This window comes from Meridianimarinicoccus aquatilis (assembly GCF_004358675.1).
GTDB lineage: Bacteria > Pseudomonadota > Alphaproteobacteria > Rhodobacterales > Rhodobacteraceae > Meridianimarinicoccus > Meridianimarinicoccus aquatilis.
Window position 1 is genome coordinate 1 of record NZ_SMZO01000018.1, and the last position, 56,362, is coordinate 56,362.

Annotated in this window: 56 protein-coding genes and 2 pseudogenes (1 of these 58 cut by a window edge); 22 read left to right on the top strand and 36 right to left on the bottom strand. The window is 58.7% G+C overall.

Features of this window, described 5'->3' with window-relative positions:
• From E2L05_RS09485 to E2L05_RS09495, 3 genes are all read right to left on the bottom strand, one after another.
• A partial coding sequence (locus E2L05_RS09485) for an AAA family ATPase (RefSeq protein ID WP_165971725.1) occupies positions 1-981 on the bottom strand: 981 nt, incomplete at its 3' end.
• Positions 978-2,111 carry a metallophosphoesterase family protein gene (locus E2L05_RS09490; RefSeq protein WP_133342678.1) on the bottom strand — a complete coding sequence of 378 codons (1,134 nt, stop codon included), beginning with the start codon at positions 2,109-2,111 and terminating at the stop codon, positions 978-980. The genes E2L05_RS09485 and E2L05_RS09490, both read right to left, overlap by 4 nt.
• A 178-nt stretch (positions 2,112-2,289) precedes the next feature.
• Positions 2,290-3,174 carry a LysR family transcriptional regulator gene (locus tag E2L05_RS09495; RefSeq protein WP_133342679.1) on the bottom strand — a complete coding sequence of 295 codons (885 nt, stop codon included), beginning with the start codon at positions 3,172-3,174 and terminating at the stop codon, positions 2,290-2,292.
• A gap of 145 nt (positions 3,175-3,319) precedes the next feature.
• Between E2L05_RS09495 and E2L05_RS09500 the strand changes: the two genes are divergently transcribed.
• The 4 genes from E2L05_RS09500 to mprF all read left to right on the top strand — a co-directional run bounded on the left by E2L05_RS09500 (position 3,320) and on the right by mprF (position 11,566).
• Positions 3,320-4,840, top strand: a complete 1,521-nt coding sequence (locus tag E2L05_RS09500; protein WP_208016245.1) for a proton-conducting transporter transmembrane domain-containing protein — start codon at positions 3,320-3,322, stop codon at positions 4,838-4,840.
• Positions 4,841-4,861: 21 nt separating this feature from the next.
• Positions 4,862-7,288 carry a YbcC family protein gene (locus E2L05_RS09505; protein WP_133342681.1) on the top strand — a complete coding sequence of 809 codons (2,427 nt, stop codon included), beginning with the start codon at positions 4,862-4,864 and terminating at the stop codon, positions 7,286-7,288.
• 127 nt (positions 7,289-7,415) lie between these two features.
• Positions 7,416-8,804 carry an NAD(P)/FAD-dependent oxidoreductase gene (locus E2L05_RS09510; protein ID WP_133342682.1) on the top strand — a complete coding sequence of 463 codons (1,389 nt, stop codon included), beginning with the start codon at positions 7,416-7,418 and terminating at the stop codon, positions 8,802-8,804.
• 173 nt (positions 8,805-8,977) lie between these two features.
• Positions 8,978-11,566, top strand: a complete 2,589-nt coding sequence (mprF, locus tag E2L05_RS09515; protein ID WP_133342683.1) for a bifunctional lysylphosphatidylglycerol flippase/synthetase MprF — start codon at positions 8,978-8,980, stop codon at positions 11,564-11,566.
• Between the two features lie 19 nt (positions 11,567-11,585).
• Here the strand turns inward: mprF and E2L05_RS09520 are convergent, their stop codons facing one another.
• The 3 genes from E2L05_RS09520 to E2L05_RS09530 are packed head-to-tail and all read right to left on the bottom strand — an operon-like array spanning position 11,586 to position 14,610.
• On the bottom strand, positions 11,586-12,602 hold the full coding sequence (locus E2L05_RS09520) for an ABC transporter substrate-binding protein (RefSeq protein WP_243721930.1): 1,017 nt from the start codon (positions 12,600-12,602) through the stop codon (positions 11,586-11,588).
• Positions 12,572-13,948: a sensor histidine kinase gene (locus E2L05_RS09525; protein WP_243721931.1), complete on the bottom strand. Its 1,377-nt coding sequence runs from the start codon at positions 13,946-13,948 to the stop codon at positions 12,572-12,574. Before E2L05_RS09525 ends, E2L05_RS09520 begins: the two co-directional genes overlap by 31 nt.
• Positions 13,945-14,610, bottom strand: a complete 666-nt coding sequence (locus E2L05_RS09530; RefSeq protein WP_133342684.1) for a response regulator transcription factor — start codon at positions 14,608-14,610, stop codon at positions 13,945-13,947. The genes E2L05_RS09525 and E2L05_RS09530 overlap by 4 nt, the downstream gene beginning before the upstream one ends.
• 112 nt (positions 14,611-14,722) lie before the next feature.
• Here E2L05_RS09530 and E2L05_RS09535 point away from each other — a divergent pair, with 112 nt between their 5' ends.
• From E2L05_RS09535 to E2L05_RS09555, 5 genes are all read left to right on the top strand, one after another.
• Positions 14,723-15,703: a tripartite tricarboxylate transporter substrate binding protein gene (locus E2L05_RS09535; protein ID WP_133342685.1), complete on the top strand. Its 981-nt coding sequence runs from the start codon at positions 14,723-14,725 to the stop codon at positions 15,701-15,703.
• Between the two features lie 76 nt (positions 15,704-15,779).
• The gene (locus E2L05_RS09540) at positions 15,780-16,271 is read left to right on the top strand and encodes a tripartite tricarboxylate transporter TctB family protein (protein ID WP_133342686.1); all 492 of its coding nucleotides are present in this window, start codon (positions 15,780-15,782) and stop codon (positions 16,269-16,271) included.
• A gap of 3 nt (positions 16,272-16,274) precedes the next feature.
• Positions 16,275-17,792: a tripartite tricarboxylate transporter permease gene (locus E2L05_RS09545; RefSeq protein WP_133342687.1), complete on the top strand. Its 1,518-nt coding sequence runs from the start codon at positions 16,275-16,277 to the stop codon at positions 17,790-17,792.
• Positions 17,782-18,969 (top strand): CaiB/BaiF CoA transferase family protein, encoded by a 1,188-nt coding sequence (locus tag E2L05_RS09550; protein WP_133342688.1) that lies wholly within the window; start codon positions 17,782-17,784, stop codon positions 18,967-18,969. The genes E2L05_RS09545 and E2L05_RS09550 overlap by 11 nt, the downstream gene beginning before the upstream one ends.
• The gene (locus E2L05_RS09555) at positions 18,966-19,754 is read left to right on the top strand and encodes a citryl-CoA lyase (RefSeq protein ID WP_133342689.1); all 789 of its coding nucleotides are present in this window, start codon (positions 18,966-18,968) and stop codon (positions 19,752-19,754) included. The genes E2L05_RS09550 and E2L05_RS09555 overlap by 4 nt, the downstream gene beginning before the upstream one ends.
• Before the next feature lie 332 nt (positions 19,755-20,086).
• Here the strand turns inward: E2L05_RS09555 and E2L05_RS09560 are convergent, their stop codons facing one another.
• Together E2L05_RS09560 and E2L05_RS09565 are read right to left on the bottom strand one after the other, a co-directional pair.
• Entirely contained in the window at positions 20,087-20,644 is a 558-nt protein-coding gene (locus tag E2L05_RS09560; protein ID WP_133342690.1) for a peptidylprolyl isomerase, read from the bottom strand.
• A complete protein-coding gene (locus E2L05_RS09565) occupies positions 20,637-21,143 on the bottom strand; it encodes a peptidylprolyl isomerase (protein ID WP_133342691.1) in 507 nt (168 codons plus the stop codon). Before E2L05_RS09565 ends, E2L05_RS09560 begins: the two co-directional genes overlap by 8 nt.
• Positions 21,144-21,291: 148 nt before the next feature.
• On the opposite strand from E2L05_RS09565, the gene E2L05_RS09570 reads away from it, so the two are divergent.
• From E2L05_RS09570 to E2L05_RS09580, 3 genes are all read left to right on the top strand, one after another.
• On the top strand, positions 21,292-22,482 hold the full coding sequence (locus tag E2L05_RS09570; protein ID WP_133342692.1) for a phosphoglycerate kinase: 1,191 nt from the start codon (positions 21,292-21,294) through the stop codon (positions 22,480-22,482).
• A 94-nt stretch (positions 22,483-22,576) separates the two neighbouring features.
• On the top strand, positions 22,577-23,506 hold the full coding sequence (locus E2L05_RS09575; protein WP_133342693.1) for a class I fructose-bisphosphate aldolase: 930 nt from the start codon (positions 22,577-22,579) through the stop codon (positions 23,504-23,506).
• Positions 23,507-23,615: 109 nt separating this feature from the next.
• Positions 23,616-23,909: an FtsB family cell division protein gene (locus tag E2L05_RS09580; RefSeq protein ID WP_133342694.1), complete on the top strand. Its 294-nt coding sequence runs from the start codon at positions 23,616-23,618 to the stop codon at positions 23,907-23,909.
• 5 nt (positions 23,910-23,914) lie between these two features.
• On the opposite strand, the gene cysE is transcribed toward E2L05_RS09580, so the two are convergent.
• From cysE to fabF, 21 genes are all read right to left on the bottom strand, one after another.
• Entirely contained in the window at positions 23,915-24,712 is a 798-nt protein-coding gene (gene cysE, locus E2L05_RS09585) for a serine O-acetyltransferase (RefSeq protein ID WP_133342695.1), read from the bottom strand.
• 71 nt (positions 24,713-24,783) lie between these two features.
• Positions 24,784-25,494, bottom strand: coding sequence for a DUF2793 domain-containing protein (locus E2L05_RS09590; protein WP_133342696.1), 711 nt, complete (start codon positions 25,492-25,494; stop codon positions 24,784-24,786).
• A complete protein-coding gene (locus E2L05_RS09595; protein WP_133342697.1) occupies positions 25,487-29,416 on the bottom strand; it encodes a baseplate multidomain protein megatron in 3,930 nt (1,309 codons plus the stop codon). Before E2L05_RS09595 ends, E2L05_RS09590 begins: the two co-directional genes overlap by 8 nt.
• Positions 29,416-29,859 carry a peptidase gene (locus tag E2L05_RS09600; protein WP_133342698.1) on the bottom strand — a complete coding sequence of 148 codons (444 nt, stop codon included), beginning with the start codon at positions 29,857-29,859 and terminating at the stop codon, positions 29,416-29,418. Before E2L05_RS09600 ends, E2L05_RS09595 begins: the two co-directional genes overlap by 1 nt.
• Complete coding sequence (locus E2L05_RS09605; protein WP_133342699.1) at positions 29,856-30,743, bottom strand: DUF2163 domain-containing protein; 888 nt, start codon at positions 30,741-30,743, stop codon at positions 29,856-29,858. Before E2L05_RS09605 ends, E2L05_RS09600 begins: the two co-directional genes overlap by 4 nt.
• Positions 30,743-31,372 carry a DUF2460 domain-containing protein gene (locus E2L05_RS09610; RefSeq protein WP_133342700.1) on the bottom strand — a complete coding sequence of 210 codons (630 nt, stop codon included), beginning with the start codon at positions 31,370-31,372 and terminating at the stop codon, positions 30,743-30,745. Before E2L05_RS09610 ends, E2L05_RS09605 begins: the two co-directional genes overlap by 1 nt.
• Before the next feature lie 21 nt (positions 31,373-31,393).
• Positions 31,394-32,056: a phage tail tape measure protein gene (locus E2L05_RS09615; RefSeq protein WP_133342745.1), complete on the bottom strand. Its 663-nt coding sequence runs from the start codon at positions 32,054-32,056 to the stop codon at positions 31,394-31,396.
• On the bottom strand, positions 32,049-32,252 hold the full coding sequence (locus E2L05_RS09620) for a rcc01693 family protein (protein ID WP_133342701.1): 204 nt from the start codon (positions 32,250-32,252) through the stop codon (positions 32,049-32,051). Before E2L05_RS09620 ends, E2L05_RS09615 begins: the two co-directional genes overlap by 8 nt.
• Positions 32,249-32,569, bottom strand: a complete 321-nt coding sequence (locus tag E2L05_RS09625) for a gene transfer agent family protein (protein WP_133342702.1) — start codon at positions 32,567-32,569, stop codon at positions 32,249-32,251. The genes E2L05_RS09620 and E2L05_RS09625 overlap by 4 nt, the downstream gene beginning before the upstream one ends.
• Positions 32,569-32,982 (bottom strand): phage major tail protein, TP901-1 family, encoded by a 414-nt coding sequence (locus E2L05_RS09630; RefSeq protein WP_133342703.1) that lies wholly within the window; start codon positions 32,980-32,982, stop codon positions 32,569-32,571. The genes E2L05_RS09625 and E2L05_RS09630 overlap by 1 nt, the downstream gene beginning before the upstream one ends.
• Before the next feature lie 19 nt (positions 32,983-33,001).
• Entirely contained in the window at positions 33,002-33,403 is a 402-nt protein-coding gene (locus tag E2L05_RS09635) for a DUF3168 domain-containing protein (protein ID WP_133342704.1), read from the bottom strand.
• A complete protein-coding gene (locus tag E2L05_RS09640; protein WP_133342705.1) occupies positions 33,400-33,738 on the bottom strand; it encodes a head-tail adaptor protein in 339 nt (112 codons plus the stop codon). Before E2L05_RS09640 ends, E2L05_RS09635 begins: the two co-directional genes overlap by 4 nt.
• Positions 33,735-34,334: a head-tail connector protein gene (locus tag E2L05_RS09645; RefSeq protein WP_133342706.1), complete on the bottom strand. Its 600-nt coding sequence runs from the start codon at positions 34,332-34,334 to the stop codon at positions 33,735-33,737. Before E2L05_RS09645 ends, E2L05_RS09640 begins: the two co-directional genes overlap by 4 nt.
• A 175-nt stretch (positions 34,335-34,509) precedes the next feature.
• Positions 34,510-35,733: a phage major capsid protein gene (locus E2L05_RS09650; RefSeq protein WP_133342707.1), complete on the bottom strand. Its 1,224-nt coding sequence runs from the start codon at positions 35,731-35,733 to the stop codon at positions 34,510-34,512.
• A 35-nt stretch (positions 35,734-35,768) separates the two neighbouring features.
• Complete coding sequence (locus E2L05_RS09655; RefSeq protein WP_133342708.1) at positions 35,769-36,344, bottom strand: HK97 family phage prohead protease; 576 nt, start codon at positions 36,342-36,344, stop codon at positions 35,769-35,771.
• A 3-nt stretch (positions 36,345-36,347) separates the two neighbouring features.
• Positions 36,348-36,608: a GTA head formation protein, RCAP_rcc01685 family gene (locus tag E2L05_RS09660; RefSeq protein ID WP_133342709.1), complete on the bottom strand. Its 261-nt coding sequence runs from the start codon at positions 36,606-36,608 to the stop codon at positions 36,348-36,350.
• Positions 36,605-37,810 (bottom strand): phage portal protein, encoded by a 1,206-nt coding sequence (locus E2L05_RS09665; protein WP_133342710.1) that lies wholly within the window; start codon positions 37,808-37,810, stop codon positions 36,605-36,607. Before E2L05_RS09665 ends, E2L05_RS09660 begins: the two co-directional genes overlap by 4 nt.
• A 90-nt stretch (positions 37,811-37,900) precedes the next feature.
• The gene (locus E2L05_RS09670) at positions 37,901-39,295 is read right to left on the bottom strand and encodes a DNA-packaging protein (RefSeq protein WP_133342746.1); all 1,395 of its coding nucleotides are present in this window, start codon (positions 39,293-39,295) and stop codon (positions 37,901-37,903) included.
• Complete coding sequence (locus tag E2L05_RS20750) at positions 39,183-39,524, bottom strand: hypothetical protein (RefSeq protein ID WP_165971726.1); 342 nt, start codon at positions 39,522-39,524, stop codon at positions 39,183-39,185. Before E2L05_RS20750 ends, E2L05_RS09670 begins: the two co-directional genes overlap by 113 nt.
• 357 nt (positions 39,525-39,881) lie before the next feature.
• Positions 39,882-41,027 (bottom strand): endolytic transglycosylase MltG, encoded by a 1,146-nt coding sequence (gene mltG, locus E2L05_RS09675; protein ID WP_133342747.1) that lies wholly within the window; start codon positions 41,025-41,027, stop codon positions 39,882-39,884.
• 5 nt (positions 41,028-41,032) lie between these two features.
• Positions 41,033-42,295 (bottom strand): beta-ketoacyl-ACP synthase II, encoded by a 1,263-nt coding sequence (gene fabF / locus E2L05_RS09680; protein ID WP_133342711.1) that lies wholly within the window; start codon positions 42,293-42,295, stop codon positions 41,033-41,035.
• A 220-nt stretch (positions 42,296-42,515) separates the two neighbouring features.
• Here fabF and E2L05_RS09685 point away from each other — a divergent pair, with 220 nt between their 5' ends.
• A complete protein-coding gene (locus E2L05_RS09685; RefSeq protein ID WP_133342712.1) occupies positions 42,516-42,812 on the top strand; it encodes a hypothetical protein in 297 nt (98 codons plus the stop codon).
• A 3-nt stretch (positions 42,813-42,815) separates the two neighbouring features.
• Here the strand turns inward: E2L05_RS09685 and E2L05_RS09690 are convergent, their stop codons facing one another.
• From E2L05_RS09690 to E2L05_RS09715, 7 genes and pseudogenes are all read right to left on the bottom strand, one after another.
• Positions 42,816-43,268 carry an MOSC domain-containing protein gene (locus E2L05_RS09690; protein WP_133342713.1) on the bottom strand — a complete coding sequence of 151 codons (453 nt, stop codon included), beginning with the start codon at positions 43,266-43,268 and terminating at the stop codon, positions 42,816-42,818.
• 17 nt (positions 43,269-43,285) lie between these two features.
• Positions 43,286-43,576 carry a DUF1330 domain-containing protein gene (locus E2L05_RS09695; protein WP_133342714.1) on the bottom strand — a complete coding sequence of 97 codons (291 nt, stop codon included), beginning with the start codon at positions 43,574-43,576 and terminating at the stop codon, positions 43,286-43,288.
• A complete protein-coding gene (alaS, locus tag E2L05_RS09700; protein ID WP_133342715.1) occupies positions 43,573-46,236 on the bottom strand; it encodes an alanine--tRNA ligase in 2,664 nt (887 codons plus the stop codon). Before alaS ends, E2L05_RS09695 begins: the two co-directional genes overlap by 4 nt.
• Positions 46,237-46,379: 143 nt before the next feature.
• On the bottom strand, positions 46,380-47,453 hold the full coding sequence (recA, locus tag E2L05_RS09705) for a recombinase RecA (RefSeq protein WP_133342716.1): 1,074 nt from the start codon (positions 47,451-47,453) through the stop codon (positions 46,380-46,382).
• A 213-nt stretch (positions 47,454-47,666) separates the two neighbouring features.
• Positions 47,667-47,786: pseudogene (locus E2L05_RS21075) on the bottom strand (IS5/IS1182 family transposase); the annotation flags it as partial.
• Positions 47,772-48,011, bottom strand: a pseudogene (locus E2L05_RS09710) (transposase); the annotation flags it as partial. The pseudogenes E2L05_RS21075 and E2L05_RS09710, both read right to left, overlap by 15 nt.
• Positions 48,012-48,128: 117 nt before the next feature.
• Positions 48,129-48,680 carry a YbjQ family protein gene (locus E2L05_RS09715; protein WP_243721933.1) on the bottom strand — a complete coding sequence of 184 codons (552 nt, stop codon included), beginning with the start codon at positions 48,678-48,680 and terminating at the stop codon, positions 48,129-48,131.
• Positions 48,681-48,826: 146 nt separating this feature from the next.
• Between E2L05_RS09715 and E2L05_RS09720 the strand changes: the two genes are divergently transcribed.
• The 9 genes from E2L05_RS09720 to E2L05_RS09765 all read left to right on the top strand — a co-directional run.
• On the top strand, positions 48,827-48,970 hold the full coding sequence (locus tag E2L05_RS09720) for a recombinase family protein (protein WP_133342717.1): 144 nt from the start codon (positions 48,827-48,829) through the stop codon (positions 48,968-48,970).
• Positions 48,971-49,526: 556 nt separating this feature from the next.
• A complete protein-coding gene (locus E2L05_RS09725; RefSeq protein WP_133342718.1) occupies positions 49,527-50,816 on the top strand; it encodes a tyrosine-type recombinase/integrase in 1,290 nt (429 codons plus the stop codon).
• Entirely contained in the window at positions 50,816-51,565 is a 750-nt protein-coding gene (locus tag E2L05_RS09730; protein WP_133342719.1) for a hypothetical protein, read from the top strand. The genes E2L05_RS09725 and E2L05_RS09730 overlap by 1 nt, the downstream gene beginning before the upstream one ends.
• Before the next feature lie 94 nt (positions 51,566-51,659).
• On the top strand, positions 51,660-51,845 hold the full coding sequence (locus E2L05_RS09735; protein WP_133342720.1) for a helix-turn-helix transcriptional regulator: 186 nt from the start codon (positions 51,660-51,662) through the stop codon (positions 51,843-51,845).
• A 106-nt stretch (positions 51,846-51,951) separates the two neighbouring features.
• Positions 51,952-52,236, top strand: coding sequence for a winged helix domain-containing protein (locus E2L05_RS09740; protein WP_133342721.1), 285 nt, complete (start codon positions 51,952-51,954; stop codon positions 52,234-52,236).
• A gap of 94 nt (positions 52,237-52,330) precedes the next feature.
• Positions 52,331-53,578 (top strand): bifunctional DNA primase/polymerase, encoded by a 1,248-nt coding sequence (locus tag E2L05_RS09745; RefSeq protein WP_133342722.1) that lies wholly within the window; start codon positions 52,331-52,333, stop codon positions 53,576-53,578.
• Positions 53,579-54,779: 1,201 nt separating this feature from the next.
• The gene (locus E2L05_RS09755; protein WP_133342723.1) at positions 54,780-55,370 is read left to right on the top strand and encodes a hypothetical protein; all 591 of its coding nucleotides are present in this window, start codon (positions 54,780-54,782) and stop codon (positions 55,368-55,370) included.
• 569 nt (positions 55,371-55,939) lie between these two features.
• Complete coding sequence (locus E2L05_RS09760; protein WP_133342724.1) at positions 55,940-56,296, top strand: hypothetical protein; 357 nt, start codon at positions 55,940-55,942, stop codon at positions 56,294-56,296.
• Between the two features lie 11 nt (positions 56,297-56,307).
• Positions 56,308-56,362 carry the beginning of a helix-turn-helix domain-containing protein gene (locus E2L05_RS09765; RefSeq protein ID WP_133342725.1) on the top strand. Its footprint extends 308 nt past the window's final position, so only the first 55 of its 363 coding nucleotides appear in the window; the start codon lies at positions 56,308-56,310; its stop codon lies beyond the right edge, outside the window.

Sequence of the window (56,362 nt, forward strand, 5' to 3'; positions counted from 1 at the left end):
GCTTGTCGCCGCGTCCATCAGGGCCTTGCCGTCAGAAACCTTCTGTTCCGCGTGTCCCAATTGCGTCGCCGCGTCACGGTGTTCGTCCAGCGCAGCTTTCAGCGTGTCGATGTTGCCGCCCGTTGCTTGGTGGCGGATCGCGGCATTCTCGGCCTTCGCCCGCGCCGTGCCAAGGCGTTCGCTGTAACGGTTCGCGGCCTCCAGTGCGGCCTCTGCCGCTTGGCGCATGGCAAGGTGATCGCGGTGCGCCTGCGGATCTTCCAGCCCTTTCAACTCGTGTCGCAATTCCCGGCGGCGATCCAGCGCAGAGCGCAGCGCCTGTGCCTTGCCCTGAAGGTCAGCCTCGCGCGATTGCAGAGCATTCAGCGCCGTTTCCGCCTGTTCAAGTGGCCCGCCACGCCTTGGCCCACGGCTTGTCACATACATAGCAAGCTCTTCTTCGACACGGGCGCGCGCGGCATCCATGCGGCGCCCCCCTGTCATGGCCTCGACCTCACCTGCAACCGAAGACAAGACCCCGCGCCGGGCTTCGGCGCCATCCTCTGGCTTTTCAGAGACGATTTCGCCCTGCCGGACCCAAAGCAACCCCGCAGGTCCACCATCGCCGGGCGCTTCGATCAGATCAGCAATCCATGCCTCGGCCGCATCAGCCTGTGCAACCAAGCGGCCATTTTGGGTCACACGCGCCTGCTTGCGACCAGGTGCACTGCTCCAGGTCTTGTGGATAGTGAACACACCCGCCGGTGCTTCAATTTCAACAGAAACGGACGGATCACCGCCTGCATAAGGTTGAAGCCCCCGCGCGTCCTTGTTCCAAGAGCCATAGCGCAAAAAGAACACCGCGTTCAGAGCTTCGAAGATGGTGGATTTGCCCGCCTCGTTCGGCGCAGCGAGCAGGTTCAGCCCGTCGCCAAACCCTCGCACCTCCATCGGGTCCGCAAAGCGGCGCACATTGGTCAGGGTGAGACTGCGCAGTTTCATGGCCGATCCCCCTGCAACAGCGTATGCAATCGGGCCAGAGCCGATGCCGCGACACGGCGGTCGATTTCAGCCAGCGCGGTGTTTCCGCTTTCGGCCTGAAGCGCCTCTGCGGCAAGGCGCAACGCACCGCTTTCGGCCACGGCATCCAGATCTTCGGGCTGTGCATCCACCGAAAGGGCGCTCTCGTCGACCTCAAAGGACCAGAATTGATGGCGCACGGCAGCCAAATCCGCCATCAGGGCTGCGCGCGCAGGCAAGCGAACCCGCCCGGCAAGACGCAGCCGGATCAGAATATCCCGCCGGTCTGCCGCCGTATCGCCGGGCAAAGCCAGCTTCAGCGCGGCAAGCGCATCCATTTCCGGGGTCAGGGTCAGGTCAAGCTGCTGCCAGTCGAACAGGCCAACGGGGTGCTGGATCACGTCTGGTGCAAGACCGGGCCCGGGCAACGTCACGGCAAGGCATACGCCCGGCCCTGCATGCTTAAAACTGTCGCGCTCCGGAGTGCCTGAATACCAGCAGCGCGGCGTAATGGACCGCACGCCGTGCCAATCGCCCAGCGCCAGATAATCCAGACACGCGGTGTTGGCCCGGTCCGGGGGGATGACTTCACTTCGATCGTCTTCTGACCCGAACGTCTGCACCCCGCCATGGGCAAGACCCAACCTGATATCGCCATCCCCGGTTTCGGCCTGCGCAAACCACGCCGTGGCATCCACACCCGTGCTGCGGTGAGTAACAGGCGCAGGCAACAAGGTCACACCGGGCGCGATGGAAACCGGAACGGCTTCGACCAAAAGGCGCAGGTTGCAAGGAGCCTCAACTCGCAGGCTGTCCCAAAGCGGTTCAGCCGCAAGACTGTCATGATTTCCCGGGATCACCCACCACGTCATGTCCTGCGCGGCCTCCATGGCGGCCAACGCTTGCTGACGCACACGCGGGGTGACGGTTTCGGTGTCGAACAGATCCCCCGCGATTAGAATATCGCTTGCGCCATGATCCCGCGCAGCAGACGCGAGTCGCCCGATGACGCCATGCCGCGCCTCGACCAACCGCGCGCGCACGTCTTCTTCCATCGCCCCAAAGCGCCGCCCCAGATGCAAATCAGCAGAATGAATGAAGCGAAAGGGCATGGTGAATGTCCGCATTTTGAAAATGTCTGAAGCTGGCAGCCAACCGGGTCAGTCTGCCTTGTCAATGATGGGAACATTAGCGGAACGCTAAAGCAGGGGAAAGCCGCTTTACGCGCGGCCGGGAGCCATCGCCGGATATGAGGGCTGGCATGCAGGCAGTCACCGCACGCTGCGCCAATCATGCGAACCTATCGGACTGTTCCAACAACTCTGCCAGAAGAGGGTTCGGGAAACGCCGCTTGATGGTTACCGCGTGAAAAGTCTCGCTTATGTCAGGCAAACGGGCCGCTTCGATCAAACGCCCCGTTGTCAATTCGTCCTGCACGACAATCGGCGGCAAGACGGCAAGACCGACCCCGTCTCGCGCCAGAAGGCGCATCATCGCCATATCGTCTACCTCGGCGGCGATCTGCGGGCGCAGGCCAAGGCGATCAATCAGCGCATCAAACCCGATCCGCACCCCTGTTTCCGGCGTCGGCAGGATCACCGGTTGAGTCGCCAACAGACGCGCCAGCGACCGCTCCGCGCCCAACAACCGGGGCGTACCCACAAGGCTGACCGCTTGCTCAGCCAATCGGTGCGATACGAACGGCGTGACCGCATCGCGCGATGGCGGACGGTTGATCAAAACCGTATCAAGGTTCTGTGCTTGCAGGTCACTGAGCAGATCAGCGGTATTTCCGGACCGCAAAAACACTTCTACATCGGGGCGTCCAAGAATTGGGCGCAAAAATTGTATGTGAAAGTTTCGCGACAATGTGGCCAGCGCGCCGATGCGAATGATCTGCCGCGTACCCCCCTGTTCACGCAGCGTCCCGACCAGTTCCCGACCCGCGGCAAAGATCGTATCCGCATGGTCCAGTGTAATCCGCCCTGCTTCAGTCAGAAAGAGCTGACGCCCGCGACGTTCAAAAAGAGAATGCCCCAACTGCTCTTCGAGCCGCCGGATTTGAACCGAGACAGCCGATTGCGAAAGGTTAAGCCGTTCCGCCGTGCGTGTGAGATTTCCATCATGCGCAACGGCCCAGAAGTACCGCAAATGATGATAATTCAAATCCGCCATTCCATATAAATAAACGAACGAAAAATCATAAACAATGAATTTTTTAACTCTTGGCCAGACTGCTAAGTACGGGCAAATCCCCTGACCTTTAGGAAGGAACCGGCCCGTGTCATTCGCAGCCCTGCCCTATCTGCCGCCCATACTGATGCTTTTTGCAGCGATCCTTGCATTTCGCGGCCCCAAAATGCGCCCAGCCAAAGTGCTGACGCAAATCGAGATGACCGCCTTGGGCGCGCTTGGGTTTGCTGTTCTGGCGGCGATCGCGCTGATCTGGACGGGACCGGCGACAAGCGCACTGCTGGGGATCGCCGGTGTCGGCCTGTCTGCGCGGCTGGATGCGATTTCAGTCATAATGCTGTTATTGGTCACGTTCCTCGGCTGGATCGTGCTGCGCTTCGCGGGAACGTATATGGACGGCGAAGACCGGCAGGGCCCGTTTACCGGATGGCTCTGTCTGACCTTGGCATCCGTCATGCTTTTGGTGACTGCGGGAAATCTGGGCCAGCTGGTTGCGGCTTGGGTCACAACAAGTCTGACGCTACACAAACTGCTTTTGCACTATCCCGAACGGGTAGCAGCACAGCGGGCCGCGCATAAGAAGTGGGTGACAGCACGTCTTGGGGATGCAGCGCTTACAGGTGCTGTTATTCTTTTGTTGGTCCGCTATGGCACAGGTGACATCGCCTCCATCCTGTCTGCGGCGCAGGCCGAGAACGGGACGGCAAGTGCGTTCTGGATTGCGGGGCTTCTGGCACTGGCCGCATTGCTGAAATCCGCTCAGTTTCCAACCCATGGCTGGCTGACTGAGTTGATGGAAACCCCGACCCCTGTATCCGCGCTGCTTCATGCGGGCGTGATCAATGGCGGCGGCTTTCTTCTGATCCGCCTGGCCGATGTCATGGTTCTGGCCCCTGCGATGCTGGCGGTGCTGGCACTGGTGGGCGGGTTTACGGCCATCTTTGCCGGTCTGGTGATGCTGACGCAGCCCGCGATCAAAACCTCTCTGGCGTGGTCGACGGTGGCGCAGATGGGCTTCATGTTCCTGCAATGCGGCTTGGCCCTGTTCCCGCTTGCGCTGCTGCACATCGTGGCGCACTCGCTTTACAAGGCGCATGCCTTCCTGTCATCCGGCACCGCGGTTGAAACGGTTGCCGCCGCCCGCAGACCCGGTCCTGTCGCGATCCCCAGAACGGCGGCAGTCGGGCGCGCCTTCTTGTTCGCATTGGCCACCTATGCGGTTGTCGGTCTGTTCTTTGGTGTCGCCGAAAAATCACCTCAAGCCATCGCGCTGGGGGCCATCTTGATCTTTGGCGTCGCTTATCTTGTGGCGCAGGGGCTTGCAGATGCCGCGCCGCGCGCCCTGACCCGCTGGACGGCGGCCTACTCGCTCGCGGCTGGTATTGGGTACTTTGCGCTTCAGACCGGGGCCCAGATCCTGACCAAAGGGTCTCTGCCGACCGTGCCCGCTCCGGGCCCCTTGGAATGGGCTGTGATCGTTCTGGCACTGCTCAGTTTTGGCGTCGTCGCGGTTGCACAAGCGATGTTCCCATTGTGGGCGTACCACCCCGCAGCGTCGGGCCTGCGCGTGCATCTGTCCAACGGGCTTTATGCAAATGCACTGTTCGACAAAATGCTTGGCGGCTGGTCCCGCAAGCCTTCCTTCTGATCGTTGCCAAGGATATTTGACATGACTGACACAGCTTACATCGCCCCTGCAAGGCTGCCCCCCGCAACTTTGGCCGCCGCCTGCGACGCCGCAGCGCGGGCCATTCCACCGGCATGGCCGCTGGCCGCCACCGTCGCAGTCAACCCGTTCTTAGGACAAACCGGCGAAACGCTTGCCCAAGTGTCAGCCCGGCTTGGGCGGACAGCGGGCACAGCGGTCACAATGCCGCGCGACTGGTATGCAAGCCGGATTGCCAATGGCACAATCACCGAAGAAGACCTTGCTGGCGCTCTTGCCGCAGCAACACCAGTTCCAGACGGCACCGATGTTGAGGCGCTGAAAGCTGCCGCACGCAGCGAGGTGCCCACGGCAACCGCTTTACCAACCGTCGCGGACCTTGCCGCAAAAGTTTCTGGCATTGATTGGCCGGGGGTGATCGCGGACCGGTTTGGCGCTTTTGCCTCTGGCTATTGTGACGAGGGTCAGGCCCTTTGGGCCGCATCGCGCGGGCGCAATGCCTATGCTGCGTGGCGGGCCGTGGCGACCCATGATCTTACCCCTGAAATTCTGGGGCTCCGCGGGTTCGGCCAACATGCTGCCGATGCCCCGCAAACGGCCGAAGACGGCATTGCGCAGGCGACGGGTCAGCTTGGTCTTACTGAAGCCGCACTGGAAACCTACTTGCATCAATTGCTGCTGACACTCGGCGGTTGGTCGCAACTTGCACGCTATCAGTCTTGGCAAGCGGAACTGGCTGGTGGGTCTGACTGCACGATCACCGACTTTCTCGCCATACGGTTGCTATGGGAAGAAGCGCTGTTCTGTCTGTACAAAGACCAAATCGCCGAAGACTGGGCCGATATCGTTGCCGCACATGAAACCCCGTGTGCCCCCAGCGCCGCCCAGCAGATCGACAGCATCTTGCAAGAGGCGGCTGAACGCGCAGCGCAGCGGGATCTGGCAGAAACGCTTTGCGCGTCCAGCGTCACGGCAATCTCGGCCAATGAACGCCCTGACATTCAGGCTGCGTTCTGTATCGATGTGCGGTCAGAAGTGTTCCGGCGGGCGCTCGAATCCGTCCATCCCGGCATTCAGACTCTCGGCTTTGCGGGATTCTTTGGCCTGACAGTCGCCCATCGGAGCTTTGCGTCTGACGTGGTGGAACACCGGCTCCCCGTTTTGTTGAACGCTGGGCTGACCTCAACCAGTTGCGGCAAATCCGAAGCAGACCAAAGCGCCCGGTTCAAGGCGCGGGCAAAGCGGGCATGGGGCCGGTTCAAGATTGCCGCTGTGTCGTCGTTTGCCTTTGTTGAGGCAACCGGCCCCGTGCACGGTGTCAACCTGTTGCGCGATGCGCTTGGGCGGGCCGGGACCGCCCCGCAACCAGACCCAATGCCACGGCTTGACCCAATGCCGGACCTTGCCACACGCATTGACGCGGCGGAGCGGATCCTGCGCGCCATGTCGCTGACAGAAAACTTCGCGCGGGTGGTGCTGCTGGCCGGACATGGGGCAAAGGTCAAGAACAACCCCCATGCCAGCGCCTTGCATTGCGGGGCGTGCGGCGGCCATGCCGGTGACATCAACGCCCGGCTGTTGGCCAGCTTGCTGAATGATCCGGATACACGGAGCGGACTAGCCGCCAAAGGAATCAAAGTCCCGGCCGACACACTGTTTGTTGGCGCGCTTCATGACACGACCACTGACGCCGTGACGGTCTTTGACACAGACACCAAATCAGAAGAGCACGCGCAGGACCTGCGGGCCTTAGCTGGTTGGCTGGATGCCGCCGGCACCCTTGCGCGCAGCGAACGGGCGCTGCGGTTGCCACGGGCCAACAGCGCCGCAGATATCGCCGAACGCAGCCGGAATTGGGCAGAAACACGCCCTGAATGGGGCCTTGCGGGCTGCAAGGGCTTCATCGCGGCGCCGCGCCGGCGGACGGCGGGCAAGTCGCTGGCGGGGCGCGCTTTTCTGCATGACTACGATTGGCATCAGGACAAGGATTTCAGCGTGCTTGAGTTGATCCTGACCGCGCCTGCAGTGGTGGCCAGCTGGATCAGCCTTCAATATTTTGGTTCGACCGTCGCGCCCGGCCTGTTCGGCGGCGGCAACAAGCTGCTGCACAATGTGACCGGCGGGATCGGCGTGGTCGAAGGCAATGGCGGAACACTTCGTGTGGGCCTTCCATGGCAGTCAGTGCATGATGGGCAAAACTACATTCACGACCCCCTGCGGCTTTCGGTCTGTGTCGAAGCCCCGCGCGAGGCGATCAGCGCAGTCCTTGCCCGCCATGATGCTGTGCGGGCGTTGTTCGACAATCGCTGGATGCATCTGTTTGCGATGGATGCAGAAGGCAAACTTGCGTGGCGCTATGTTGGCGACGGCGCTTGGCAGGCCGAGCCAGGACCGGACACTCAGACGCCTGAACTGGCCAAGGCCAGCTAAAACAACGCACATCAAGATCAGCCGCGCGCAAGACAGCCCTGCGCGCGGCTTTTGGCTTTTCCCGGCGCTTGGTTGCAGTACCATTGCCGAAAGCGTGGGCGCATTTTGCCCGGAACGGGAGCCACACATGCAAGTCGCAACGAACGGAAATGTGTCGTTCTGGTATGCCCAGATGGGCGGCACGCCGTCGTATCGTGCGCCACTCACCGAAGATATGGACGTGGATGTGTGCATCATCGGCGCCGGGTTCACGGGCCTGTGGACCGCCTATTATCTGATGCTGGCGCGCCCGTCGCTGCGCGTTGCACTGATTGAACAGCAGTTCGCAGGGTTCGGTGCATCCGGTCGGAACGGCGGGTGGTGTACCGGCAGTTTTGGCTGGAAACGAGAACGCTATGTGCAGGGCACCAATCGTGATGGGCTTATCGCGTTGGAAACGCAGCTACGCGGTACTGTGGACGAGATCTTGCGCGTGGCGAAAGCCGAAGGCATCGACGCCGACATCCGGCGCACCGATTGTGTCACCTATGCCTGCTCGCCAGCACAAATGCGCCGCCTGAAGGTTGAACATGACACCGCCTTGCGCTGGGACGTACCTGCAGAACGCGTCGCGCTGATAGGAACGGACGAGGCAAAGGCACGGATCAAGATCGCCAATGCGCACGGCGCGTTGGTGGAACGGGGCGGCGCACGGGTGCAGCCAGCGAAACTGGTTCGCGGGCTTGCTGCTGCCGTCGAACGCAAAGGCGCGTGTATCTATGAACAGACCACGGTTGAAGGCATCGCACCGGGCCTTGTCACGACGGATCGTGGCTTTGTAAGAGCTGACCGAATTATATGCGCAACCGAAGGGTTCACAGCGGGCATTCCTGGACACAGGCGAAAGTGGCTGCCATTGAACAGCGCGCAGATCGTGACAGCCCCCCTGCCCGCCGCCCTTTGGGACAGCATCGGTTGGACCAGATACGAAATGCTTGGCGACGCCTCTCACGCATATTGCTATGCTCAGCGCACGGCAGATGGGCGCATCGCCATGGGGGGCCGCGGCGTTCCCTATCGGTTCGGGTCCCGCACTGACCGGCGCGGCGAGACTCAAACCGCCACCATAGAGGCGCTGGCCGCAATCTTGCACCGGCTGTTGCCGCAGACCCGTTCTGTCGCACTGGAGCACGCATGGTGCGGCGTGCTGGGCGTGCCCCGTGATTGGTGCGCCACGGTCGGCCTTGATCCGCAGACCGGAATTGGCTGGGCCGGGGGTTATGTCGGCATCGGCGTGTCGACATCAAACCACGCCGGGCGCACCTTAGCTGATTTGATCCTTGAGCAGCACACGGAACGCACGGGCATGCCATGGGTTGGCCGAACGCCCCGCAACTGGGAACCAGAGCCGCTGCGCTGGCTGGCCGTGCACGGGATGTACCACCTGTATCATCTTGCGGACAAACGCGAGGCAGCCGGGACAGGCCATTCAACATCGCGGCTGGCCCGGCTCGCCGATTGGATCACCCAGCGGTAAAATCAGGTCGCGGTGCATGACCCTGGCCCCCCAAACTATCTGGCAACGGAGGCACAGGTGCGACGCGCATCTGCCCAGATCTGCACGACCTGTTTACAACCTCAGTGCAATTATCCAATCAAGAGACAACCAGTGCCTAAAAGCGGGCAGACAAGCACAAAGTGGCATCTTACATGCCTAAAATTCTATCGCAGTCGCTTCGCAACCTCGTGCCGATTGCATTCGGCATCGGCCTGTTTGGATTGGGGCTTTACGCGCTGAACCATCTTTTGGCGCCCGTCGATCCAGACGTCATCCTCGACCACATCCGCAACACCCCGCCACATGTTCTTTTGCTGGCGCTGTGTGCGACCGCGGTGGGGTACACTGCTCTTCTTGGGTACGACTGGCTTGCCCTTCGGTTCATCGGCCGCAAGCTACCCCCGCGCGTCGTGGCGTTTGGCGGCTTTCTTGGGTACGCCTTTGGCAACACGATCGGTGTCAGCGTGGTATCCGGTGGGGCTGTCCGATACCGAATTTACTCGGCTTTCGGTCTGAACGCGTTCGAAGTGACCGCCGTTTCCACCTATATTGCGATGGCCCTTGGCACCGGTCTTACCCTGATCGGTTTGACGGCCCTCAGCTTTCATCCGGCAATTGCCGTTCCCTATTTGCCCCTTTCGCCAAGCCTGATCAGTTTCACCGCAGCGGCGAGTGTTCTGGTGGCTGTCGGCGCGATTCTCTGGGTGTCATGGTCCGGAATTTCGCAAAAGGTCTGGCGCTTTGAGTTAAGCCTGCCTGAACCGAAGAGCCTTGGCCTGCAGCTTCTTATCACACTGATTGATGTCGCAGCAGCGGCGTTTACCCTTTGGATCTTGTTGCCAGCCGGCAAGCCCGACTTCGCAGCCTTTGTCGCAATCTATTCAATTGCGGTCATGATCGGCGTGGCAAGCCATGTTCCCGGCGGCATCGGAGTGTTCGAAACCGTGGTCATAGGGACACTGCCTGCAAGTGTGCCGGTGGGCGAAGCCGCGGCAGCGCTGTTGCTGTTCCGTTTCGTCTATTACCTGATCCCCTTTGGGCTTGGCTTCGTGCTCGTCTCGCTGAACGAGGCGCGCATGGCGGGGGGCTGGGCGTCAAAGTACCTTGGCCGCGTCACCGGCCCCCTTCGTCCAGCCATGGAATCGCTCAATGGCGTGGTTCCGTCCCTTGTGGCGGCTGCTGTTTTCGCCTTTGGCGTGTACCTGATGCTTGTGTCCATGATCCCCTCTGCGGCGGGCAAGGCGCTGCAAGACGGTGATCTGGCGGCGACGATCCTGTTGGAGGGCGGAACGCTTGTCTCTGCCATGGCCGGCGGGCTTCTGCTGATCTTGTCGCACGGATTGGTCCGTCGGATCGAAGCCGCCTTTTGGTTGACGCTGGCGACGATGACAGGCGGGGTTGTCGCATCCATGTTGCACGGCCTGAACTATGAAAGCGCCCTTTTGCTGGCGCTGGGGATCACTTCTCTTTTGCCGTTTCGGTCTGCCTTTTACCGTCAGGCAAAACTGACCTCTGGTGTGTTCTCGGCGAGTTGGCTTTTTGTGGTATTCAGCGTGCTGCTTGGCGTGTCTTCGTTCTTTTTCCTCATCCATCAGACAACGCCGTATAGCACCGATCTTTGGACAGAGTTCAGCCCGGATTCAGCCACGCCGCGATCCTTGCGCGCGGGCCTTGCAGCGTCAGCCCTGTTGCTGTTCTTCGCAGTGTATATCGCGCTGCGCCCGGCGCGCCAGCCGCGCCCTATCGCCGGGGGGGCGAACGGTTTGGACCGGGCGGCGCGTCTGCTTGCGGATGTCGACGCACCGCAGGCCTGTCTTGCAATGACGGGCGACAAACAGTTCGTCTTTTCGGAACAGGGTGGCGCCTTCATCATGTATGCCGTGCAGGGCCGAACATGGGTCGCCCTTGGCGATCCGGTCGGCAACCCGAACGAGATTGAAGAATTGTGCTGGTCCTTTGTCGAGAAGGCGCAGCGCGCAGGCGGCCGGGCGGTGTTCTATGAAACCGGTCAGCGGCACCTCCCCCGGCTGGTCGAAATGGGGCTGGCCCTGCACAAGATCGGCGAAGAAGCCGTGGTCCATCTGCCCGGTTTTTCGCTTGCAGGGGCCAAGTTCAAATCCATGCGCGCCGCGTATAACAAGCGCTGCCGACAAGGTACGACACTGGAAATCATGTCGCCGCCCCACAGTGCAGATTTGCTAGGCGAGTTAGAGACCATTTCCAACGCATGGCTGACAGGCAAGACGGGGCGCGAAAAGCGGTTCTCGGTCGGTCGGTTCGACACGGAATACCTCAACCGCTCCCCCATTGCGGTCATTCGTTCCGGCGATCAGGTGCTTGCCTTTGCCAATATCCTCGCACCGGGAGACGGTCGCAACGTCGCCATTGATCTCATGCGGTATCTGCCGGACGAGGCCTCTGGCATCATGGAGTTCATGTTCGTCTCCCTGATCGAGCATTACCGAGATGCCGGTGCGGCCGAATTCAGCCTTGGAATGGCCCCGCTTGCGGGCCTGTCAGAACGATCAATCGAACGACTGTGGAACCGCTTTGGGCGGCTGTTGTATCGCCACGGTGGCGCGTTCTACAACTTCACTGGTCTGCGGGCCTTCAAGCAGAAATTTCGGCCCGAATGGCGGTCGCGCTATATCGCGGTTCCCCCCGGGCTGTCGCCAACCCACGCGATGTTCGAAGTGGCGTTGTTGATTTCCGGCGGAGCGCCCGGCCTTCTGAGCAAATAGATACCGCCGGACCTGTTTTCTATGGCTGCAAAATCGCGTTGGTCCATTCCTGCAAGAACGCCCTCTTTTTCAACTGATCCAAAAACACCAATAGGCCCGGTCCAAGGCGGATGCGGTGCAAAGACGCCTCATTGCGTTGGTCCAAGGCGGATTGGCCCAGCGCGGCGTTACCCGTCGGACCAAACGCCTGACCCAGCATATGATCCAGAAACAGGCGGGCCATCTCAACGGTCGGTGCGTTGTTTGGAATCACCACACTTCTGAGCATGACGGTTGAAAAGTCGGACGGCAAAACGACGGTGAACCGCCCCGTGTCTTGCCGATTGATCGCGTAGCTTTGCAGCACGTTATAGGCCACGGCCAGCGTGCCATCTTCGACCGCATCTATCATGTCGGACGAGCAACAATAGAGCTTGGCATCCAGCCCGCCCATCACCTCTGTCAATCGCCAATAGGTGTCCGAGGCGCGCGTATCTTGCGTCGCGAACAGATATCCAAGCCCCGACTGTCGAATATCATATGTACCAACCTTGCCGCGAAACAGATCGGGGTTTTCGCGCAGCAACGCGATCAATTCTTGCCTGCTGCGAGGCACAGCAAGATCTTCAAACACCTTGTTTGACAAGACGATGGCGGCGGCCTCTTGGGTGAAAGCAAAAACCATGTCGTTCCACACCGCCCAGTCCGCCATGACGTGCGCACCGTCCGGCTCATGGCGCTGCACGAACCCGTCATTTGCAAGTTTTGTCTGAAGGTCCATTGCACTCGAAATGACAAGATCGAAGGGGCGCCGCTCCGCGTGGATGGCCCGCATGACTTCGGTTGAACTGGCGACGGTATAATCCACCGCCACCGCCGGGTTCGTCGCCAGAAAGCTCTCGATCATCGGGGCGAAAAAGCGGATGTCAGCCGTCGATAGAATGGTAACGGTCTGGCTTGCATTGTCCGCACCAAACCATCTGTGATCCTCAATCTCGAAAGCTGCGGCGCAATGTGCGATCAGCATCAAGACCAGGGAAAAAGCAAACTCGCGCACGCGCCCCCCTTTGGATTGTTGCCAATCCTTAACTGCCCGCCATGGGCTTCGATCACGTCTTTCGCGATGGTCAATCCCAGCCCTGAGCCAACAATGCCGCTGGAATTCGTACCGCGTTCAAATCGGCCCGTAAGCCGTTCCAGATCAAGGTCAGCAAAGCCCGCGCCGGTATCGCGTACGTCAATGCGCGGCCCAAAGTCACCGCAGCGCAGGGCCACTTCAACACGCGAGCCGGCTGGGCTGTATTTCACGGCGTTGTCCAGCAAGTTGTGCAAGGCGCTTTGCAGCAGAATGCTGTCGCCCTTAATCGTGGCGGCATCGGACGCGGTGACCATAAGGGTAATGTCCTTGATTTCAGAAATCGGGCGCAGGCGTTCGACGCTGTCCTGCACAAGAGCGGACAAATCGATCGTCTCTTGCGCCAGATTATCAAGGCGAAAGGCCACCATGGCATGATCCAGAAGTTGCCCCGCCGTGCGCGAGCTATCATCAATGGCGTGGATCATTTCGCGAAGCGCGGCCCGGTTTTCGGCCTTCGTCACGCTACGCTGGATGATTTCCGCCTTTGTGCGCACAATTGCCAATGGGGTCCGAACCCGGTGCGCCGCTTCGGCGATAAAATCTTCGGATCTGGCCAAAGAGGCTTCGAGACGCTGCATCAAAGTATTGAGCGATGCGACCAACGGAACCATTTCATGGGGTACCGGCGCGGAAACCGGCCGCAGATCCTTGGGCCCGCGTCGCGCCACAGATGCCGTCAACAGGTCAAGCGGCCTGATGGTACTGCGAGCGACCAGCAGCGCAAGAATAGCACTGATCGCAAAGAACCCCGCACCGATTGCCAAGGCCATATGTGAAATCTCGGTCAACGTCTGGCGTTGCCCGGACAGCGTTTGAGCCACAGACACTTCGACAAGAACCTGGCCCTCATGAACGGCAAAGGGCCTGCCGACGGAAACAATGCGGACCTGTTCGCCCAGAAACTCCCGGGATGCGAAAGCCATCGTGGACTGGTCTCGCAACGGCGGGCGCGGCAAATCGCGATACCCGGTCAAAAATTCCGGCCCGAGCCAAACCGCGTAAAAGACCCGTTCATCCGTTACGCTATCCAGCATCGAAAGCGCGGAATATGGCAAATCCACGCTGATTGATCCCTCGACACTGCGGGCGCCATCCATCACCGACCGGGCTGACGCAGCAAGGATGTTGTCCTGACTGTCTTGCGCCACTTGCTGCGCCACCGATTGCACGACGAAATACAAAAGAACCGCCATCGCAGCGGACACTAGCAGCAGCAAAAGCAAAAGCCGTCGGCGAATAGAGCCTTGCGCGACCGGCGGTGTCACGCGTGGACCAGTTTATAGCCAAGCCCGCGGACCGTCGTGATGGAAACCCCCGAACCGGTGAGATGCTTACGAAGCCGCGCAACGTAGACTTCGATGGCGTTCTCGGTGACCTGCTCGTCATACGAGAACAATCTGTCCACCAATGCCGGTTTGGACAGTACCATTTCCGGCGCGTTGATGAACACTTCGAACAACCGCAACTCGCGCGTTCGCAGTTGAATTTCGGTCCCGTCCACCTTGAGGGTTCCAGACGCTGGGTTAAATTCCAACTTCCCCAACACAATCGCATTGCGGGCCCCGCCCCCCCGGCGGCGCAGCACAGCACGGCACCGGGCCTCTAGTTCGGCAAAATCGATGGGCTTGACCATATAGTCGTCGGCCCCAAGGTCCAAAAGGCTGATCCGGTCCGACACCTCAGACCGGGCGGTCAAGACGATCACGGGCGTGGTCGTTTTCTTGTCGCGATGATGGGCAAGAAAACTACGCCCATCCCCATCCGGCAACATAATATCGAGCAGGATAAGGTCGTATTCCGTCGTCGCGGCATAATCCTTGGCGGTTTCAAGATCACCAGCATGATCCACCACATGACCATCAAGGCTCAGCCTGTCGACGACGGCAGCGGCCAATGCCGAATTGTCCTCGATCAGCAGAAACCGCATGGGGGGTGTCCTTTTTTTCGCGCCGGTGTCAGCTTAGTGTCAGGTTGGGGCTTCAAGACCCCTGCCACATGAGCGGCGCAAGCCGTAATTGTCAAATGGGAGGACTATGACAATGAAACTCGAACTGGGCCGTCGTGCCCTGCTCGCTGCTGCGGCAGCATTCGCTTTCACCGGCACAGCACAAGCCGAAGGCCATCAGGCTGTCGAGAGCATTCACTTTTTGATCCCCGGCGGCGCCGGCGGCGGCTGGGATGGTACAGCACGTGGCACAGGCGAAGCCCTGACAGGTGCCGGACTTGTTGGAACCGCATCGTATGAAAACATGTCCGGCGGCGGCGGCGGCAAGGCCATCGGATATCTGATCGAAAACGCCGACAGCCTGCATGACACGCTGATGGTCAACTCGACCCCGATCGTGATCCGGTCGCTGACCGGCGTCTTCCCGCACAACTTCCGCGATCTGACGCTGGTTGCCGGCACAATCGGCGACTACGCGGCGCTGGTCGTTAGTGCCGACAGCGACGTCAATTCCATGGATGATCTGCTGGCTGCGTTCGACGCAGACCCAAGCGCCACAGCCATCGGCGGCGGATCCGTTCCCGGCGGTATGGACCACCTCGTGGCCGCAATGGTGATGGAAGCGTCCGGCCGCGATGCGCTGAACGTCAAGTACATCCCCTATGACGCAGGCGGGAAAGCCATGGCGGCCCTGCTGTCTGGTGAAATCAAAGCCCTGTCCACCGGATTTTCCGAAGCCGTTGCGCTGGCTGAAGCCGGTGAAGTCAAGATCATCGGTGTGACCTCTGATGAGCGTGTGCCGGCCTATGCGGATGCGGCAACAATGAAGGAACAAGGTATCGACACCTCGTTCGTCAACTGGCGCGGTTTCTTCGGCGCGCCCGGCATGCCCGCCGACAAAGTCGAAGCGTATCAGGCCGCCATCAGCGCAATGTACGAAACGGAAGAATGGGAAGCCGTGCGTGCGCGCAACGGCTGGGTCAACATTCACAACTCCGGCGATGATTTCAAAGCCTTCCTCGAAAATCAGGAACAAGCCATCGGCGACCTGATGAAGAAACTCGGCTTCCTGTAAGCCGAACGACGGAAACACGATCGACAGCCGCCAATTCATGGCGGCTGTCATTTCCATTCAATAGAGGGAGGGGACCATGGCCCTTGATCGCTGGATCGCGCTAGTCATCCTATGCGTCACGCTTGCCTACGGCTACGCAGCATTTTTCACGATGGACCAGTTGTTGCCTCCTTTTATGCAGCGCAACCCAATATGGCCCAGTACGTTCCCAAAAGTCCTGGCCGTTCTCGCAATTATCGCGGCACTCGTGATACTGCTTGGACTTGAAAAACCCTCTTCGAGCGAAAAAACCCCTGACATCGACTATCGCCGCCTTGGTGAATATCAATTGATCCCCGCGCTGGCTTTGCTGGGCCTTATGGTCGCGTATGCCCTGCTGCTGCGCCCAGCCGGGTTCCTGCTGGCGACAGTCGGGTTCATCACAATTGGTGCCAGCATTCTGGGTGAACGCAAATATCACATTCTGCTCCCCGTCGCGATGCTTGCGACCGGAATTGTCTGGTATCTGGTCGAACAGGTTCTGGGCATCTTCCTGCGTCCCTGGCCTTTCTTTCTGGGAGTTTCATAAGCCATGCTTGACGGTCTCCTTCTCGGCCTAAGCGCCGCCACATCGCCTTATAACCTCATGATGGTCGTTGCCGGGTGCCTGATCGGCACATTCATCGGCATGCTGCCCGGTCTTGGACCGATGTCGATCATCGCGATCATGATCCCCGTTGCAATCAGCATGGGTGACCCGTCTGCCGCGCTAATCCTGCTTGCGGGCGTCTATTACGGCGCAATCTTCGGCGGCTCGACATCCTCCATTCTGCTGAATGCGCCCGGCGTTGCCGGAACCGTCGCCAGTAGTTTTGATGGCTACCCGATGGCCCGAAAAGGGCAAGCAGGCAAGGCGCTGACAATCGCCGCCATTGCTTCGTTCTGCGGCGGCACCATCGGTGCCTTGCTGCTTATGATCTTCGCGCCGATGCTGTCTTCGGTCGCCCTGTTGTTCCACTCGGCCGAATATTTCGCGCTGATGGTCGTGGGCCTGTCTGCCATTGCGGCCTTCGCCGGCACCGGAAACGTCGCCAAGGCTATCTTGATGACACTGGTGGGGCTCATTCTGGCCACCGTTGGCGAAGGCGCGTTGTTCAACATGCCCCGCTTCACGATGGGTCTGATGGACCTGCAATCGGGTCTAAGCTTCATCACGCTGGCCATGGCCATGTTCGCCTTGCCCGAGGCGCTGTTCCTTGTTCTGAATTCGAAAAAGGCCGAACAGAACTCGGAAGGCGGCAAGATCGAAAACCTGCGCATTTCGCGCGAAGAGGGGCGCAAGATTGCGCCCGTCATCGCCCGCCAGTCGGTTCAGGGCTTCTTCATCGGGGTGCTTCCGGGCGCAGGTGCCACGATAGCGTCGTTTCTTGGCTATGCGGTTGAACGCAACATCGCATCCAAGGACGAACAGGCCGAGTTTGGCAAAGGGTCGATCAAGGGCCTCGCCGCACCGGAAACGGCCAATAACGCGGCGTGTACCGGGTCGTTTGTGCCTTTGCTCACACTGGGTATTCCCGGATCAGGCACAACCGCGATTCTCTTGGGCGCGCTGATTGCTCTGAACGTGACACCCGGCCCACGCCTTATGATCGATGAGCCACAGATCTTTTGGGCGGTGATCATCTCGATGTATATCGGGAACTTTGTGCTGCTGATCCTGAACCTGCCACTGATCCCCTATATCGCCAAAGTGCTGACCATCCCGCGCAACTATCTGATCCCGTTCATTTTGTTCTTTACGCTGATGGGCAGCTATATTGGCCAGAACAACGCAACAGAACTCTTGCTACTGGTCGGCATGGGGATCTGCGCGACCATTCTTCGGTTCGCTGATTACCCGCTGGCACCGCTGTTGATCGGTTTCATCCTTGGCGGGATGCTCGAAGACAACTTTGCCCGCTCAATGCAACTTTACGATGGGTTTGGCTTTGTTCTTGATCGGCCGATGACGGCCGGCCTCTTGGTCATTGCCGTGCTGCTTGTGGTTGTTCCAAGCTATCGGGCTCGCCGTGCGAAGGCCCGTCAGGCTGGTGTTGCCGATGGCGACTGAACCCTTATCCGGGGTTCGGGTTCTTGATCTGACCAACGTCCTGGCTGGCCCCTATGCGTGCTATCAACTGGCACTCATGGGCGCCGACGTCATCAAGGTGGAGCGCCCCGGCACCGGCGATCTGGCCCGAGTTCTTGGGGCCGACCCCGCGCGCAATGCAAAGGGAATGGGCATCAGCTTTTTGGCGCAGAACGCGGGCAAACGGTCTGTCACACTGGATATGAAGGCTGACAAGGGAAAACACCTACTCAAGAAGCTGGTGCAACGCGCCGATGTGCTGGTCGAGAATTTTCGCCCGGGCGTCATGGATCGGCTTGGGGTGGGCTATGACGTTCTGCGCAAGGAAAACCCGCAACTGATCTATTGTGCGATCAGTGGCTTTGGTCAGGGTGGTCCGCGCAAGGACGACCCCGCCTATGACCAGATCGTACAGGGCTTGTCCGGCGTCATGTCAATTACCGGCGCCCCGGACAACGCGCCCTACCGTGTGGGATACCCGCTGGCTGACACGATGGGCGGAATGACAGCTGCCTTTGCCATTGCAGCAGCTCTCAACGCAACGCCCCGTGGTACGTTTCTTGATGTGTCCATGACCGAAGCTGTCGTCGCATCAATGGGGTGGGTCGTGTCGAATTATCTGATTGGTGGAGTCACGCCCAGCGCGCAGGGCAACGAGAATATGACTTCTGCGCCGTCAGGAACCTTTGCGACAGCTGATGGCCCTTTGAACATTGCGGCCAACCGAGACGAGCAATGGCACGCGCTCGCGCGCCTTCTTGGGCGCGAAGACCTGGTGGATCATCCGGACTACAAGACCCGCGAAGACCGCAAGCGGAATCGTCACACCCTGCGCAGCACTTTGGAAACCGTTCTGCTCACCCGCACAGCGGCGGACTGGGCAGAGACACTGAATGCAAATGGCGTACCCGCAGGCCCCGTGCTGTCTGTGCCCGACGTCTTGGACGACCCCCAGATCATGGGCCGGAATTTCACCGCTGATGTGGAACTTGATGGTGACGCGATCACGCTAACCGGAAGCCCGGTTATGATGGACGGTGCGCGCCCACACCCAGACACTGCGCCCCCCAAGCTGGGGGCCGACAATGACACTGTCTGGGCAGAGCTTGGCCTCACGCCAGACGACATCGCGGCGTATCGCAACGAGGGAATTATATGAGCGACGTTTCAGACTGGTGGCGCACCTCGATCATCGACATGGAGCCCGGCCGGATCGAATTACGCGGCCACCCTATTCAGGACCTGATTGGCAATGTCAGCTTTGCCGAAATGATCTGGCTGATGGTGCGCGGCGACCGCCCCACCCCGGCTCAAGCCCGACTGTTCGAAGCGGCCCTTGTGTCGGCAGTGGATCACGGCCCGCAGGCCCCGTCGATCGCGGCCGCGCGGATGGCCGTTACATGCGGCTTGCCGTTGAACAATGCAATGGCCAGTGCCGTCAACATGCTGGGCGACGTGCATGGCGGCGCCGGAGAACAAGCCGTTGAGATGTATACACACATCGCGGACTGGGACGGCAACATCGACAGCGCGCTGGACGCTTGGGTCGCGGCACAGGGCAAGATCATTCCGGGGTTTGGCCATCGATTTCATACACCTGTCGATCCCCGCGCGCCCCGTTTGATGCACCTGGTGCGCGAAGCGACTCAAGAAGGTGCGTGCAACGGCAAATTCGCCGAAATTGGCGAGGCGGTAGAGGCGTCGTTGGCGCGTCGCAAGGGGCGTCCGATCCCCATGAATATCGATGGGGCAACAGCCGTGATCTATGCCGAGCTTGGCTTCGCAGCGCCTCTCGCGCGCGGGCTGTTTTGCCTGTCCCGATCCGTTGGAATTCTGTCCCACGCATGGGAACAAACCGAACAGGGCGGCCGGAACAAAGGCCCGACACCGCCATCTTACAGGTGGACCTTTGACCCCCCAAGAAAAACTGACGAAACAGCCTAGCAAGTCACCCCATGCATTTTGATGGGTCGGCTGAAGGTCAAAGCGCTCTGGATTTGAAGGTCTCAGATTGCACATCAAGCGCTGCCATAGCTTTTTTTGTCGCCAAACTACGTCTCTTCGTCGGTTGAGTACATTGTGACTACGCTGACCCTGAACACAACGGATGCGGCAATTGGCAATGCCCTAACTGCTTGCGGTCAATTAGACCCAGCATCTGGATGAACCCTATCGGATGCACACCCCGGGCAAGTCCTTGGCGCAACGCCTAGCAACCACAAAAAAACCCGCCGCCAAAAACTGGCGACGGGAAAGCTACAGCAAAGCGTGCAAAATCAGTCCGTGACTGTGACCGACACCATGTGGTCAGGTTCGCCAACAACGGCGCCGTTTGGACCATCGCCGCGCTTGATCGCGTCGACCACATCCATGCCACCGGTAACGGTCCCGACGACCGTATACTGGCCATCAAGGAAAGGACCGGGCGCGAACATGATAAAGAACTGCGAATTCGCGCTGTCCGGGTTCTGCGAACGCGCCATACCGACCACGCCACGATCAAACGTCACATCGGAAAACTCCGCCGGTACGTTTGGCCGATCTGATCCGCCGCGACCCGCCATGCGAATGTCGAACCCGTCGCCCATCTTGCCAAATTCAACATCACCAGTCTGAGCCATGAAGCCATCAATCACGCGGTGGAAAACCACGCCATTGTAAGCACCAGCCTCAGCCAGTGCCGTGATCTGCTCAACGTGCTGGGGGGCGATATCCTCCAGAAGATCGATGGTGATAGTCCCTTGAGCTTCACCGGAAACTTCAATCTCAAGTCCGGCCGCATGCACTCCCGTTCCCGCCAGAACCATGCTTGCGATGAGAGCAGCCTTACGCATCTGCGGCCACCTTCACACTGATCATCCGGTCCGGCTGCGCTGGCGGCTCGCCCCGTGCAATTGCATCGACATGGTCCATTCCCGAAATTACCCGGCCATAGACGGTGTATTGCCCGTTCAGGAAATGATTATCTTTGAAGTTGATAAAGAACTGCGAGTTCGCCGAATTCGGATTCGCCGAACGTGCTGCCCCCAACGTCCCGCGATCATGCGGCAGCTTGGAAAATTCCGCTGGCAGATCTGGCAGTTCAGACCCACCCGTGCCGGCGCGGCGAATGCTGAAATCGCCTTCCATGTTGCCGTGCTGCACATCGCCTGTCTGGGCCATGAAGCCGTCGATCACTCTGTGAAAGGCAACGTTGTCATAGGCACCGGTGCGGGCCAATTCCTTCATGCGTTCGGCATGCTGCGGCGCAACGTCCGTCAGCAATTCAATCGCAACTTCCCCATCTTTCAACTCAATGATGATGGTGTTTTCCGGATCCTTGATCTCGGCCATGTGGCATCCTTTCTGGGTCGTGTTGGCGCAGACCCTAGGCCGGCCCGATGGTAAAGGTCCACCCCCGAAGCTCGTTCATGGCAGTCTTGTCACTGTCACACCCACGTGATCTATCTATGCGCGAAACATCAAGACTTGGGGGTACGCAATGGCGTGGAAAGCACTGAACCAAATGGATCTGGACGGAAAGGTCGTGCTCACCCGGGTCGACATCAACGTGCCAATGTCCGACGGACGCGTCACCGATGCCACCCGAATCGAACGGATCAAACCGACAATCGACGACATTCTCGCGGGCGGGGGAAAACCCGTCCTGATGGCACATTTTGGGCGCCCCAAAGGAAAAGTCGTTCCCGAGATGTCTTTGTCACACGTCAGGGCAGCGCTTGAAGACATACTCGGCGTGCCTGTCACGTTTGCCGACGATTGCATCGGCCTTCCTGCCAAGAAAGCCGTTTCGGAAATGGCGCCGGGTACGGTCGTACTTCTTGAAAACACGCGATTTCATGCCGAAGAAGAAGCAAATGACGGGCGCTTCGCAGCATCACTTGCTGCACTTGGCGATATCTATTGCAATGATGCGTTTTCCGCGGCTCACAGGGCGCACGCGTCCACCGAAGGCATCGCACAACTTCTGCCCAACTGTGCCGGACGCGCGATGCAGGCAGAGCTTGAGGCTCTCGAGCGCGCATTGGCCAATCCGGTCCGCCCCGTTGTCGCAGTTGTTGGCGGCGCAAAAGTGTCGACCAAGCTTGATCTGTTGGGCAACCTCGTAGGCCGCGTTGACGTTCTGGTGATCGGTGGGGGAATGGCCAACACATTCCTTGTGGCGCAGGGCAAGCCTATCGGCAAATCTCTCGCCGAGGCCGAAATGGCGCCCACGGTTCTCGAGATCATGCAAAAGGCTGATGACGCCAAGTGCAGAATTCTCGTTCCCGAAGACGTGGTCATCGCTCGCGAGTTCAAAGCAGGGGCCGAAAACGAGGTCGTGGCAGCGGACGCATGCCCAGACGACGCGATGATACTGGATGCGGGGCCCAAAACCGTCGAAAGCATCACCGCCGCTTTTGACACCGCAAAAACGCTTATCTGGAACGGCCCTTTGGGGGCCTTCGAGATACCTCCGTTCGACACCGCCACAAATGCCGCCGCGCGTCATGCCGCAGAACTTAGCAAGAGCGGAGCATTGATCAGCGTTGCCGGTGGGGGGGATACAGTTTCGGCTTTGAACACTTCGGGAGCGGCGGACGATTTCACCTATATTTCGACCGCCGGCGGTGCATTTCTTGAATGGATGGAGGGCAAGACCTTGCCCGGCGTCTCGGCCTTAGGCGGCTAGGCGCGTCAATCAAGTCCAGTTAGCGCTCCCAGCCTTGAACCGAAGACGTGACGCGCCTAACAAATCCCAATCGTTCAATAAAAGGCCCGATCTCATGCAAATGACCGACACCGTCCGCCAAATCCTGCGGAACTACGAAGGCGAGACACCAGGCGTCAAAGCAAAGCTCTGCAGCATGCTCATGCACGGCAAATTGGCGGGCACTGGCAAAATGATCATTTTGCCCGTCGATCAAGGGTTCGAACACGGCCCAGCTCGGACATTTGCACCGAACCCGGCAGGATATGACCCGCACTATCATTACCAGCTTGCGATAGACGCTGGGATGAATGCCTACGCCGCACCCTTGGGTCAACTGGAAGCTGGGGCAGATACGTTTGCCGGTCAGGTGCCAACAATCCTGAAATTGAACTCTGCAAATTCCCTGATGTCGGATACTGCCGGCAAAAATCAGGCAATCACTGGTTCGGTCGACGATGCCCTTCGCCTTGGATGTGCCGCTATCGGCTTCACGATCTATCCCGGCTCCGACATGGCCGTTGATATGTTCGAAGAGATCGTCGAGATGCGGAAAGAAGCCGCAGCGCGCGGCGTGGCAACCGTCATCTGGTCGTACCCGCGCGGCGAAGCCATCAGTAAGCCTGGCGAAACAGCAATCGACATTGCCGCCTATGCCGCGCAAATCGCTGCCCTGATCGGCGCGCATATCATCAAGATCAAGCTGTCCACAGACCATCTTGAACTACCTGAGGCCAAGAAAGTCTATGAAGAGCAGTCCATTGACATAGCCACACAGGCCGCCCGCGTGAAGCACTGCATGGATGCGTCATTCAACGGCCGCCGCATTGTCGTCTTCTCTGGTGGTGCAAAGAAAGGTGCTGACAGCGTATATGACGATGCGCGCGCGATCCGGGACGGCGGTGGCAACGGCTCTATCATCGGCCGCAACAGCTTCCAGCGCTCGCGCGAGGACGCGCTTGCGATGCTGCAAAACCTCGTCGACATCTATCTCGGCAAGGCCTGATAAAGAACACCCAAACGCTCGGCTCTCACGACGCCGGGCGTTTGGGGATTCCCAAAATGCCGTATTTGTGGCAGTCTTGGCCAAAATGTAAAAATAGACAGAGGCAGACATGGCACAGAAACACGGCTTCGGCTTTGCGATCTATGCGATCGTGACCCTCTCACTTGCTGGCTATTTTGCGTTCGCGGCGGTCCAGGGCGATCTTGGCGTCGTCTCTCGCGTTGAAGCTATGGCAGAATACGACCGTCTCGCCGTGAAACGTGACGCCCTGTCTGATCAGGTCGCGGCGCTGACGAACAAGACACGCCGCCTGTCTGATCAGTATCTCGATCTGGATTTGTTGGATGAGCGCGCCCGCGACGTGCTGGGCACGCTGCGAGCGGATGATCTCGTCGTGCGCTAACGAACTCAGAGCTGCTGATTCATCATCACCGACGGCTGTGAACACCCGGCCTCACCCACAATCCGCGCGGGGACACCCGCAACAGTCTTGCACGGCGGCACCGATTCCAAAACGACACTGCCCGATGCAATCCGCGAGCAGTTGCCGACGGTGATATTTCCCAAGACCTTCGCACCGGCCCCGATCAAGACGCCATCGCCAATCTTCGGATGCCGGTCGTCATCTTCTTTGCCAGTTCCGCCCAAGGTAACGGAATGCAGCATCGACACATTATCACCGACCACAGCCGTTTCTCCGATCACGATGGAATGGGCATGGTCAATCATAAGCCCTTTGCCCAGCCTGGCAGCCGGATGCACATCCACCCCGAAAAGCTCTGAAACCCGCATCTGAACATAGTACGCCATATCAAAGCGTCCTTCAGTCCAAAGCCAATGCGATACGCGATACGCTTGCAGGGCTTGGTAGCCCTTGAAAAAGAGCAAAGGCTGGATCATCCGGTGGCACGCCGGATCACGTTCATAAACAGCCATAAGGTCAGCGCGTGCGGCCGCCTCAATCTTTGGATCAGCTGCAAACGCTTCGTCGATGACTTCGCGTAGCAATTGATCGGGCATCTCGCTTGAGGCCAACTTCATGGACAGCCGATAAGACATCGCCCGCGCCATGGAGGTATGATGCAAAATACCGCCATGCACCAAGGCGCCCATCAGGGGTTCATCCCTGACGGCCGCTTCGGCTTCGGTTCGGATCTGTGCCCATACAGGGTCGAAACGTTCAATCTGGGACCGGGGGTGCGACATGGCCTCCTCCAACTAAGTTCCCCAAAGAGATAGACCGTCCTGCGCTATCACGCCACCCCGCACGGCTCAGATCACACTCTTGGGATCGTCATGCGAAACAGATGCACAGCCAAACGTACGGTCCCAGCAGCGAAATCCCCACCCGACGCTTCCAGAACAAGAGACGTCGGAGAATAATACGCCTGCGGCTGGCTCGTTACCCCTTGCAGCCACGATCCAAGCGCCAGCCCTAGCCCAGCGCCATATCGTCCCTGCGCACCGGGCACGCCCAAACTCCAACTGCCAAGATCGCCTGAGATCGCTTGGGTAACGATCCCGCTGACCCCAAACACAACGCTGTTCGCAGGGATCACGTCGATGCTTGTCACGCTGGATCCGGCTTGGATAACGACGTCGATTTCCAGAACTTCATGGACGCTCGCGGCACCGTTTGGCGAAACAGCAACTGCTTGGACTTGCCAGATCACGCCATCGAACACGGACATTTTTCCGATGTCACGCACCCAGCCTCGCCAACCCAATTGCGGTGCAATAAAGACCCAGCCCCCGTTACTGGAAACAGCCAGCTTGCCGCTCTGTGTGGCCCAGTCCCCAGTTGCGCCAGCGGGCACATGATACACAGTCCCATCCAGTGTTCCATTCGGCGGTGAAGCTTGCATGACAGACTCAATCACAAGCTGAGCCGCCGCATCCAAAAGCGCAAACGCTTCGTTAACGGTCACATGCTTTTGCGCTTGGGCCGCCTGCACCAGCGGCAGGTCTATGTTTGCTGTTCTAGTCATTGATGGTCATCCTTCCAAAATGCCCGGCCCCGTACCGGTCAGAAACCTGCGCAACTTCAAAGTTATATGGCTCTGCTACTCCGTCAGATGCTCGCATTGCCGCCGAATAGTTCCAGTTCGCTTGCCAGATGATTTCTTCACGGCGCAACGCACCGTTTGTGAAGATGCGCACCACATAGGTTTCCGCAGCCTCACCCAAGGGCACATCAACCAGCGACCAAATATCCCCATCTATTCGCGTGCGCCGAACCCAACTGAGAAGATGGTCCCCCCCTGTCAAAACACGGTTGCGCAGATGCACCGGGGCATAGGGTCGCAAACCATTGCCTTGGAACGTTTGCTCGAATGGCACGAAATTCGGACCACTTAGTGGCTGGCTGGCCGGCCCGACGCGGTAAAAGCGCGACAGCCCCCTTTCACTCGACCCAAGGTCAATTTGTTCGAGCCCGCCCTCCAGCAGAACAACCATGCTGCCCTCGGGCCACACGTCCGGAATATCGCCATCCGTTCCTAGTTGGCCCCGCAAACGCAGGCTCAGATCGTATGTGTCTGGACCAACAAGTTCTGCGCGTTCGAACTGAAAAATCTCCCATTCCGATGCTGAACCATCACCGATCGCCATTGCATTGGCCCCGTTGAGCATTTCTGTTGTCGGCACAGAACTCAACGCGCCGTCGGACAACTCCACGCGAAGCGGAGCGCCTCGGTCCACGATGCCAGGAGTTGCCCGCGCCATCTCACTCCGTGTGAGACCAACGATGCTAGGGCCCGCGACCAACGTATTCAGCCGATAATCAGCATCACTGCTGGAGCTATAGACGGCAACCTGACCCGGCCAGGGCCGCGCCGCGACAGCAATATAGGGCGCGTGGGCAACGGCATCGCTTTGCAACAAGGGCAAATCCATGAAAATACCGGTGGGCGGAACCGCAGCTTGCCGTGTCTGAATGCGCGGGATTTCTTCCACCGCAGGGCCGGGCAAATAGATAGCGGGTTCCACCCGAGTAGCCTCAAGTATCTGAAGGCCGTGTTGTTCACTTCTGTCGATGCGATAACGCGCACCGCCCGCATCATCTGCCAACTGCACCACATCGCCCGCTCCGATCTCCATGCGTGACGGCGGCAAAGCAAACTTCGCCGTATCCCGGCCCGCACGCGCTTCGGCAAGCCAACGTTCGGTAATTCCGCGCGCCTCGGCTGCTGTCAGCACAAGATTGAGTTCCGATTGCGCCGCCGACACGGCTTCAGACCCCGGCAGAGCCGTCTCAATCGCAGACACCTCAAAGCTGCCATCTGCTCCGATATAGTTGAGCCGAACGCGATCAGAAAGCTCAGCGCTGGCTGATCTGCTGCGCTCCAGATCGCTGGCCTGATCGGGATGCTGGGCAAGATCCTCGCCCGTCAACGAAGCAACAGCCCTGCCACTTCGGTTCTGAAAAACAAGCCGCCCGTCCCGCTCGTGCACGTCCATGCCGTATGCCAGCATCAATGGCTCCAACGCTTGCCTCGCGCTCCCGACATCCGAAACGGCATATCCACGCACCAAACCGTGCAGATTGCCAACATCCGGGTCCTTCAACCCAGCACCAAGACAGATTTCCCGTACTACACTGGACAGCAGTTGCGCCCCCGTGCGGCCGTTCAGCCAATGCCCGCGAATATAGTTCGGCCCATCACTCCAAACCTCAGACAACCCGGGGAACCAAGGATAAGGGCGCGCGTCCCACGCCCAAACATGTGCACGGCTCATGTCGACCATGGGTCCACCGTACAGGCCGGACGTTGGGTTATTCGCCGGCTCGGCCCAATGTGCAAATGACGCCCGAAGGTACTGCATCTGTATCAGATCATCCCGCGCCCCGCTCGACGCACGTGGCAAAAGCGACTCTGATGACTTTGGGTCGATGAACTTGTTAGGTTGGTTTGTGCCCTTGTCGATGGCCGCACAGCCCAATTCGGTAAACCAAATCGGTTTCGATTGTGGTTGCCATTCTGTCGGCGCAGATTGCCGGACACCGCCAATACGATTGTGATGCGGCAACGCCCACCACGACCTTATGTCTTTGTAGCGAAACACCCACGGCTCGCCATAAGCACCATCGGTGATCGGCGCGCGCAACTGCGCCTCGGATGCCTGCGCATCGGGATAGTACCAATCAAACCCTTCCCCGCCAGCCACATTGGATTTTAGATACTCAATGTCATAGATGCTTTCCCAGGCAGCATCGGCGTGACCTTCGCCATCGCGCCAGTCGGACAGCGGCATGTAATTGTCGATCCCAATGAAATCGATCTCGGGATGCGCCCAAAGCGGGTCAAGATGAAAGAAATGATCCCCCGATCCGTCTTGCGGCGTGAACCCGAAATACTCCGACCAATCGGCCGCGTAACCCAGTTTGACTCCGCCACCAAGAAGCGCACGCACCTCACCAACCAATGCCATGAAAGCCTGAACAGCCGGAAAGCTGTTCCCTACGCCGCGGATCTGCGTCAACGCGCGCATTTCCGAACCGATACAAAAACTATCAACGCCACCAGCCGCCCGGCAAAGGGCAGCATTGTGCAAAATAAACCGCCGAAGCGACCATTCCTGCGGCCCGGAATAGCTGACGCTTCCCGGGGAAACTATGAAATCAGCTGCTGTCGCAGTTCCGAAGAACGCTGCAACTTCCGCAGCAGCGGTTGCGCTTCCGTCCGTCGATCCTGGCAATCCTGGGGCAATGGACGTTGTAATTCGTCCACGCCAAGGCAGCTCTGCTTGCCCGGTCGCCCCTGTCCATGGATCTGGCAAAGTATTTCCGGGAAGTTGTTCCATCAGGATGAACGGATAGAACATCACTCTTTTACCACGCGCGTTCATATTGCGGATCGCTTCGATCACACTGGCATCAGCCGGGGTTCCCCCATAAACCGACTTGCCATCAACACGCGGAACTTCCTCAGCCGCGACCCGGTTCACGCCCGCCACATTCCACTGCATAGGCGCGCCATCCGCATACTTATGCTCGACCTTTGGCTTGATCTGAGCAGATCCACACCGCAAGTCATCGCCAAACCACGACACAACGAGAGAGATCGACTGACAGTTCGGCAACTCCGTTTGCAGCGCATCCATCGACGCAAGAAAGTCTGTCGCGGCCATGGTGTTGTGCATATTGGCGGCAACATTCCGACCCGGACCCTCTGCGTAATAGACCGGCGAGGTTGCAAGCGAGTATTCACCGGTGCCCGGGATCAGCGCGACAGCTCGAATGCCGTCAACCATAGACCGCGCCGCGTCCATTGCTTCTTCTTGCTCTGGGCGCACCACCTCAAAAGTGAATTGTGGCACGCGGTTGCCAAATGGAGTCAGATCAAGATCCTCAAGGACCACATAGGCCGTGCCCCGATACGCCGGTGCTAACTCTGCACCTTCAATTGCCGCGATCTTGGGATCAGCCTGCTGGGTATCAGAGCCGGGATAGACGCGAACCGACAAGCTGTCGCGCTCCAACTCCTGACCATCCGCCCAAATCCGGGCAACATGCCCGATCTGCCCTTCACACAATGCAATCGCCAGACTGACGCTATAGCTGTAGGTCGTGACGCTCGTCCCGCCACCGCCGCCGCCCTTGCCGCCAGAAACACGCTCAGTGCTGGCTTGCTCGGAAAACTGCGAAGCCCAGATGACCTGACCCGCCATGCGCATTCGACCATAGACTTGCGGAACTGGGGCACCTTCGCTGGCGCCGGTCAGCCGGAACCGCTCCACCCGGCCACGCTCAACAACTTCCGAACCAGAGCCCATAAGTTGCTGGTCGATCAGCTGACCAACAGTTGCACCAACAGCACGCCCAAGGACCGCTGCCGACAAGCCAAGAACGGAGCCGCCAACAGCTCCGCCAGCAGCTCCGCCAGCCGCCGATAAAAGCAATGTTGCCATTATGACGTCTCCTCGGGAAAGGCAAAGCGCGCGACGATGCGGCGACGCCAAGGCTCAGACAAAGGGCTTTCGACCACACCGTGCCGCTCGTATGCGTGCACGAAGCGCGCATCGCGACCAGTAAAGGATTGCATCCCAAGATGCTTTGCGATGCTTCCGTCCCTCATTCGGAATAACAACACATCCCCAACTGCCTCTGACGCAAGCGGTCGTTCAACCAACCAGCGACGTGCAGCGCGCCATAGTGCTTCCTCGCCCTGCGGCTCCGCCCAATCACGGCTGTAAAACGGAATAGACTCCGGCTCCGCTCCGTACAAATCACGCCAAACGCCGCGTAGAAGTCCAAGACAATCGCACCCGGCGCCCTTGCGGGTCGCTTGATGGCGATAAGGCGTGCCAATCCAACTCCTTGCAACGGCAATACTCTTCTCCGCATATGTCATTGGTTCATGCTCCCGCCTGCGTTGCTGTCCCCATTCCGGGGGTAGGCCATCAGCCAATCCTCACCAGGGATGTGGGGAAATCCGCGAAAATTCAGGAAGTTGTTGAATTTGTTGCGACAAGTATCTGCTCGCTTGTCGCAGCCGACGCGAAGACGAACCAGATCCCCAACTGCCGGTGCCGCCCGTAATTCCTGCCACAACCGCATTTGGCGTTCCGTGCCGATCAGCTCATCCGACTTGATCATCGCCGCAAGACCACTTGCATTTCCGCTGACCATCTCAAAATGACCTCGCACAAACCAATCGACCCCGTAGCCACCAAGACCGGACAAAGTGAATTGTTGGCGGCCAAGCACGCTCGCAATCTGCGCGGTTGCCACGAACGGCGCACCAGCAAGACTGACTTTGCATTGACCGTCGCCCAAGTTGGCCGAGCATTGCCGCTGAAAGACCCGCCCATGCGGCTGGTTCATACGTTCGCTCAACCCACGCAATTCAGCGCGAAAAGCACCGCCGCCAGACTGTACTTCGCCGATAGTTCCGTCGAACAGCAAATGACGTTCTGCCGGAGCTTTCCAATTCACAAGCCACGCCCGAACAGCGGCGCTATCGAAACGTCCCGCGACAAGATCCGCCTCTGTGACCGACGCATCGCTTAAGGCGCCCAAGGCCTCGCCATTGTCCACGGACAGCCCGGTTGTTTGCTGAATAGCTTGCCCTGTCAGGCCCGTATCGGCCCTAAATACGACTCCGTCGAAGCTGATATCCTTGTCGTGATCGGTAAACCCAAAAGTCTCACCATCCTGCCGCTGCACAGACCAGCAGCGGCACAGGTTGGTCACTCCAGTAGCGAGATGCGCTGCCAGCGCTGCCTGCAACGCCATCAGACCCGGACTTCCAGAACAGGCACATCAGGTACATCGCCGGCTTGAAAGCTTGAGACAGATGTCACGATTTGGTCTGTTTCAAAGCGCACGGGAACATCAAACTCGAACCCGGCGGTAACGACGGCACCTTCCGCCGGTGGCAAGAGAAACACGATGGCACCAGCCACCGAGTCCACCGCAAACGCCGCGCCCGGTTGCTCTGCACCATCAACCGCGACGCGCACGGTCTGATCCACAGGCTTACTGATGGGCCGCAGATAGCTTTCAGAACCGGACGCATAAACTTTACAAAGCGAAAACCGCAGCGTGGCGCCATCGCCGACGCCAATCTCCTGATCACCGGCGCTCACGTCTTCAGACGGCAAGCAACTCTTGTAGTCTGCCCAATCCTTCCAGCGAAACCCGTTCAATTGCCCCTGACGTGCCTCAAAGAAGGCGATGAGCGTGGACACATCATCAAGAGACCGAACGCCCATGCCCGCATCATATCGGCGGCGGGAATGCGCCCATGGCGAATTGCGCTCTTCATAACCATTAGCAAGGGTGACAACTTCGGTCCGACGCACCGGCCCCCCGGCAGAACCAAAGCTTAGCGATGTCGGAAAGCGGACTTCATGAAATCCCATAGTGTATCCTTCCTTTAAGCGTCAACGATTTCGCTGGCCGCGCCCAAGCGCCCGGCTCACCTGCGAAGCGATCTGCCCCTGCGACCGCTGAAAGCTCGTCGCGTCCGGTGTGGTTACGTTCATCACAACTGTGACAGGCTGGCCGCCCCCATCGCTGCGCACGCCAAGCTTGCCGTCTGATCCACGGGTCAGTGGCATGATCGCCTCTGGCCCGGCCTCGCCCATCAAGCCGGTACCGCCCCGCATGGGAAACGTCGTTGGCCCACTCACAACCCCGCCGCGCGCGAACGGCATAACCCGTCCTTGCGAAAAGGGGGCTCCATTGGCAAAGGGCATCGCTCCGCTGATCAAAGCCTCAATTCCGGCCCCAGCCATCTGGCCGACATGTTTGGTCACCGGATTGAGTGCCGCGGAATATGCCGACCCAATGATTGACTCCCCAACTTGCCGAAGAGCGTCTGACGCCTTCATCCCGTCAAACACCAGACCTTCGAACGCGCCTCGCAAACCACGGCTGATCCCATTCGACAACGTCCGAACTTCGCGCCCCGTATCCGACATCGTCGTGCGTATTTGCTGCAACTCACCGGAAAAGGTTGACGCCACGCTCTGCGCACCGGCCAGGCTTTCTTCAAGTCCCCGCATTTGCGCCTCAAATTCGTCTGTCCCGTCCAACTCAACCATCATCCAAATCTTTCTTTGTATCCGGGAACCGCTGCATCAGGTCTTGCAACCGCGCTCGGTCCAGCGGGGCCCCGTCCTGACCAACCCCAAGCATCACGAACAATTCGGCTGGGGTCAGTTTCCAGAATTCATCGGGCTTCAATCCAAGCCCATGCAGACCGGCGCGCATCATTCCCGGCCAATCAAGCCTGCTCATTTGGCCTCGGGCACAGTGAATGCGCGGACCAGCAATTGAGCGGCGGCTTGCGCGGCGACAAGCGGTCCGCCTTCGATATCGGCACGCAACAGATCTTTTGCGCCAATATCCCAACCACCGCCACGCAGCCCGGCCACGACCAACGCCAGAACATCCCGAGTTGAACATTCGCCAGTTTCGAACCGCCGAACGAGATCCACGAGGGTTCCGACCTCCAGGCCCGCCTCCAGCTCAGCCAACGCGCCAAGCGTAAGCTTCATGCGCCGCGGCGTGCCATCAACCGACAATGCCACTTCTCCAGTCCAAGGGTTCGCCATCACAGCGCCGTAAAGCTAAGCGACCCCGACGACGCCATAGACATTTCATAAGATGCCTCTCCGTCATGGCTTCCGGCATACTCAAGCGTGGTGATCTGAAACGCGCCCTCGACGACACCGAAATCAGGGATAAACACCTGAAATTTCGGCACTATTCCTGCGAAAAACACCTCACGGGCCCGAGCGTCTGTAGCGGCGTCTCGAAAAACGCCAGACCCGGACAAGCTCGCCGATCGCATCCCTGCACCACCAAGCAACTCGCGCCAGCCACCGGCACTGTCGAGGCTGGTCACATCCACCGTTTCCGCGTTGAAGCTGATGCGGCTGGCACGCAGTCCCGCGACAGTCTGAAAGTCACCTGCCCCATCGATGTCGAGTTTGATCAACAGGTCCTTGCCATTTTGAACAGCCATGTCAGTCTCCGATCCAATTTCAAATGTCGTCAAGGAAGGCACGGAAAGTCATTTCAACCCGCCGCCGAATTCCGTTTCGGTCCCGCCGCGCTACGGCGCGTTCAAATCGCAATGAAACAACCCGGCCCCGCGATAGGCTAAGCGGCATGCCGACAAGCGCAGCCTCCACAGTTGCCGCCGTCTGTTTGAGCAGGTGGAAGCCGCCCCCATCCCCAACCACAGAAACGGCAAAGCGATGCTGTGCCGCATGGCCGGTCTTGTCGGACCTGTCGCGCACATCCTCGGGGCCCAGCGCGACATAAAGAGACGGAGGTAGACCCGCTGGCGGTGCGTCAAAGACGGGAACTGCGCTCAACGCACCATCCTCACTCAAACGCTCAAACACGGCGGTCTGAAGGGGTGCAGAAAGAGCATAGGTCATACTGTGACCTCCTCGATGGCGCGGCATTCCACAAAGCGTCCAGCCGGGTCAGCTTCGCTGACTGCAATAATGTCAAAGATGCGGGTGCCATGGCGAAACCGATCCTTTGGGTGGGGCCGAGACGGTGCGCCATAAGGCGCGCCCACAACAGTCACCCGGAAAGGCACCCGCGAAACTCCGGCGGCACCGTCCAGCAGCTCACGACCTGTCAAAGGCTCCAGACACGCGTAATGCGCTCCCTTCGCCCGCCAGACAGAAACGTTGCCTCCCGCTCCGTCTGGCTCCACCACCTGTTCCTCAAGCGTAACAAGCCACCGAAGTTGCGAGCGTTTCATGCGACAACCCCGCCCAAAACACGCACCGTCCGATAGCGCTCAATCAGCGTGGACACCCCGAAGGGCATGTTCCCATCGTGCTCTACGATCTCATGACGCAGCTCATAGAAATGCGCGGCAAGAAGCAGCACAGCATGCGCAAGATCCGGCGGCATCGCGTCCCAAGCCGCACTGTAGCCAGCGGTAAATGACAGCACGGCGTGGCCCAGGGCGGGAATGTCGGGAAGACAGGGCGCAACCGAATGCATAAGGGGGCGATGCGTGTCTTCCTCCAAAACGACCTCGCCCATGTCGATCGGGTTCATATCCCCGGTCCGCGAATAGACGGTCAGCGACACCAGCGCGGTGACTGGGGCAACCGGCAGTGCCTGCACTTGCGGGCTCCGCCACGCAGACACAGTCCATCGTAACGCGCGTTCGAACAGCAGCTTGCCTGTCCGCGCTTCAACAGCAGCCAATGCCGCCCGCAACGCAGTCTCTAGCACCGTGTCCTGCAAATCGTCGTCGGCAAACCCGGTCCCAAGACGCAAGTGCGCCCGCAACGCAGGAATGGGTAACTCTACTGTTGGAATGGGCGTGAGTTCGACAAGCTTCATGAATTCGTCTCCGAATTTGGGCAAAGGTACGGGTCAGAACCCGGATCAAGGCGGGGCAGCCGCCCTTCCGTGCTGCTCTGACGGAGGGGAAAGCTGGACAACACGTGCCATTGGCAAGCGACCGCCCCTTTAGGTCACGCGCTGCAAGACCGCGTGACCCAATGGGCAGCCGTGGTCAGCTCGCAGAGAACTTCAGCAGTTTGATCGCAGCAAAGTCGCTCACATCGCCGCCAACGCGCTTTGTTGCGTAGAACAGAACATGAGGCTTGGCCGAGAACGGATCGCGCAGAACCCGAAGGTCGGGACGCTCCGCGATGGTATAGCCCGCCGCAAAATCACCAAAAGCAATCGCCGCGCTGTCAGCTGCGATATCAGGCATCTGCTCGGCTATAAGAACCGGGTAGCCCATCAGGCGTGCAGGCTCTCCAGCGGCAAGGCCATCAGCCCAAAGGAACCGCCCGTCGGCATCTTTCATCTTGCGCACAGCGCCGGCCGTCTTGGAATTCATTACAAAGCTCGCATTGGCGCGGTACTGTGCATCCAAGGCATAAACCAGTTCGATGATTGGATCAGACGGCGCCGTGGACGAAAAATCCCCCGACTGGCCAGACGCAACATATCCAAGGCTGCCCCAGGCCCAGCTTGCATTGTCCACCTGCGGATGGCTGAGAAAACCACGTGGTTTGTCCAGCCCATCACCGCTGATGAATGCCGACGCTTCGGCACGGGCAAATTTGTCGGCGATCCGGCTCGCCAGCCAGCTTTCAATGTCAAACGCGCTGTCATCCAGCAAACGCTGGCTCGCCTTCGGCAGGGCCGACAATTCATGCAAAGGGATCGGGATCCGGCTGATCACCGGCGTTGTCGTTTCTGTCAGCGACGAAGTCTCGTTGGTCCACGTATATCCAAGCTCGGAATGGTCTACGAGAACGTCATAGGAATTTGATTCAACGTTCACGACGGTGGAAATTGCCCGAATGGACGCGTTCGAACGAAGAACGCTTTGAATTGCGCCAGATGTCTGAGGATCAACAAGGTAACCGCCGTCGGCGTCCATGGCCGTAGACATACTCTTGCTCTCCAAATCGAGGTCTCGCAGACCATCGTCATCACCATTGCGCAGATAGCCCCCAAAGGCCTGCTTATGTGACAGATCAAGGTCAGTGGCTGCGGAAAGTGTGGGGCGCGCGGCAAGTGCGGTCTTACGGTCCAGCATGTTCAATTTCTCTTCCTGTGCTTTGAGTTGAGTGGAAATTCCGGCGCGGAATGTGGTCAGATCAGTCATCAGCCCAGCCAGCGCAGACTTCATGTCAAGCGCGGCGGTGCCAGGCGCGGAGGGCGTGCTGCAGGCGGCAGGCACAACCCCGCCGGCCCGAGCCTTGGTCTCGGGGTGAGTCATCTTTGGGATCCTTTTTCAGTTGGGGATGGGCCGGCTTATTCCGCGCTGGCCAGGTGACGGCGGGCGTCTTGGACAACCGCCGCCAATTCGCGAAACAACGTCTCGTCGGGCATGTCAGGGGCAGTCTCGGATTTTGCCCCGATGCGGGCCTCGGGCAGCATTGGAAAGGTCACAAGCGACACTTCCCACAACTCCACCTCGGCCAGCACCCGCCGCCCAGTGTCATTCTTGTGCGATCGCACCGTGCGATAGCCGATCGACAAGCCGTCAATCGCGCCCGCCTCTATGAGTGCGGCAGCCTCTCGGCCTCTGGCAACATCGGTCAACAGGCGACCTTTCACGTAAAGCCCCTTGCCGTCTTCGCGGACCTCGTCCCAGATGCCGATAGGCTCTGCGGGGTTGTGCTGCCACAACAGCTTCACGCCCCGGCCCTTCGCCGCAAGATGCTGTAACGACGCCGCATACGCGCCTTGCTGCACCACATCGCCGCCCTGATCGATTTCGCCGAATAACGACGCATAACCCTCGATCCGGGTGCCATCGACCACCGATAGCCCCTCACCAAGCTGGCAGAACTTCCGCTCCAACCCGCTTTCAATCACCTGCTGCATCGCTCACATACCTCCGTTCGGGGCGACCGTGACAAGCGAGCTGACCGCCTGGGCCAAGATCGTCGCCACAACACCATACACCGTCAGCCAAAGTCGCTTTTCCAGCCGCTCCATCAAAAGCTCGATCCGGGTCAAGCGACCATCGATGCCCTCAAACTGCATTTGAAGCAGCTTTTCATGGGCCTCGCGCACTTGGGCCGGCCCATAGTCGAACGGCTCGTACAAGAACCGCGACCCACCGGGCGGACGCCTGAGATCACTCATCCGCCCTCCCCGACGCTGCGTGGCGGCAGCCCGAGCATCGCCCGCTTCTCATCATCTGTCAGGAAATCCGCAGCGGCGACCCGGCGCCACTGGGCCTCCCGTTCCGCCGACAAGGCGGGCACGCTGTCAAGATCGACCTGGATCTCTACCGTTTCGCCGGTAAAGCGACCAAGAAACGCGCTCAACTGAGCAACCACACGGCTGGCCAAAGGCAGAACCGTTAGCCGGTAAAATGCCCGGTTCGCCTCTTGATAGTTGGCGTAGGTCGCGTCGCCAGGAATCCCGAGCAACATAGGCGGCACACCAAAAGCCAATGCGATCTCTCGCGCGGCGGCTTCCTTGGTTTTCTGGAATTCCATGTCAGACGGGCTGAACCCCATGGGCTTCCAATCCAATCCACCCTCCAGCAACATGGGGCGGCCAGCATTGCGCGCGCCCATGTAATTGGTGGTGATCTCATCGACCAGGCGCTCGTACAGGTCGCCGGGCATCATCCCCTGGCCCTCCGAATTGTGATAGGTGATCGCCCCTGACGGCCGCGCCGCGTTATCAAGCAGCGCCTTCGACCACCGCGAAGCCGCATTGTGCACCTCTACTGCACCGGCGGCCGCCTGCATTGGCGCCAGCCCATAGTGATCATCCGTCGGGTGAAAGCTGCGGATATGACAGATCGGCGGCACCTCAGCCGTCATATCGAACCGGCGCACCTTGCTGCCAACCCGATACTCGTATGCGGCGGGCCACCCGTCACTACCGGGCAGAACGCGCATCCGGTCCGGGCGCAAGGCATGCAACTCCAGTGGAAGCACGCCCATCGCACCACCTGCCGCCTCAAGATACCCATTGCCCGTCAAAAGCAGCTGCCCATAGACCGCTTCAAGCAACTCAGCCCGGCCCTGCGCCGGATTTGGTCGCGCCACAAGACAGCCCATTGGGTGCGTCTCGTATCGGCACGCGCTATCTTGAACGATCAGAGGAAGGGCAGCGGCGGCTTCAGCGATCATCTTGACCGATCTGAACCCGACAGGGTTCCCTGCAAAACCGTGGCGAACCAACGACGCACTATCCCGCGCAACGCCAAGCCCTCCGCCTCCCGCAGCCGCCATGGCCAATGCGGCCCCGGTCGCGGCTTTGCGTTGCGGCGCAGCCGGTGGCGGCAGCGGGCTTTTCGGCGCATCGCGTTTTAGGAAATCCAGTTTCATAGGCACATGTCCTTTCTGTCCGCCAGAGCGGTTTGCCCCAGCTTCAGGGCGATCAAGTCTGACAAGGGTGGGCCAACCCGGCCCTTAGGATCAGAGCTGGCGCAGCCGCGGCTGCCGGAACCCCGCCGCAGGATCAAGCACCAGATCCTGAAGCGCCCATACCAGCGCATCCACCCGGTCCGGGCTTCCGCGGCCTTCGAAACCGCGCACCGTCATCTGACACATCTGCTCTTCCAAATCGGCCAAACAGCCACGGCGATGCTTCACACGGCCCTGTTCGTACAAGGCAGCGACAGGTTCTGCCCGCGCGGCTTTGCCTCGGCTGGCCCGAACAGCGCGATACGGCACCAAGGGGTCCACTTGCCGAATGACGCTTTCCACCAGATTGCCGCCCTGATTGACCTCTGCGACCAACCGCTCAGCCCCGTGCCGCGACATCGCGGCCAGTGCTGCCTCGGCCCAGCCTTGGGGACTTGCCCCCTGAATGGTGCAATCCTCTATCACATAGGCCTGCCAGTCCTGCGGCGCCCCCGACATGCGAACCCCGGCAACAACGATGCCGCAACTGTCCGACGTGCCATGACCGCTGACAGGGGGATCAACCGCAACGACAACACGGTCCAAATCGGGTATCCGTTCCACCTGCAACGCCTCAAGCATCGCAAGCGTCCAAAGCGCACCCTCGGCATCCTCAAGCAAAATACCGTCCAACTCTTGGCGACCCAGCCGCGTCCCCGCATACCGCTCCCGAACCTCGGCCAAAAAGCTGTCAGCCAAATAGGCACTGTTCGCCTCGGTTGGCGCATGACTGACCACGGTGGACGGGTTATCGAGGATCCGCTTCAGCACGCTGACATTCCGGGGTGTCGTGGTCACGACTTGCCGGGGCGTCTGGCCAAGCCGCAAACCAAATTGCAACATGTCCCACGCGTCCTCAGCCTTCTTCCACTTGGCAAGCTCATCTACCCAAGCCGCATCAAACTGCGGACCTCTCAAGCTTTCTGGCTCGTGTGCCGAAAACACTTGCGCAACCGCACCATTGGGCCAAACCAACCGCTTGCGCGTGGCCTCCCAAACCGGGCGGCGATCCGGGGGCGAACAGGCCAGAATTCCGCTGTCGCCCATCACCATGACCTCGCGCACCTGCTCAATGGTTTCTCCAACCAAGGCCACACGCTTTGATCGGCCCGGCGCCAAGGGGGTCGCGCCTTCGACCTCTGCACGCACCCATTCAGCGCCCGCACGGGTCTTGCCCGCCCCACGCCCCCCCATGATGACCCAAGTGCGCCAGTCGCCCTCTGGGGCCAACTGATGATCCAGCGCCCAGAATTCGAAAATATAGGGGAGCGCAAGAAGCGCTCCCTCGGTGAGTTCATTCAGAAACGCTTCCCGAACCTCCGTCGGCGCGGAGGCAAGCAAGACGCCGCCCGATCTCAAGTCTGGCTGCGTCGAAATCGACGGCGTAGTCTCCGACAATTCCAGCATCTGTTTTCGCTTTTTGTTCAAGGCGTTCCCTTTCGGCAAGGGCCGTCTGCAAGGCCTGTTTCAGTTCCTTGAGAAGCCGGTTGGCTTCTCCACCGTTACTCAACTCGTCAACATCCAACTGGTCGACCAGCTTGTTCAGCGCGCGTGTGGCGCGATGAAACGTCTGCTGCGCCTCGGAAAAAACTTCTTCCGAGCTTCCATCACCCAACTTCGGGTAAATCATTGTCATGTACGAAACCCGCCTCTCTCGTTCTCCCGTCGAGAGAGCCATGAAAAAAGCGGCTAGGGAGTGTCCCTTGCCGCCTTGCCCATGTCTTCCAGCTTGCCTAAAGGTATACGTTGGACCGTTCGCTTTGTCAATCTAAACAGGTACTTAGAACAAATCGGGTCCGTTCTCTGCGTTAGGACTTTCCGGCAAATATACAAAAACGAGCGCCCCGTTTGCCTTATTTCCAAGGCCAAAAACGATACCAAATTATTAATGCGCAGCCAGTTCCCTGATAGTCCCATACAAAAACGCCGCCCCGAAATGGGACGGCGCATAATGACAGGCGTGCTTCGGACCATGCCGAAAACGACTCGGTCCCTATTGGTTTTGCTGCTCGATCCGGCGCCAGCGCTGCACGTTGATGTTATGTTCGGCCAGCGTCTCGGCAAAGACGTGCCCGCCAGTGCCATCTGCCACGAAAAACAAGAACTCCGTCTGCGCCGGGTTCAAGGCGGCTTCAATCGCTTCGCGCCCCGGATTGGCGATGGGCGTCGGCGGTAGCGCGTCAATCACATAGGTGTTGTAGGGCGTCGCACGGTTCAACTCGCTGCGGAGCAGGCCACGGCCGAGAACCCCTTCACCATTTGTGAGGCCGTAAATCACCGTCGGGTCAGTCTGCAACCGCATCCCTTGGTTCAGGCGGTTGATGAACACGCTAGACACCCAGGGACGTTCTTCTGCGACAGCCGTCTCTTTTTCGATAATCGACGCAAGGATAAGCGCCTCATAGGCATCCGCCAAAGGCAATCCTTCGGCGCGCCCTTGCCATGCCTCAGCCAAGGCAATCTGCTGCCGTTCGCGCATCCGGTCCAGCAACAGGTTGCGATCCGACCCGATCGCCACATCGTAGCTGCCCGGCGCAAGCCAACCTTCATCGGGGACAGTCTCAACGGTTCCCGCAAGGAATGTCACTTTCCGAAGCACATCGGTTATCTGCCAGCTTGTGACACCTTCAGCGACAGTCACACGCGTGCGCGCGAACCCCTGCTCGATCAAACGAACCAATTCATCAGGCAGATCCGCGCCCAACTCCACATTGGCGACCTCGGTGTAATCTCCGGTGCTGGGGTCCAATTCGCGCACGCGGATGTCGGCCGCGGCCACCCCGATGCGCAAGTTGATGTCACTCCCACACGTGCTGGCACCGCTACGGGTGACCAGATCAACGATCGTCTCCATCGAACTCTTCGGCGGGATCAGAAAATTACCGGCCTTCAGGGCCGAAGATTTCTCGGTGTAATCCGCCGCCACACGCATCAGGGCAGGATGGTCCACAGCGCCGCGTTCAGCCAGATCGTCGGAGACAGATTTCATGGTTGCGCCGCGCGGCACACTGAAACAAACCGCCTCAGCCAATGGCCCGGGCGAACGCCACAGGCTTTGCGCCATCGTCACGGCCACAGCCGCGCCAATCAGAAGAACGACAAACAAGGTCAGCGCATTCGACGCTATGGACCGCCACATAAGCATCAGGGCGCCACCTTGCCCATAATCAGCGTGGCGTTGGTTCCGCCAAAGCCAAAGGAATTCGACAGAACAACGTCAATCTTGCGCTCTCGCTTGGAGTTTGGTGCCAAATCAATCGCGCTATCGACATCTGGTGTGTCAAGATTGATGGTTGGCGGCGCGACTTGGTCGCGCAAAGCAAGTATGCAGAAAATCGCCTCGACTGACCCCGCTGCGCCCAACAAGTGCCCGATGGCGGACTTTGTCGAACTCATCGTCGCCTGCGCGGCTGCATCGCCCAAAAGTCGCTCAACAGCGCCCAACTCGATCGTATCGGCCATGGTCGATGTGCCGTGTGCGTTGATGTAATCAATCGCGGACGGTTCCAGTCCGGCACGGCTCAAAGCCATACGCATCGCCCGTTCCCCGCCCTCGCCGGATTCTGACGGAGCCGTGATGTGATACGCGTCCCCGGACAAGCCATAACCCAAAACCTCGGCATAGATCTTTGCACCGCGCGCCTTGGCATGTTCATATTCTTCCAGAACGACGACGCCTGCGCCCTCGCCCATAACAAAGCCGTCCCGATCTGCGTCATAGGGGCGGCTCGCTGTTTTCGGGTCATCGCCCCGCTTGGTGGACAGCGCCTTGCACGCGTTGAACCCCGCAATGCCAATCTCGCAAATCGGGCTTTCTGCACCCCCCGCAACCATGACATCCGCATCGCCCCACTGAATCAGACGGGCCGCATCACCAATGGCATGCGCGCCAGTGGAACACGCTGTCACAACGGCATGGTTCGGTCCTTTGAACCTGTAGCGGATACTTACGTGACCGGAAATCAAGTTGATCAACGCCCCTGGAATAAAGAAGGGGGACACCCGGCGCGGCCCGCGTTCCTTCAGCAAAACGGACGTCTCTGCAATCGTGCTTAACCCGCCAATGCCGGACCCGATCATCACGCCAGTGCGCTCAAGGCTTTCCTGATCCGTTGGCATCCAGCCAGCGTCCTCGATAGCCTGTGTCGCCGCGGACATACCGTACAGGATGAAATCATCCACCTTGCGGCGTTCCTTCGGTTCCATCCAGTCATCGGGGTTAAAGGTCCCGTCGCTACCATCCCCGATTGGGATTTCGCACGCATAGGTCGTTGCCAAATGGCTTGCGTCAAAGCGCGTGATCGGCCCCGCGCCGGACTCGCCTGCAAGCAAACGTTGCCAGGTCGGCTCTACTCCGTTGCCCAGCGGCGTGACCATTCCCAATCCAGTGACGACTACTCGGCGCATTCTCGGCCCCCGTTTCGTGTTTTCGCTGCAGTGCCTGATAGCGTGGCTTGGGGGCATGGGGCAAGCGCAAGCGCGTTCAACAAGGCTCTCGCCTACCCAAAAGGGTATTAACCACTATGCCAAACGGCGCTCGTTTACGCCTCTGCGAGACTGATAAACATGGGCGGCGGTCTTTATAACGATTGAAGGAACAGTCCCCTCGCAGAGACGGAGAAAAAATATGACCCGGATTACACTTATCAGCCTGCTCGCACTTGGCTTGGCCGCTCCTCTGCCAACTCTCGCAGCGTCGCTCAGCCCGCTTGATGCCGAGATGTCGCTCAGCGATCCGTTCAACGCACCTGCGGCGACCAACCTTGCAGAGCCGGCGCAACAGTCCAAAGACAAAGACGCTTCGGAATTCCGCTTCGTTGATGGTGATGTGCTCACGGGTGCGCCGCTGCGCGACATCTTGCCAGAAAATCAGTGGGCCGCACCGAAAGCTGCCAATGCCAACAACCTGCTGATCCGCCGCTAAAGCCTAAGCCAAAGGGGCCACCTCGGCCCCGAAACTGATGTGGCCCGGCTCAAGCACCTTTGCCGTCCAGCCACCATGCCCCCGCATGGCATTGTACCCGCCAGGTCCAAGAACCTCTTCCATGCGAGAACACGGCGCGCAGATGGTCGTGATCTCGATAACGGCGGTTCCCAGCCGCAGCGGAACACCGCGCAGCGCGATCAGATTGATACCTGACACACAAATGTTCCGCCGCAGCACACTGGGCTGAACAATGTCACGCCCCAACAGGCTCGCAATGACCGGAAGATGCTCGGTCTGGATCAAAGTCACCGACCGGCGGTTGGCACGGCTGTGCCGATCCCCAACCAAACCGGTCAACTCGACGTCGGTCGCTGTCACCTCACGCACCTCGCCGCGACGCTCTGTGCGCAAACCGATCCAATCGATGCGTCCCGCACCGGCATGTGTCGCCATGAGGCTTGCCAGATCGATCAGCTGTCCAATTCCTCGACGATGACCAACTCACGCTCTGCTGCACCTTTGGCGTGACCCAAGGCTTCTTGATACGTGGCCGATTCATAGCAAGCGACCGCAGCTTCAACGCTTGGAAACCGCGCGACGACGTTACGAGGCCTCTCCGGCCCCTCCATTTGTACGAACCGCCCGCCGCGGGCTAAAAAGACGCCGCCATGTTCGGCAATCGCCTTTGTCGCCAGCGCGGCGTACTTCTTGTACGGCTCTTCGTCCGTCACAGTAACATGCGCAATCCAAAGAGCGGTCATGCCTTTCCCTCCAGCATTGCTTCCACAGCGGCAATTGCCGCCTCGGCATTCTCTGCCGAGGGTCCGCCAGCTTGCGCCATGTCAGGCCGACCGCCGCCGCCCTTGCCTCCCAACACGCCCGCCGCCGTGCGCACAATGTCCACCGCAGACAGGTTGCTGGTCAGATCCTCGGTGACACCTGCAGCAATCGCCGCTTTGCCGCCTGCATCCGCGATCAACAGCACTGCGCCGGACCCGATCTTCGCCTTATGCGCATCAATCAGCGCCGGAAGGTCCTTGCCCGTCACCCCCGCCAGAACCTGACCTATGAAGGCCACGCTGCCGACCTGCTTGGCCTCGACGCTGGCACCGCCGCCGCCGCCCATGGCAAGCTCGCGGCGCAAGTCGGCCACTTCGGATTGCAGCGCACGACGCTCATCCAAAAGCCCCTGAACCCGTGCAGCGACGTCCGCGCCTTGTGCCTTCAGCAGACCCGCCACTTCGGACAGACGCTTGTCTTGCTCGGCAAGATAATCGAACGCAGCAGCCCCGGTCAGCGCCTCGATCCGGCGGACGCCTGACGAGGACGCGCTGTCGCCCAAGGCCACGAACAACCCGATATCGCCGGTTTGGCGCACATGCGTGCCGCCGCACAGTTCCAGCGAATAGGTCGCGCCGTCGGTTCCCTTGCCGGACCCTTCTTGCTGCCCCATGGACACGACGCGCACTTCGTCGCCGTACTTTTCGCCGAACAACGCTTGCGCCCCAAGATCGCGCGCCTCATCGGGTGTCATGATCCGGGTATCGACTGGCGCATTCTGGCGGATGTACTCATTCACCTCGCGCTCAACGCGGCTCAACTCGTCCCGGCTCATGGCCTTTCCGTGGCTGAAATCAAAGCGCAGACGGTCAGGCGCATTCAACGACCCACGCTGCGCCACGTGCTCACCAAGCGCATTGCGCAGCGCTTCGTGCAGAAGGTGCGTCGCGGAATGGTTCGCCCGGATGGAGCCGCGACGGGTGGAATCAACTGTCAAAACAGCGCCTTGCCCCGGCTCAATCGAGCCCTCGGTCACCTCAGCGAAGTGCAAGAACACACCGTTTGTCTTGCGCGTATCCGTGATGCTTGCCGCGCCTGTGTCGGTCTTCAACAGGCCGGTGTCGCCAACTTGCCCGCCGGATTCTGCATAAAACGGTGTCTGGTTGACGACGATCTGAACCGTATCGCCAGTTTTCGCCGAAGGTTGGACCTCGCCGCCATCGACAATGGCAAGGATTTGCCCCTCGGCAGTTTCCGTGTCGTAGCCCAGAAATTCAGTCGCGCCGTGCTCTTCGGCAAGATCAAACCAAATCGCAGCATCCGCTGTTTCGCCCGACCCGGACCACGCGGCTCGTGCTTGGGCCTTTTGTTCAGCCATGGCGGCGTCGAACCCGGCCTGATCGACCCCGCGCCCTATCTCGCGCAGCGCATCCTGCGTCAGATCAAGTGGGAACCCGTAGGTGTCATACAACTTGAAGGCCGCCGCGCCCGGAAGGTCGCTGCCATCCGCCAAAGTCGCAACTTCGTCTTCCAACAACCGCAGGCCGCGTTCCAATGTCTGACGGAAACGCGTCTCTTCCAGCAGCAAGGTTTCCTGAATCATAGCCTGTGCGCGGCCAAGTTCCGGATAGGCCCCGCCCATCTTGGCGACCAGCGCGGGCACCAGCCGGTGCATCAGCGGATCCTGCGCGCCCAACTGGTGCGCATGACGCATCGCACGGCGCATGATCCGGCGCAGGACGTAACCGCGGCCTTCATTGCTGGGCATCACACCATCGGCAATCAAGAACGACGTCGATCGCAAGTGGTCCGCGATGACCCTGTGGTGCACTTTGCCGGGCCCATCAGGATCCGCGCTGGTCGCATGCGCAGAGGCTTCGATCAACGCGCGGAAAAGGTCGGTGTCATAGTTGTCATGCTTGCCCTGAAGCAACGCGCCAACCCGTTCCAGGCCCATGCCCGTATCAATCGAGGGGTTGGGCAAATTTTCGCGGCGCCCATCAGCGAAGTCTTCGAACTGCATGAAGACAAGGTTCCAGATCTCGATGAACCGATCACCATCTTCATCGGGGCTACCCGGCGGGCCACCCCAGATGTGATCGCCGTGATCATAGAAAATCTCGGTGCACGGCCCGCACGGGCCAGTCGCTCCCATAGACCAGAAATTGTCATCCGTCGGAATTCGAATGATCCGCTCATCCGGCAGGCCCGCGACCTTTTTCCAAATCTCGGCAGCGTCATCATCGGTATGATAGACAGTTACCAGTAGCCTTGAAGCGTCGATTCCAAAATCCTTGGTCAGCAGGTTCCACGCAAAGGGGATCGCTTCTTCTTTGAAGTAGTCGCCGAAACTGAAGTTGCCCAGCATCTCGAAGAACGTGTGGTGACGTGCCGTGTAACCGACATTATCCAGATCGTTGTGCTTGCCGCCTGCACGAACACATTTTTGGCTTGTGACCGCGCGGGAATAGTCGCGATGCTCTAACCCCGTAAAGACGTTCTTGAACTGAACCATCCCGGCATTCGTGAACATCAGGGTCGGATCATTGCGCGGCACAAGGGGCGAGCTGTCGACCACTTCATGCCCGTTACGGCCAAAATAATCCAAGTAGGTGCGGCGGATGTCGTTCAGGCTGGCCATGGCGTCCCGTGAAATTAAAACTGTGTGACTTGCGGTGTAGCGGCGTGGCGCGTGGCTGTCCACATTGGCCACCGTTCTGCATGGTGGGAAACCAAAAAACCCCGGCACATGGCCAGGGTTTCAATCGGTCGTTGCGACGAAAATCAGCTATCGACGACGTCGTCTTCGGACCCGTTGCCGGGAAGAAGGTCAAACTCCAGACCATGCGCGGCCCGAATCTTGTCTTCGATCTCAAGGGCTGTGCGCGTATTGTTTCGCAGATACGTTTTGGCATTTTCTCGCCCCTGCCCGATCCGCTCGTCCCCATACGAGAACCACGACCCCGACTTTTCGACGACGCCTGCCTTAACGCCCAGATCCAACAACTCGCCATTCTTCGAGATGCCTTCACCATACATGATGTCGAATTCCACTTGTTTGAACGGCGGGGCGACCTTGTTTTTTACAATCTTGACGCGAGTTGCATTTCCAACCACTTCATCGCGATCTTTCACGGCACCGATGCGCCGGATATCGAGCCGAACAGACGCATAGAATTTCAGCGCATTCCCACCGGACGTGGTCTCTGGACTGCCAAACATAACACCGATCTTCATGCGGATCTGATTGATGAAAATCACCATGCAGTTCGAGCGACTGATAGAGGCCGTCAATTTGCGCATCGCTTGGCTCATCAACCGCGCCTGCGCGCCGACCTGATGATCGCCCATATCGCCTTCGAGTTCGGCTTTGGGTGTCAGGGCGGCAACGCTGTCGACGACAACCAGGTTCACGGCGCCGGACCGCACAAGCGTGTCCGTGATCTCAAGCGCCTGTTCACCGGTATCCGGTTGGCTGATCAGCAGTTCCTGAATGTCGACACCCAGCTTGCGGGCGTATTGCGGGTCAAGCGCATGCTCCGCATCGACAAAGGCGCACACGCCACCCTTTTTCTGCTCTTCCGCGACGCAGTGCAGGGTCAGAGTGGTTTTCCCCGATGATTCAGGGCCATAAATCTCAATAATTCGGCCCTTTGGAAGGCCGCCAATCCCAAGCGCGATGTCCAGACCCAGCGAGCCTGTTGATGTCGACTCGATCTCTTGAACCGCGTTTTGGCCCAGCTTCATGATCGAGCCCTTGCCAAACTGCCGTTCGATTTGAGCCAGAGCTGAATCCAGCGCTTTTTGCTTATCCATTTTCCGTGATCCGCCAAGGTCGAGAAGGTTCGCCGTTCCCATCTGTCCTGTCCTTATTCCATACCCATAGCGGCGCAGCAATGCCGCCGTTTGTTCACTTCTTGTTCTCTTTCGTTATGGGGACAAACCGAGAACAAATCAAATCAATTGTTTCACATCACGTTGCGCCGCAAGAAGTTAAAGACTGGTTAGCGTTGAAGGGCATTGTTGCATGAAGGCGGCTTGAGGCGCGACTTCCCCTTTCCCCTTTCCCCTTCAGGCCACGCGAACGATCTCGGCGGTGCCGAGGGCATTGAAGCGGATCATGAGTGCGACGCGGATGTGAATTTCGGCGGTTTGGCGGTCTGGGTCTCTCGCGGCGATGCGCTCGCCAAAGCCTGTCGTCTGGCAAAGCGCCATTCCGAATAGCACTGTCATGGTCAGGCAAGTCTGGATCGCGGCATCACTGAATGTCCGTGATCTGCCCCTCTTGCCTTAGGGTTTGGCATCACATTTCATCTTCTGATCAAACCAGAAGGTCGGCGACCCAAAGCGCTTCAACGCCGCGTCATATCCAGTCCAGTTCGTCGGCTTGTAGATCGGTGATGTCGGTTTGCTCATGGCGGTCAGCCACCACACTGCATTCACGACATGAACCTCTCATGGCTTGGGGCAAGTTTGCCTTTTTTTGGCTGATATTCCTGCCATCAGAGCAAAGTTACCTTTCCATCCATATTCTTATCGAGGTTTATCTCGCCCCAGCGTCTCCACCTCTTCAAAAGTTACCGCCGTGCCGGTTGCCAACATAGCGATCATGCCTTTACCCCCGAACAGACCGCCACCCCCAGTGATATCCAACATATCAATATCCACGGCGATCACAGCGTCCGCGCCCATCGCGTAAGCCTCTTGTTGCATTTCCGCGATCACGATATCTTTGGCCTCGGTAATGGCCTTCTGGTAGGCTCCTGAGCGACCTCCGACAACATCGCGAATCTCAGCCGTGAAATCCCTGAAGATGTTCATGCCCAGCGCACACTGGCCTGTGACAATTCCCAAACGTTCCTTAACGCCATCTACATATGTCTCAGTAGTCACAGGTAGCGAACTCACTTTGCGGTCATACTCTTCGCCCTGCTCAGCTTCAGCCGCGTTCCGTTTCGCTTTTTCGTTTCTTTTGCAACCAACTGACAGCCAAGACATATGCCTGTTTGGCCTACTTTGCGCTCTTTGCCGCATACTGAACAAGGTGCCATTGAGTTTGATTTTTTTGAGAACATAGCTGCCCATGTGCGCCAATTTCTAAATAAAAAGAACTAGAAGCGCCGTTACGGCATATCCGTTGTAACATCAAGCTACGCCCACGCTTTACAGTCTGGACGACACAAAACAGGTTCTAAAAATGTAATATCAGGACCTTCAAGCCCTCATCACCGATGATTAACAGCCGTTGTGCAAGCGTAGTGTTCCTTTCCGAGCGTCTGACCTTTGCCAACGACGATGATCCTTTCGCCAAGCTACAACTTCAGATGATGGGGGCTTTCGCTGAGTTCGAACGCAAGATGATCTCCAAGCGCTAGCGCGAAGGCATCGCCAAGACCAAGGAACGGGACAAGACCCTAGAAGCCCCTCAGCGGTCTTACAAAGGCGGCAAGCGGCGATCGACGGCGGGCAGCAAAGGATAGTCTTGAGGCAGGAGAAGGCGTCTCAGCCATGGCAGCGCCCTCGGCATCTCTCGGTCATCGGCCTACCGGATACAGGCCGAACTTCAGACAACTTGAATAAACTAAGGATTGACTTTGACGGAAGGGAACCTCGAGTTTTTGACCAACTTTTCTTTCAGATGCGGCCGCCTGACCCATCTAAAAAACCAAAAATCCGACTCCATCCAGACTTCCACATGTAGCGGAAACCTGTGGGAAAGAGGCCACTTAGATCACTGTTATACAAGAATGATAAGGGCAGTGGCGGAGACGATGCCCGCCATGATTGTTATACAATTCGAAGCAACCGAATTCTTAACATCCTGTAAAATATACAATTACTAAGAAACCTAGCATCCCGCGCTATGCCATCTTGCGCAATCCTAAGCATCCAGTTACTTTATTTATGTTGGGTAGGATGTTGGGTAGCAAAATGCCAAAGGTTACAGCCGAGTTGACCGCATTGGATGTGAAGCGCCTCGCCCATCCCGGCGGGAATCGAAACGTCCTCTATTCTGTCGGTGGGGTCCCTGGCCTTCACCTGCAACTGACCCCCAAGAACGGTCGCTCTTGGGTGCTGCGTGCGAAAGTTGGCGCAGCGCGCCGCGACATTGGCTTGGGTGGTTTCCCGGCTGTGACGCTGTCACAGGCCCGCGATAAGGCCCGCGAAGCACGAGACAAGATAAGCCAAGGTGTTGATCCGGTCGAGGAACGCAAGGTTGCTAAAGCCGCGCTTGCGGTCGCGCAGCATCGGGGCATGACCTTTACGGATGCGACGGAAAAATACCTCACTGCCAAGTTGGACGCATTCAAGAACGCCAAACACCGACAGCAATGGCAGAACACGCTGGCAACCTATGCCAAGCCAGAATTGGGCAAGATGCTGGTCCAAGACATAACGGTGCAAGACGTGCTGCGCGTGTTGGAACCGATATGGTGGGACAAGACAGAAACCGCTTCACGCCTTCGGGGCCGAGTGGAGGCGGTGTTGTCATGGGCGACAGTGGCGGGGCATCGCACGGGTGACAATCCGGCGCGATGGGCTGGCAATTTGAAAGAATTACTGCCTGCACCTTCGAAGGTCGCAGATGAGGAACACTACCCCGCAGTGCAAATCGAAGACGCCCCGCGCTGGTTTGAATGCCTACGGGGCCGTGAAGGTTTTGGTGCGCGGGCGTTGGAGTTTTTGACATTGACGGCATCCCGATCAAAAGAGGTTCGCGGTGCGCTTTGGGAAGAACTCGAACTTGATAGCGCAATGTGGATCGTTCCGGCGTCACGCATGAAGATGAAAAAGGAGCATCGCGTTCCGCTGTCTGATGAGGCTGTGGCGCTTCTGCGCTCATTGCCTCGACTTGAAGGAAATCCGTTGGTTTTTCCGGCGGCGCGTGGCGGGCAAATGTCTGACATGACGCTGTCAGCGGCTATGAAGCGGATGCACAAGGCGGATGTTGAGGCGGGTGGTGCAGGCTTTGTTGACCGCGAAACAAAGCGCCCCGCTGTTCCTCATGGACTTCGTAGCACGTTTCGCGATTGGGTGGCGGAACGCACAAACTATCCCGGTGACATGGCGGAAGTGGCACTAGCCCACAAGATTAGCAACGCGGTTGAGGCATCCTATCGGCGCGGTGATATGATCGAAAAACGCCGCAAGATGATGCGCGACTGGTCGGATTTCATGACCGAAAATGAAAGCGTCGGCGAAGTTGTGAGGATTGGGTAGTGTTTGCACCGCACGGTTTTATCAGCCTTGCAGAAATCGTTGAACGGTTATCAGAGGAGGCTAACGTATGGCGGCTTGCAACTCCTCATTCGGATGATCCAAAGCCCGGCGGTGAGTTTGATTTAGAGACTTTCAGTTTAAACGATGAGAATTGGGAGCGGCATGTCGGATACTTGCGTTGGTTGCTAAGTTGTTTTCTTAATCGGCACGAAAAAAATCTGTTCGTGTGCTCTCAGAATGGAACTGCACTGAAGTTGTCCGAGGCACTTGTTCAGCGACATCATGTCTATGACGGTCCTTTTGACGATACCAAATTTGGTTGGAAATCAATCGCGGAGCATCTCAGTGATCCGTTCACATTTATTAGCGGTACGGGCTATGTCATCGATATTGAGCAGGGCCGCAAATGGTTAGCACCTGAAGAGATGGAGTTCATTGTCAGAGTTGTTGAGCGAATAGATAAATGCCCAGTCTGTTGGCCTCTTCCTACTGGTAGCTTTGAAGTGAACTGGCGGTCCCTTTGTGGTATCTTACCGCTTGGCTCATCTGTCGAAAGAGATATGTCCCCAGCGGCAGTATCAAGGCGTATTTTAGAATTATGGAGTAAAAACAATAGTCTGAACAAGTCCCAACTCAAAGAGCTTGCCGCTCCGGCACAATCGCATCGCCAGTTCCAATTGGCATGGGTAATGGCCGCTCAAGAAAATCCAGATTTGACCCGTCCCGGTAGACGCGGCGGTAAATCCTAACGCCGTATCGATACGCTTTCTAATTCATGACGCCTAATTCCCCGTATCAGAAGCGGTAGATTGCAATCCAAAGCAAACCTTTGGAGTGCATCACATGCCTGCAACTTATCTTTCCGACCGCCAAATCGGCGCGCGCTACAACGTCCACCATCTGACACCGCGCCGCTGGATCAAAACAGATCCAACCTTCCCAAAGCCTATTCGTTTGACCCCAGGCTGCACGCGCTGGAAGCTGTCAGATATCGAGGCTTGGGAAGCCGCCAAAGAAAACACCGCATAACGAAAAACCGCCACCCTACGAACGGGCAGCGGCTCTATTCGGTGTAGCTTTCACAACTGCACGAATACACTCGGCCCGTTCTGGTTTCAAGAAAGGAAACCGGACGATGAAAATCAAAGCCAAAATTCAAACTACCGACAATCCGATAGTCCTAATCCTGCGCGGGCGGCTTGCGTGGACATTGCTAGAATTGATCAAGGCAGACGATAGGGGCATCACGCCACTGCACAATCCTGCGCCGCGTTTGTCGCATTATGTAATGACATTGCGCCGCAAGGGCGTCGCCATCGATACCGATATGCAAGCGCACGGTGGCGCATTTCCCGGTGAACACGGTGTCTATCGTTTGAAAAGTGCTGTGACGATTGAACAAGTCGAGGGCCACGCATGATGATTGCCCGCATCACCCGCATCTGCCGCCAACTCGGTGTTTCCCGGTCAGTGGCGAAGGCCATCGCAGAACTCGCCTATGGGGAGGGCCAGCAATGACTGCCCTTCGCAAATCTGACTTGCCGGATAATTTTCGCAATGAACTTGCCCGCCTTTCGCGGGCGGGTTTACCTCTTTTGCCATTGGGCGGTGGGGGCGATGGCAAGGCCCCACTGTTGCGCTCTTGGGCTGGACGGATTTTGACCCTCGCCCATGTGCTGGCACCGCTCCATCGGGCAGGTTCACAGGTCTATGGCGTGCGACTGGATGGCTTGGCGGTCATCGATTGCGACGCAGATAGCCGGGATCTGGTCGCGGCGATGGAAGCGCGCTTTGGTCCATCACCTGTGCATGTGAAAACACCACGCGGGCGGCATCTCTACTATCGCGCCGCTACTGCTGTGCCGAACCTGCGCGGTGAAGGCTTGCCCGTCGATATCAAGACAGGACCGCGCGCCTACGTAGTTGGTCCTTTGTCACACCGTCCAGACGGTGGCTTCTATCGTCCAGTGAAGGGTTTGCTGGGGAAAGACGCCTTGCCGCCCCTACGCGCCTCACAGAGGCCGCTGAACGCGGTTGCGGGGTTTGGGCAGGCCGATGCCATCCCGGTCGGCCATCGGCATGTGATGCTTGTCAGAGAAGCGATACAGATGGTTGAATTTGTGGACAGTGCCGACGAATTGGCTGCGAACTTAGAAGCGGTGAGAGATGATCTTTGCGCTGATGCTGAGACGATGCCCGACAGCGAATTGCGCGCGATAGCCAAATGGGCTTGGCAATGCCGCCTGGAGAACCGTGTCTATCGGGGCCGCGACAGCGCCTTTTCGTTGCATCGGTCGGTCTTGGATGCTCTGCGGGGTTGGCCGAACGATACCGACGCCATCGCGCTTTATGTGATGCTGGTCGATCAGCATGGACATGCCCCCGGCAAGCGGTTTGCGCTGGACTTCAAGGCAATGCGGGCATCCGATCTAACCCGGCTGTCTATCCCCCGATTGCGGGCAGCACGTCGCGCGCTTCAGGCGGTGGGTCTGTTGGTGCAGGTCGGCAACCATCGGGCGGGGTCTGTGCATCAAACATTTGCGTTGGCGCGGTCACGCCTAGGTGCAGCCAAGGGACCGAACATCGCTGCGATGCCGGGGCCGCAGTCTCAGGGGAAGGCAGGGGGGGAGGGTCTAAGTTTAAATATGACGCCTGAAATCGCACCAACAAACCGACTGGAGCGCATGTCTGGAAAAGCACGGATGACTCCGCCTGCTCGACCCCGGAACCGTGGAGGCGGAGCGGCACGAAAGGAAGCTTAGGCAATCGTGAAGGGGACGGGCGATATGGTTTGACGCCCGCGCCAAGCTGGCAGAAATCGCGGGATGGCCCCCTGCGACTTCCGCGACACCTGCAACACAAACCCCGGCTGCGCCCGCCGGGTCGCAAATGCCGCGAGTGTCGCAAGGCCCTGGACCCCAGCGGGGGGCTTCCCCTGTCGCGGTTGTCGCAAGTGTCGCAACGCCCCCGGTGCTAAAACCGGAACCACCAAAGCCTACGACAGCGCCCTATGTTGAAAGGCACCCTGCGCTCGTTGACCCGGACCTATGGCGGCCCGTCCATGTAAGCGGGTCGCATTGTGTCGCTCGACGCGTGGCGGATGCTGACAGAATGGGAACGTCACGGGCCAAACGGGCGGCACTGGTGCGGGGCAGAACGAAAATGGGTCTACCTGTCAAGCAAGTAGACCTTCTGGTAGTGTCTCAGTTTGAAATTTAGCTGTTCTGCGCTCGTCGCCTTAACCGTTTATGCACGGGGTTATGTTCATCTTAGTCCTTGAAGTGCTATCTCTCAAGCGCCATCTAATTGAGTGGAACTTATAGGTTGACTTGAGTGTTGCATTGTCGCAAGCGACCAAAAATAGTGTGCGAATCATCTTGCTGTGGTAAGGGTCACGTGTGACAAGTAAGAAGATAATGTTGACAGTGAATCACATGTCGGCATCGGGAGAGTGCGAGGCAAAATGCCTAGAGGACCGAACAGTGAAAAGCGGCCTGCCGACTCTGTTGGCATGTCTGTCATGGTCGCCAAGATAGCGACTGGTGAAGATGAGGACACGGCTTATGTGTCAAAAAATCGCCGCAAAAGCGGGATATCCGGCGCGTCAGCACGGAATAAGAAGCTGGGCGCAGAGCGACGTTCAGAAATTGCAACTCAAGCTGCCCTCGCTCGGTGGCAAAGAGGAGAGAAGGAAATGACCGAAGTTTGTTCGGCTGGCCTGCACGACCTTCTGTCTAGGGGTGGGCGCGAGCTGCATAACATTAAGTTTCTGGCGGGCTCCGGCGCGACAGACGTTGGCATCTGCCAAGAGGCTGAAAGAGTGATTGGGGCCGCTATTAAAAATGGCATGCCCCACAATCCTCCCCATAGCGGTAGGAAGAAGTCCAAACTCTAAATCTTGTTGTTTGTACAACACCTGTGATAGGCCCGGTACTTACCGGGCCTATTTCGTTGGAGGGGCGAGTGTTCAAGAACCTGCAAGCTAAATTTGATGGAAGAACCGAACTCCCGATTGAAATTCAGGAAATCTGCGACGCATTGGTTGAGATGGGTTACCAAGATGATATCCGCGTTGTTGGTGAAGAGATGGACCTCGATCAACTACTTGGAACATATGTCCAATTCACCGAGCCGAGTGGGGGTACATACTCAGAGCCACGCCTAGTGTCGCTAATCATATATCCGACAAACATTGACTTGGCCTCCCGGCGCATAGTGTGCGCAAAAGAACTTGTGCACGTATGCGACGCCAACGTGGCACAGACTAACAACGCAAATGACATAATGGAACTAGCAATGGTTTTAGCGGGACAGGCCTCGATTGGGGACGAGCCTCGCATGACTATGAAGGTTGCTGCCGATATTTTGGCCCAGCAAAAAGGGCTAATGCTGCTTTTTCCCAAGGCGGCGCGCGTAATCGCGAGGCAAAAAGTTGCTGATGGGCAGATTACCTTGGAGGATTTGGCGGGAAAGCTGATGTTGCCCTGCAGCACAGTTGAGGACATGCTCGACGACGATTGGGACACACTTGCTGACGCCGTCGCCCAATTTTAAAGTGAACTTTTTGCTTGATAAGTGACGCCGTGCGCCGCTTACCACGACGCGACAGTGCGCAACGTCCGTGCCGCGACAGTCCAGCCGCTTCTGGAAGGTCTGACCGCCCTGGGCCAAGCCCGCCCCATCGACGGGGGCCGCTTCGCGATGTGACTGTGGCTGGGCTTAAAATAATGTTATCCTTTGATTGCAAGGCGTTAACCCGTCTTTGGGTGCTCAGAAAATCAAAGGCTTTTCAACATGCCCGGACCTGACCCGCATGAACTCTGGATAGACAGTCATGAACGGCCTTTCCGTGTCTGCCATCAGGCATATTGCTGGACAGGCAACAATGGCAACCGCAAGGCAAGGGCGCTGGCCATTCTGCGAAGACTGGTGCGGCACGACTGGTATTGCCGCTGGTGTGGTGACACGTTGCCCGACTGGCGACGCGCAGACGCGCGGTATTGTTGTGAGGGGTGCAGGAAGCGGGCAGCTCATCATCGGCGGCAATGTTGCCGCGCGACCGACACGGCAATCTGTGATAACCATAGCCTACAAAAAGATTCATGGACAGATTGGAGAAGAGAATGACGCTTCGAATTCTTGGGGTTGTGTTGGCCTTGGCTGTGACTGCCGGAACTGCATCAGCAAATTGCTTGGGAACGGGGGCTTTTCAAACCTGTTCGGATAGCTACGGCAGCACATACACTGTCAATAGGCTTGGAAACACAACACAGATGCAGGGCTACAATGCTCAGACAGGCTCAAGCTGGTCGCAACAGTCCACTACGATGGGGAACACCACTCAACACTTCGGCACGACCAATGGCCAAAACTGGAACATGCAGCAAACGGTAACGCCCTACGGTCAGACGTATTCTGGCACAAACTCGCAAGGTGGCTCGTTCTTCAAGACCTGCGACTCTTTCGGTAACTGCTACTGACTGCACAACCAATGAACCTAAGCGAAGCCCGAGTTGAACGCGGCCTGTCCAAACGTGAACTCGCCC

Bases quoted from the DNA above. Each gene is read 5' to 3' on its own strand.
- E2L05_RS09635 (WP_133342704.1), bottom strand. From the start codon at position 33,403: ATGACCTATGCTCTTTCTGCACCCCTTCAGACCGCCGTGTTTGAGCGT.
- E2L05_RS09690 (WP_133342713.1), bottom strand. From the start codon at position 43,268: ATGGCGACACATGCCGGTGCGGGACGCATCGATTGGATCGGTTTGCGC.
- E2L05_RS09660 (WP_133342709.1), bottom strand. From the start codon at position 36,608: ATGAGTGATCTCAGGCGTCCGCCCGGTGGGTCGCGGTTCTTGTACGAG.
- E2L05_RS09610 (WP_133342700.1), bottom strand. From the start codon at position 31,372: ATGGGATTTCATGAAGTCCGCTTTCCGACATCGCTAAGCTTTGGTTCT.
- E2L05_RS09645 (WP_133342706.1), bottom strand. From the start codon at position 34,334: ATGAAGCTTGTCGAACTCACGCCCATTCCAACAGTAGAGTTACCCATT.
- E2L05_RS09505 (WP_133342681.1), top strand. From the start codon at position 4,862: ATGACTGACACAGCTTACATCGCCCCTGCAAGGCTGCCCCCCGCAACT.
- cysE (WP_133342695.1), bottom strand. From the start codon at position 24,712: ATGTCGCACCCCCGGTCCCAGATTGAACGTTTCGACCCTGTATGGGCA.
- E2L05_RS09500 (WP_208016245.1), top strand. From the start codon at position 3,320: ATGCTTTTTGCAGCGATCCTTGCATTTCGCGGCCCCAAAATGCGCCCA.
- E2L05_RS09490 (WP_133342678.1), bottom strand. From the start codon at position 2,111: ATGCCCTTTCGCTTCATTCATTCTGCTGATTTGCATCTGGGGCGGCGC.
- E2L05_RS20750 (WP_165971726.1), bottom strand. From the start codon at position 39,524: ATGACAATGATTTACCCGAAGTTGGGTGATGGAAGCTCGGAAGAAGTT.
- E2L05_RS09530 (WP_133342684.1), bottom strand. From the start codon at position 14,610: ATGCGGTTTCTGCTGATCGAGGACAATTCGGCATTGGCCGCTGCCGTC.
- fabF (WP_133342711.1), bottom strand. From the start codon at position 42,295: ATGCGCCGAGTAGTCGTCACTGGATTGGGAATGGTCACGCCGCTGGGC.
- E2L05_RS09590 (WP_133342696.1), bottom strand. From the start codon at position 25,494: ATGACTAGAACAGCAAACATAGACCTGCCGCTGGTGCAGGCGGCCCAA.
- E2L05_RS09560 (WP_133342690.1), bottom strand. From the start codon at position 20,644: ATGCGTAAGGCTGCTCTCATCGCAAGCATGGTTCTGGCGGGAACGGGA.
- E2L05_RS09745 (WP_133342722.1), top strand. From the start codon at position 52,331: ATGACTGCCCTTCGCAAATCTGACTTGCCGGATAATTTTCGCAATGAA.
- E2L05_RS09495 (WP_133342679.1), bottom strand. From the start codon at position 3,174: ATGGCGGATTTGAATTATCATCATTTGCGGTACTTCTGGGCCGTTGCG.
- E2L05_RS09630 (WP_133342703.1), bottom strand. From the start codon at position 32,982: ATGGCTGTTCAAAATGGCAAGGACCTGTTGATCAAACTCGACATCGAT.
- E2L05_RS09760 (WP_133342724.1), top strand. From the start codon at position 55,940: ATGACGCTTCGAATTCTTGGGGTTGTGTTGGCCTTGGCTGTGACTGCC.
- E2L05_RS09620 (WP_133342701.1), bottom strand. From the start codon at position 32,252: ATGAGCAGGCTTGATTGGCCGGGAATGATGCGCGCCGGTCTGCATGGG.
- E2L05_RS09535 (WP_133342685.1), top strand. From the start codon at position 14,723: ATGAAACTCGAACTGGGCCGTCGTGCCCTGCTCGCTGCTGCGGCAGCA.
- E2L05_RS09655 (WP_133342708.1), bottom strand. From the start codon at position 36,344: ATGCAGCAGGTGATTGAAAGCGGGTTGGAGCGGAAGTTCTGCCAGCTT.
- E2L05_RS09650 (WP_133342707.1), bottom strand. From the start codon at position 35,733: ATGACTCACCCCGAGACCAAGGCTCGGGCCGGCGGGGTTGTGCCTGCC.
- E2L05_RS09735 (WP_133342720.1), top strand. From the start codon at position 51,660: ATGCCTGCAACTTATCTTTCCGACCGCCAAATCGGCGCGCGCTACAAC.
- E2L05_RS09550 (WP_133342688.1), top strand. From the start codon at position 17,782: ATGGCGACTGAACCCTTATCCGGGGTTCGGGTTCTTGATCTGACCAAC.
- E2L05_RS09615 (WP_133342745.1), bottom strand. From the start codon at position 32,056: ATGGTTGAGTTGGACGGGACAGACGAATTTGAGGCGCAAATGCGGGGA.
- E2L05_RS09600 (WP_133342698.1), bottom strand. From the start codon at position 29,859: ATGACATATGCGGAGAAGAGTATTGCCGTTGCAAGGAGTTGGATTGGC.
- mprF (WP_133342683.1), top strand. From the start codon at position 8,978: ATGCCTAAAATTCTATCGCAGTCGCTTCGCAACCTCGTGCCGATTGCA.
- E2L05_RS09545 (WP_133342687.1), top strand. From the start codon at position 16,275: ATGCTTGACGGTCTCCTTCTCGGCCTAAGCGCCGCCACATCGCCTTAT.
- E2L05_RS09565 (WP_133342691.1), bottom strand. From the start codon at position 21,143: ATGGCCGAGATCAAGGATCCGGAAAACACCATCATCATTGAGTTGAAA.
- E2L05_RS09740 (WP_133342721.1), top strand. From the start codon at position 51,952: ATGAAAATCAAAGCCAAAATTCAAACTACCGACAATCCGATAGTCCTA.
- E2L05_RS09555 (WP_133342689.1), top strand. From the start codon at position 18,966: ATGAGCGACGTTTCAGACTGGTGGCGCACCTCGATCATCGACATGGAG.
- E2L05_RS09595 (WP_133342697.1), bottom strand. From the start codon at position 29,416: ATGGCAACATTGCTTTTATCGGCGGCTGGCGGAGCTGCTGGCGGAGCT.
- E2L05_RS09725 (WP_133342718.1), top strand. From the start codon at position 49,527: ATGCCAAAGGTTACAGCCGAGTTGACCGCATTGGATGTGAAGCGCCTC.
- E2L05_RS09695 (WP_133342714.1), bottom strand. From the start codon at position 43,576: ATGACCGCTCTTTGGATTGCGCATGTTACTGTGACGGACGAAGAGCCG.
- E2L05_RS09685 (WP_133342712.1), top strand. From the start codon at position 42,516: ATGACCCGGATTACACTTATCAGCCTGCTCGCACTTGGCTTGGCCGCT.
- alaS (WP_133342715.1), bottom strand. From the start codon at position 46,236: ATGGCCAGCCTGAACGACATCCGCCGCACCTACTTGGATTATTTTGGC.
- E2L05_RS09670 (WP_133342746.1), bottom strand. From the start codon at position 39,295: ATGCTGGAATTGTCGGAGACTACGCCGTCGATTTCGACGCAGCCAGAC.
- recA (WP_133342716.1), bottom strand. From the start codon at position 47,453: ATGGGAACGGCGAACCTTCTCGACCTTGGCGGATCACGGAAAATGGAT.
- E2L05_RS09720 (WP_133342717.1), top strand. From the start codon at position 48,827: ATGATTAACAGCCGTTGTGCAAGCGTAGTGTTCCTTTCCGAGCGTCTG.
- E2L05_RS09605 (WP_133342699.1), bottom strand. From the start codon at position 30,743: ATGGCGTTGCAGGCAGCGCTGGCAGCGCATCTCGCTACTGGAGTGACC.
- E2L05_RS09715 (WP_243721933.1), bottom strand. From the start codon at position 48,680: ATGGGCAGCTATGTTCTCAAAAAAATCAAACTCAATGGCACCTTGTTC.
- E2L05_RS09665 (WP_133342710.1), bottom strand. From the start codon at position 37,810: ATGAAACTGGATTTCCTAAAACGCGATGCGCCGAAAAGCCCGCTGCCG.
- E2L05_RS09510 (WP_133342682.1), top strand. From the start codon at position 7,416: ATGCAAGTCGCAACGAACGGAAATGTGTCGTTCTGGTATGCCCAGATG.
- E2L05_RS09625 (WP_133342702.1), bottom strand. From the start codon at position 32,569: ATGGCGAACCCTTGGACTGGAGAAGTGGCATTGTCGGTTGATGGCACG.
- E2L05_RS09570 (WP_133342692.1), top strand. From the start codon at position 21,292: ATGGCGTGGAAAGCACTGAACCAAATGGATCTGGACGGAAAGGTCGTG.
- E2L05_RS09540 (WP_133342686.1), top strand. From the start codon at position 15,780: ATGGCCCTTGATCGCTGGATCGCGCTAGTCATCCTATGCGTCACGCTT.
- E2L05_RS09640 (WP_133342705.1), bottom strand. From the start codon at position 33,738: ATGAAACGCTCGCAACTTCGGTGGCTTGTTACGCTTGAGGAACAGGTG.
- E2L05_RS09580 (WP_133342694.1), top strand. From the start codon at position 23,616: ATGGCACAGAAACACGGCTTCGGCTTTGCGATCTATGCGATCGTGACC.
- mltG (WP_133342747.1), bottom strand. From the start codon at position 41,027: ATGTGGCGGTCCATAGCGTCGAATGCGCTGACCTTGTTTGTCGTTCTT.
- E2L05_RS09575 (WP_133342693.1), top strand. From the start codon at position 22,577: ATGCAAATGACCGACACCGTCCGCCAAATCCTGCGGAACTACGAAGGC.